Genomic DNA, 55798 nt, shown 5'->3' on the forward strand with positions numbered 1-55798 from the left:
CTCGACAACCGCGGCTATGGCTGCATCAACCGGCTGCAGATGGCGACCGGCGGCGCGAACTTCAACAATCTGCTGAAGGACTCGCGCCACGAGGTTCTGCCCGACATCGACTTTGCCGCGCATGCGGCGAGCATGGGGGCCATCGCCGAGAAAGTGCCGTCGATCGCCGGGCTGGAAAACGCGCTGGCACAAGCCAAGAAGAATCCGCGCACCACGGTGCTCATCATCGACACCGACCCGCTGGTTTCCACGGATGCCGGCGGCCACTGGTGGGATGTGGCGGTGCCGGAAGTGTCTGTGCGGCCGCAGGTCAACGCGGCGCGCAAGGCGTATGACGAGAAGCGCAAGATGCAGACCGTCGGCGATTGATAAGGCGCTGCCACCCCTACCTCCCCCACCCCGCTGCTTCGCAGCGACTTGCCGGGGCGAGCAACGGTCTCGCCCGTCCTTCGGACCCCCACAAGGGGGTGAATACGAACTGAACTGGAGTGACGACTTGAAAGCCAAACTGGGCATGTCCCCCATTGCGTGGTGGAACGACGATCTTGCGGAACTCAGCGATGATGTGTCGCTGGAAGAATGTCTGCGCCAGTCGCGCTCGGCCGGCTTCACCGGCATGGAGATGGGCCGGCGTTTTCCCAATGATCCCGAAATCATGCTGCCGATCCTGAAGGCAGCCGACGTCACGCTGTGCGGCGGCTGGTTCTCCGGCACGCTGGTCGATGGGGAGATGGCCGACAACAAGGATCGCATCCAGCCGATGATCGACCTGTTCAAGGCGGTGAACGCGCCTTGCATCGTCTATGGCGAGGTCGGCCGCTCGATCCAGGGCGACCGCTCGAAGCCGCTCGCCACCAAACCTAAGCTGTCGGATGACGAGATGAAGGCCTACGCCAAGCGCCTGACCGAATTTGGCGAATGGTGCGCCGAACAAGGCATGCCGCTGTCCTATCATCACCACATGGCGGCGGTGGTCGAGACCGAGCCGGAACTCGATGCCTTCATGCGCTATTCCGGAGCCGGCATTCCGCTGCTGCTCGATGCCGGACATCTGGCATTCGCCGGCGGCGACGTGCTGCGTGCCATCGACAACCATCATACCCGGATCAGCCATGTGCACGTGAAGGACGTTCGCATGGGGGTGATCGAAAAGCTCGATCGCACCAAACAATCCTTCCTCGACGCGGTGGCGCTCGGCGCCTTCACCGTGCCGGGCGACGGTTCGCTGGATTTCGGCGCCATCGTGCAGCGCTTCGCCGACCATGGCTATGAGGGCTGGTTCGTCGTCGAGGCCGAGCAGGACCCGAAGAAGAACCCGCCACTCAGGATGGCGCAGGTTGGCTACAAGGAATTGATGCGCGTCATGACCGCCGCCGGCTATACGGTCGAGACGCAAGGCTTTCCAAATGTCTAGTTTCCCAATGGCTGGTGCGACGGGTTCCCGGCGAGGCCGATTGCTGTAGATTGGCCCGATGAAAGATTCCGAACACCCCTTCTTCCGGCCTTTGTGGCGGCGTGCCGCCATCGTCGCGGTCTGCGTCATCTGGTCGATCATAGAGTTCGCCACCGGCACGCCGTTCTGGGGCATGATCGCGCTCGGCTTCGCCGGCTACGCCGTCTGGCAGTTTTTCTATCTCTACAAGCCGGCCGACGAGGCGAAGGCCGAGGCCGAACCGAAGGAGTGACTGATCGCATGCGTTGGCGATTGGCTTGCAGTGCTTCTAACTTCGTCATCCTAGGGCGGAGCAAGGAGCGCAGCGACGCGGCGCAGACCCTAGGATCCATGCCATGACTTTGAAGCTGGTGTGACGGTGCAGATTCCGCTCCGCTGTGCCCTTCGGCCGAGGCAACGGCATGGATCCTAGGGTCTCCGCGACGGAGCTTCGCTCCTGCTTCGCCCTAGGATGACGAAGTTGGAAGGGCGCCGGCCAATTTCCGAACGTTTGCGATGGTCCTTTCAAACAAACGACTTGGCTTTACAGGCCTGCAACCGTCAGGCCACTGGAATAGGAGACAAAAATGTCGAAGCTGCTCGTCAAAGCCGACAAAGGCCTTGGCCGCGTCGCCCATGTGACGCCGAAAAGCGCCGGCTGGACCTATGTCGGTTTCGATCTGCATCGGCTGAAGCCTGGCGAAAGCGCCTCGGGAAGGACCGAGGATCGTGAAGTCTGCCTGGTGTTCGTCACCGGCAGGGGCAAGGCGTCAGCCGGCGGCAAGGAGCTCGGCCTGCTCGGCGAGCGCATGTCGCCCTTCGAGGGCAAGCCGTGGTCGGTGTATGTGCCTGAGGCTTCGGACTGGTCGATGACGGCGGATACCGAGCTGGAACTTGCCGTCTGCTCGGCGCCGGGCCTTGGCGGCGGCCTGCCGGTGCGGGTGATCGCACCGGACGATCTCGGCCAGGATGTGCGCGGCAAGGGCACCAACACGCGCTATGTCACCAACATCCTGCCGGAGGGAAAGCCGGCCGATTCGCTGCTGGTGGTCGAGGTCATCACGCCCGGCGGGCATACGTCGAGCTATCCGCCGCACAAGCACGACCAGGACAATCTGCCCGCCGAATCCTATCTCGAGGAAACCTACTATCACCGTCTCAACCCGCCGCAGGGTTTTGCCTTCCAGCGCGTCTATACCGATGCCGACAAGAACGGCCATCGCGCGCTCGATGAAGCAATGGCGATCGAGGATGGCGATGTCGTGCTGGTGCCCCGGGGCTATCACCCCTGCGCCGCCTGCCACGGCTACGACCTCTATTATCTTAACGTCATGGCCGGACCGAAGCGGACGTGGAAATTCCACAATGCGCCTGAGCATGAATGGCTGATGAAGGCCTGACTGGTCGCTGCGTGAGCACTCGCTCCCTGGTCCAGCACGAAAAAATCGTCGGCTAATGACCCCGCCGCAGCGTTTTGTTACCTGAAAGCCAGCAAGGCTTCGTCAATTCGTCATGGAAATCACCTATGGCAGCGAAGCTGACAAGGACTTTCCATGCGCTACGCCCTCTATTTCACCCCCCGGCAGGACGAGCCACTGGCGCGGATCGCCGCCGACTGGCTCGGCCGCGACCCGTTTGGCGCCGCGACGAGGCCGGTCGAAGCGGTGGCAGACCTGTCGGCGGCGGAAGTCGCTTTCCACACCGCTTCGGCGCGCCGTTATGGCTTTCACGCAACGCTGAAAGCCCCCTTCCGCCTGGCTGCCAACGAGACGGAAGCCTCGCTGCGCGCCGCACTCGACCAATTCGCCGAGGCGACGCCGGCGGTGACCATCCCGCGTCTCGTCGTGAGCCAGATCGACGGCTTCTTCGCACTGGTGCCGGAAGGGCCAGTGCCTGCGCTCAACCGGTTCGCCGATGACGTGGTGCGCGATTTCGACCGGTTTCGCGCACCGCTGAGCGAGGCGGAAATCGAGCGGCGCAGCCCGGACTCGCTGAAGCCGGCCGAGTTCCGCAACCTCTGCCAATGGGGTTACCCCTATGTCTTCGAAACCTTTCGCTTCCACATGACGCTGTCCGGCCGGGCGGGGTCACAGGAAAGCCCTCGTTTGCGCGCAGCGATCGACAGCCTGTTCGCGGAAGTGCTGCAACAGAAGGTGCTGGTGGATGCGTTGACCTTGTTTGTCGAAACCGAACCGGGTGCACCGTTCATGGTGCTCTCGCATCACGCGCTCGGGCGCCGCCCGGCCAGAAAAACCGCCTGAAGGACTGCCTGAAATGACCGCCGAGACTGTTCTCCACAATGCCCGCATCGTGCTTGCCGACGAGATCGTCGAGGGTTCGCTGGTGCTGCGCGACGGCTTTATCGCCGGCATCGAATCCGGCATCGGCCGCATCGGCGAGGATATGGGCGGCGACTATATCATTCCCGGGCTGGTCGAATTGCACACCGACCATCTCGAAGGCCACTACGCGCCGCGGCCCAAGGTGCGCTGGAATCCGATCGCCGCCGTGCTCGCCCATGACGCGCAGGTGGCGACCGCCGGCATCACCACTGTGCTCGACGCCTTGCGCGTCGGCATGGACGAAGACGCCGACCTCACATCGGCCGACATCCGCAAGCTGGCCGACGCGATCGAGGACAGTGTGAAGCAGGACCGTCTGCGCGCCGACCATTTCATCCATCTGCGCTGCGAGGTTTCGGCACCGGACTGCCTCGGGGCTTTCGCCAATTTCGACGGCGACGAGCGGGTCAAGCTGGCGTCGCTGATGGACCATGCGCCAGGCCAGCGCCAGTTCGTCAATCTCGAGACCTATGCCTACTATTACCAGCGCAAGCTGCAGCTGACCGATCGCGATTTCAAGCTGTTCTGCGAAAAGCGGATGGCCGAATCGGCGCGCAATTCGGCGCCGAACCGGGCGGTGATCGCCGCCGCCTGCCAGGAGCGCGGCATCGTGCTGGCCAGTCACGACGACGCCACATCAGGCCATGTCGACGAGGCGATCGAACAGGGCGTGCGCGTCGCCGAATTCCCGACCACGGAAGAGGCCGCCAGGGCCTCGAAAGAGGCCGGGATGGGCGTGCTGATGGGCGCGCCCAACGTCATGCGCGGCGCCTCGCATTCGGGCAATGTCTCCGCCCGTACGCTGGCCGGCGACGGCCTGCTCGACATCTTGTCGTCCGACTATATTCCCTTCAGCCTGATCCAGTCGGCGTTCTTCCTCGGCGATGTCGTCGAAGGCATTTCCCTGCCGCAGGCCGTCGCCATGGTCTCGAAGAACCCGGCCGATGCGGTTGGCCTGACCGATCGCGGCGTCATCGAACAGGGCCGCCGCGCCGATCTGGTGCGCGTGCGCGTCGACGACCATGTCCCGGTGGTGCGCACCGTGTGGCGGCAGGGAAGCCGGGTCGCATGATGGTGTCGGCATCGATCGAGCGGGAATTGTCGGCCGAGACGTTTCCGATCCGCGATGGCGTTTTCGTCGCCGTCGTCGGCCCAAGCGGCGCCGGCAAGGACACGGTGATCGGCTACGCCCGCGCCCGCTTTGCCGATGAGACAAGGCTGGAGTTCGTCCGCCGCGTCATCACCAGGCCGAGCGATGTCGCCAGCGAGGACCACGACACGCTGGCCGATGCCGCCTTCGTCGAGGCCGAAGCCGATGGCGCCTTCGCCATCTCCTGGGAAGCGCACGGCTTGCGCTACGGCATCCCCGTCGATGTCGACTGGTCCGTTGCCAATGGCCGTGTCGCTGTCGCCAATGTGTCGCGCGCGATCATCCCCTCCTTGCGCGAACGCTATGCCAATCTGGCCATCGTCGAGATCACCGCCTCGCCGGAGGTTCTGGCAGAGCGGCTGGCAATGCGCGGTCGCGAGTCACGCGGCGAGGTGCTGGCGCGACTGGCGCGCAGCGCCAATGTGAGCCTGTCGGGACCTGGCGTCACCTCGATCGACAACAGCGGCCCACGCGAGGCGGCCGGCGACCGTTTCGCCGAGGTGCTGCGCAAGGCGATGGCTTTTTCCGACATGTCGGGCCTGATCTAGGCTAGCCTTCAAGCGCAAAAGGCATGAACAAGACGGTGCCGGCAGCACTTTCGCCAGGGGCCAGCACGATCACGCCTTCCTCCGGATCGTCCCACCGGCCCCGGTTGAAAGCACCGGAGGCATTCGTTTGCGGCTCGACGCAGAAATACGGTTTTGTCGGATCGGCGTAGAGCATCAGATGCTTGAAGACCGGGTCGGCCTTGATCCGCAAGCCGGCACCGCGGGTTGGAAAACGAATGATCGCCTCGCCCCTCCAGCCGCCGTAATCACTGTTGCGCCAGCCGTTTGGCAAAGGCCGGTCCTCGGCAAAGTCGAGTTCGGGCGGAAGTGTGATCGGATCACCGGAAATGCCATCCGGCTCTTCGAGGTAGAAGCGCTTCGCCTCGAATTGCAATGTCACGTCCGGATCGCGATCGAACCAGGGATGCAGGCCAAAACCGAACGGCAAGGTAACCGGTCCGGTGTTGGTGAGCGTAATGGTGACGCTCAGCCCCTCTTCGGTGACCGCGAAAGCCTGCGTCGCTCGATAGGAATAGGGCTCGGCTCCGGCGGCAATGTCCAGCGTCAGCGTCGCGTTCGCGGCTGCTGTCTCGGTGACAGTCCAGGCGTGTTGCCAGCCGCTGCCGTGCACGTTGAATTTCTCCGGCGGATTGTTGGGCAGGACCTGCCAGCGCTGCGCCCCGAAGTCGAAAGCGTTCCCAGTGATGCGATTGGCGTAGGGCGTCATTGGAAACATGGCCACGCCAAGCACATTGCCGGTATCGCGATCCCCGTCCGAAAGCCGGCGCAGGAGATCGATGCCGCGCCAGCGCAGCGCGCTCACGCTGCCGCCGATTTGCGGCGCCAGTTCGGCTTCAAGCGCCCCTGCCCTCAACATCAACAGTTCAGGTTTCGCTCTCATGGCTTGCCACTCGTCCGCCACCGACATCCGGCATGATGTGGAGACGTCCCGCAATCGCAGAAGGGCGGCAAGGCCGCAACCATTTCATTCATGCCGCCAGGCGCCGACAAACGCGCGGCGCGTCTTGGCAGGGCGATTATTCCGCGGCCGCGCCGGAAGCGCTCTTGCGCGTGGCGTCGACCATCAGCCGCCGTTCCCGGAACACGCCCCATTGCTGGTCGACCAGCACGCCGATGAGGATGACGCCGCCCATCACCGCGAAGTTGAGCGAGGACGGGATGCCGAGCAGATTGACGAGGTTCTGCAGTTCCTGCAGCAGCACCGTGCCGAGGATGACGCCGATCAGCGAGCCTTCGCCGCCGCGCAACGAGAAGCCGCCGAGCACGGCGGCGGCGATTGCGTAGAGCTCGTAAAACTGGCCGTGGCTGGCCGGTGAGATCGAGCGCGTGTACATGGCGAAATAGATCGCCGACAGCGCCGTCAGCACGCCGCAGATGACATAGGCGGCGATGACGACGCGGCCGGTGCGGATGCCGGAATATTTCGCCGCCTCCTCGTTCTTGCCGATGGCGTAGAGATAGCGGCCGAACACCGAGCGGTGCAGCACCACCCACATGACTATTGAGATGACGATCAGCGCGATGAAGCTGTTCGGCACGCCATAAGAGCGCCCGGCGGTCAGGAATTCGAGGTCGGGGAAATTCTGGCCGAACGCAAAACCCGCCGTGCCGTCGCCAGTGTAGAAGCGGGCGACGCCGCGGTAGATCAAAAGGCCGCACAGGGTGACGACGAAGGGCTGCAGCTTGAGCCTTGTGATCAGCCAGCCATGTGCCAGGCCGATGATGGCGCCAAGCACCAGGATGAGCACGAAGGCAACCGGCCATCCCATGCCACGCACGGCGATGAAGTCGACGAACAGCGTTCCGAGCAGCGCGACCACCGAGCCGACCGACAATTCGATGCCGCCGGTGATGATGACGAAGGCCTGGCCGATCGACAGGATGCCGAACAGGCCGATCAGGTTCGAGGTGTTGGCGAGGTTGATCGGAAGCAGGAAGCGCGGATTGATGATCGCAACGATCGCCCCGACCACCAGGATCAGGATCAGCAGGCCGAGATCTTTCTTGCTCATCGTCTTCTCCCCAATGCCCGCCCTGGAAGGTTCCGGACCGGAACCCGTGGCAAACAAGAAACTATTTCGGCTGCTTGCCCACCGCCAGCAGCAGCACGTTTTCCTGGCTGAACCGGTCCTTGTCGAGAATGCCGGAGATCTGGCCCTCATGCATGACGGCGATGCGATCGGACACGCCGATCACCTCTTCCATGTCCGACGAGATCATCAGCACGGCGACGCCGGCGTCGGCCAATGCGCGCATCAGCCCGTAGATTTCCGCCTTGGCGCCGATGTCGATGCCGCGCGTCGGCTCGTCGAGGATCATCACCTTGGGGTTCATGGCCAGCCATTTGCCGAGCACGACCTTCTGCTGGTTGCCGCCCGACAGCGTGCCGGTGCGCGTCTGCACCGAAGGCGCCTTGATGCCGAGATCTTTCTTTTGCTTCTCGGCGGTGGCGGTCTCGGCGCTTGAGGACACCAGGGAGCGGCGCGCATGCGCAGGCAGATTGGGCAGCGAAATGTTCTGCGCGATCGACAGGTCGAGCAGGATGCCGGTGAGCTTGCGGTCTTCCGGCACCAGGAAGATGCCATGCGCGACAGCGTCGGCCGCGGAAGCCAGCGCAAGCGGCTTGCCGTCGAGCTCGAGCGCGCCGCCGAGCTTCGAGTCAATGCCGAAGAACACCCGCGCCAGTTCGGTGCGGCCGGAGCCGACAAGGCCGGCAAGACCGAGGATTTCGCCGCGCCTGACGTCGAGATCGACCGGGCGGCCGGGATAGGCAGGCGTGCGAATGGCCTTGGCCGCAAGCGCTACGGCGCCGGGCGCACGCGCCGCCTCCGAGGCTTTCTCGCGCTCCTTCAGCATGCGGCCGATCATCAGCTTGACCATCTGGTCGTGGCCGATGTCGCTTTTCGGCAAGGTGCCGGCCAGCATGCCGTCGCGCAGCACGACGACGCGGTCGGCGACGCGCTCGACCTCGTGCAGGCGGTGCGAAATGAAGATGACGCTGATGCCGTCGGCCTTCAGCGCCTTGATGACGTCGAGCAATTTGTCGGTTTCGGCGAGCGGCAGGCTCGATGTCGGCTCGTCGAGGATGACCAGCCTTGCCTCGATCGACAGCGCCTTGGCGATCTCGACCATCTGCTGCTGGGCCAGAGACAGGGTCGCGACCGGCGTGTCGGCGGAAAAATTGGCGCCGACGCGCTTCAAAAGCGGCGCCACCATGGTGCGCAGCTTGGCGCGGTCGACGAGCCTGAGCGGCCCGGCGCGCAACGGCTCGCGGCCGAAAAAGATGTTGGCGGCGACATCGAGATTGTCGAACAGGTTGAGTTCCTGGTGGACGAAGGCGATGCCCGAACCCAGGCTGCCTTCGACGGAGAGCCTGTCATGCGCGGTGCCGTCGACGGTGATCGTGCCGCTGTCCGGCTTGGTGACGCCGCCGAGAATCTTCATCAAGGTCGATTTGCCGGCGCCGTTTTCACCGACGAGGCCGATGACCTCGCCCGGCCTGACCTCCATGGAGAAGCCGTCGAGCGCGACGACGCCCGGATAGGTCTTGCGCACGTTCTCGAGGCTGAGGAACGGCGTCGTTGCTGCGATGGATGTGTCGGAATAATTCATCATGCCTGACAGCGATTGGGCCGACTTTTTGGCAGACTGACGATCCGCGTGCGGTTCGTCAATGCGAGCAGCCGGCCCAAGCGACGTTGAGCCGGCTGAACTGCTTCAAGTCTTATTTTCCGGCCATCGCCTTCAGATTGGCGGCGTAGGCGTCGACGTCATCCTTGCCGATGATCTTGGTCGGGATGATGATGAGGTTGCCTTCCGGGATGCCCGACTTGTCGCCCTTGAGATAGGCAGCCATCAGCTTCATGCCCTGATAGGCCCATTCGAAGGGCTGCTGCACGACGGTGGCGGCAATGGTGCCTTCCTTGACGCCGCCCAGCGTGATCGGATCGTCATCGAAGCCGACGACGGTGATCGAGCCGAGCTTGCCGGCGTCGCGCAGCGCTTCATAGATGCGCGGCGTATTGTAGGAGTAGAAGCCGACCATGCAGGTGACGTCGGGGCTGGCAACCAGCGCGTCCTCGACGTTCTTCTTGGCGCGCGCCTGGTCGATGTCGTCGCCGCGCACGTCGATCAGCTCGATCTTGGTGCCGGCGAGGCCGTCCTTCATGCCCTGGATGCGCTCCTTGGCATTGTCGGCGCCGAGCAGGCCAACGAAGCCGAGGCATTTTCCGCCATCGGGCATCGCCTTCTTGGCGATTTCGGCCGCCTGCTTGCCGGCATCGACATTGGACGAGCCGATATAGGCGACGCGCTTGGTCTGCGGGGCGTCCGAGTCGGTGGTGAACAGCGCCGTTTCCGAAGCGATCTTGTTGAGGCCGTCGGTCGAGGTCTTGGGATCGACAGCCGAGACCATGATGCCCTTGACGCCGGCGGTGACCAGATCGTCCATCAGCCGCTGCTGGATGGCGACCGAGGACTGCTCGGGATATTTGAGCTCGAGCGTATAGTCGGGCAGTTCGCCCTGCGCCTTCTTGACGCCGGCTTCGGCGGCCTTCCAGAAATCGGAAGCGCCGTTGACGACGAAGGCCAGCGTCGGCTTGTCTTGGGCGCTCGCGATTGCCGTGGCCGACAGGCCAAGCAGCAGCGCGGCCGCGGCTACGGATGCAGTTCGTATCAAGGATTTCATGTTCAACCTCCCGTTTGGCTCAGTCGTTGGACCGGCCGATCTTGCACTGACCTGACTTGCCGTTTGCAGCGTGGACGCCCTCCTCCTCAAAGGGGTTCCCGCACCGAAAGAATGGCGTCGTTCCAGCCACGATCATGGACCTTAGAGACTCATCCTTCGTTCGTAAATAGTCCGATTTGTCTGACATATCACATATCCGAGACAAGGCTCGCGGAGGTAGTATCCGCTCGCCACCGGGCCATTTTCGTACTCTCCCGCCGCCCCGGACGTGACCGGCCGGACGCGACGATTGACGGTACAGCGCATTTTTGTATTAGTAAACAGTATTAGTTGCGAACCAATCCCGGCGATTTCCAGGCGTATCCAACGCCGAGCTTGGTCGCCACTGGCTCGCCGCCCAAACCTTTCGTCATTTGAGTTTTGGCTTGTATGGAGATCCATGGCGGATGGACCTTCGGCATACTAATAGTTATAAACGGCCTTGACGATATCTCTATAAATCGACGGCGTCACGCCATCTTGCCGGCCTGACCGGCCCGCCAGACTGGGATTTGCCATGAGCGAGACGACGGATCGGGCCAGCGACACGGCGAGGCGGCGCAAGGCGCCGGCCAAGGGCGCCAAGGGCCGCGTCACCATGATCGATATCGCCAGGGCGGCCGGCTGCTCGCAGGCGACCGTTTCCTTCGTGCTCAACAATTCGCCGGGGATCAAGCTGTCGCAGCAGACCCGCGAACGGGTGATCGAAGCCGCGCGGACGCTTGGCTACACCGCGCCCGCCTTCTCGGCCCTTCACCCGGCGTTGCCTGCCTTCGGGGGGCCCGCCTTCGAAGGCCTGGACGGGGTGATCGGCTTTGCCGTCGACCAGCTCGCCACCAGCCCGGAAGCCGTGGTCGCCATCGAGGGCGCGCGCCAGGCCTCGTGGAATGCCGGCAACGTGCTGCTGGTGGCGCAGACGCTGGGCGATTCCGTCATGGAGCCGCGCGCCATCGCGGCACTCACCAAGCGGGGCATTTCGGCGCTGATCTACATGACCATCTTCACCCGCGAGATCACGGCGCCCGACTATCTCTACGGCCTCGACATCCCGGTGATCCTGCTCAACTGCTATACGGCGGACTATGCCTTCCCGGCCGTGGTGCCGAGCGAGATCGCCGGCGGCCAGAGCTCGACCCGGCATCTGATCAGCCACGGCCACCGCCGCATCGCCACCATCACCGGCGAGCCGTGGATGCAGGCGGCACAGGATCGGCTGAAAGGCTACCGCCGCGCGCTCGCCACCGCCGACATCCCGTTCGATCCCGAATTGGTGGTCGAGGGCGACTGGTCGGCAAGTGCGGGCTATGCCGCGACCGTCAAGCTCTTGGCGCTCAGGGATAAGCCCACCGCCATCTTCTGCCAGAACGACCGCACCGCGATCGGCTGCTACGAAGCGCTGAAGGAAGCCGGCCTGCACATCCCGCAGGACATCTCCGTCGTCGGCTACGACGACGAGGAAATCGCCCGCCACCTCTTCCCGCCGCTGACGACCTCGATCCTGCCGCACATGGCAATGGGCCAATGGGCGATCGAGCAACTGGAGGCGCCGTCGCCGCCTGGACGAGGGCGGTATCCGATTACGAAGCTGGAGTGCCCGCTGGTGGAGCGGGAGAGTGTGCGTGGGGTGGCGGGTTAAAAAGGCGTCCAACACGACTTAGCACGATGAACATAATCTAAGCCTAACCCGACTTGCACCCGACGCAAGCTCACTTATTATTCGGCTGTGAAAATCATCAATTCCTCAACGGATGATCTGTTTGCCGCGCTGGCTGCAATCACACTAGCTCGTGCTAACTTTGTTTGCTCGCCAACGCCCGAATAGAGATCGCGTATCGACCCGTGGTTGGCGTTCAGCACCATTACTGAAGCCCCACGCCCTGCGGCGCGCACCACAGCATCCCGGAGTCGTATCTGGTCATCCCAAGAAAAAATCTTGTCATTGTATTTGATAAATCCATTGTAATTATGCTTAACCGTGTACGGAGGATCCACAAATACAAAATCACCTCTCTCCGCAGTATCAATGGTCTCTTCAAAATCAGCTACAGATAAGTCAACCGACTGCAGGCGAGCAGAGGTCTTTTCGAAATTGTCTCCCGCCATTACCACATCTGTTTTTGTTCCAATCGGCACGTTAAATTGATTACGCAGATTAACGCGGTACAACCCGTTCCAACAAGTTCTGTTCAAATAGATGAACCACGCAGCAAGCGAGATTTCTTCCGCCGGCTTGTGGGCTCTGGTGGCATAGTAATATTCTGGATTATGTTTCTCGTGGTGAATTTGCAGCAATCTAGACACATCCACATGGGCGCTGCGGATCGCGTTGTAGGTGGCAATCAGGTCGAAATTCAGGTCGCTTAGCAGAGCATTTTTCGGACTCAACGCGAAGAAAACGGCGGCTCCGCCCAGGAATGGCTCGATATAGCGCCCCTCAAATGCGGGGATAAGATGCAGGTATTTTTCACAAAACCACCTCTTGCCCCCGGCCCACTTAAGAAACGGCACCACAATTTCATTCGCTGGAGACATCTGCCTATTCCACCCTGTCGCGCCATCGGTAGGCCGACCAACCTAGTATTCGTCGACGGGAATCCCGGCGGCCTCGCAGCGCTCATAAAGGGCGCCCTTCAGCCAGGCAAGAAAATCTAAGTCGGCGTCTGATAATTGCCGATATATCGAGCTATGGGACGCGATATTGCGGATGTCATTGAAGTCCTTTATCCAATCGACGTGATATTCCTTGGATTTTGGATTAACTCCCCGAAGCGGGATATTGAAAATTGGCTTTAGGAATTCCCAGTTTCCTTTCTGTTTTATTACCGTTTCAAAATCTATGATATGGAGGTAAGCCTCTCTAGGCGCTCGCTTCTCTGGTTTGGCCTGCTGTTGCGAATTGTAGGCGGCCTGCTTAATCTTACTGTCTGCGATGCCAAGCTCCCAATATTTCTTTTCGCCGGAAGGAAGTTCGTCCTTACCGTAGATTTCCTTGAGTTTTTCGATCACGACCCCAGAAATTAACTTGGTCATATCCTCAACATCTAGTTTCGCTTGGGCTCGCCTCTCGTCGCTTGATTTTGCCTTATAGTCACGAAATTCGTCCGGTCCGAATGTTGGCGTTGCAGTCGCGATCAGATCACAAAGGTGGAAGAAATAGTCCCGAACGCCTCCTTCCCCGTATTGCTTGGCAAATCGAGCTTCGATCTCGGAGTCGTTTGCAGCCTTTAGCCAGTCGATGAGCGGCTTGCAAAAGGCGGTCACACAGACATCTATCTCGTCCAACGAAGCTAGAATGGGGTCTATCTTCCCTGCGGCGTGCTGGAATCTGAGCACTTCATTAAACAGCATAAGATGAGCGCGTATTCCCGGGTTCGTCACGACATGGGACGCGCGACCTGTCATCCATCTTTCCGGCACAGCATCTTCAATCATCCTAAAATAGCTGTTTATCGCTCGTCGCGCCCTGTCGAGAGTGGCAGAATCAGTTGCTCCTGAGAGATACCCACCAAGACGGACCTTCTTTACGACCCGGCCCAAGAGTTGGGATCGCTTCAAACCTTTTTGAATCTCGGGTACCGTGAGTACCTGTAAGTCAGATGCCGGCACACCCGGTGTCTGAAAGCGTCCGTAGAAGGGACTCGTCGCGTCTAGCGCCAGCTTCCGAATGAGAAACGATGACAGCGCAGAAAGAGCCTCGTCAGGATCGTCGCTACCCATTTGGAGATCTGCCTGCAAGGCGACCAAAAGGCTTGCGGGAACACTCTTCTGCTTGTGATTAATCGTAATAAAAAGTTCCGCCTCTTTCACTGTGGCCATTTGCTCGAAGGCAACAACGAAAAGAGGTTGCTTCAGATACTCCTCAGATAGATTTGTAAACCCCAGGAGCCGATGTTGACCATCGATCACCCAGGCGCTTTTGAATTCATTCGGAAGAACTAAATGGCCGAATTTGAGCCCGTCTATCGTATTGTCATTTTTTGCAAGAGGCTCAAAGGTACATTTCTTGGTAAAATTAATTAGAATGTTCGTCGGGAAATACCCACCATCCTTGATAAACTTACCTATACTTTGCAATCTCTTTTTATCTACCATACGCTGATAGGCAGGAGTGCCATCAGGATTATTTAAAGCATGGTGATTTACAAAAGCTATTTTCAGAAGATGGCCGGCAGGAATGGTGAATGAGTAGAAGTTCTCAGTTCCCAATCTTCCTTTGACAGCGGGGACCTTATATCCGCTTAGTGCAGGGATTTCTTGCCCCTTAAGGAACTCGGCTAAAAACTGGTATTTTCCAGCTGTTCCAACGTGCTTGACGAACGCCTCGAAGTACTGAAGTTCATTTTCAGTTATTATTCTTATTCCGTCAGCCAAAGCTCGTGTAACATCAGGCTCGGTCCATATTATGTTATCCGTAACATATATCCACAATATCTTGGGGTTATAACCGTCACCAAAATGAGCTCTGATCGCGTTGGCGATAGGCTTTTTCAAGAATGCGGTTTCATGTAAGTCCTTCTGTAGCGATTTTCTACCTCTCACCTCTTTTGATTTGCATTCGAATACAATTGCTGTCTCAGAATCTTTGGCAAAGACGTCAATCTGTTTTGTACCGGCGGACCCATCATTTCGCGAATAGGAAACTTTGAAAGCCCCTCCGCTAAGTACAGGATATCCCATATCTCTGCATAGGCACCACACGCGATCTTCTAAGCTGACAGAAACGGGTTTAGTTTTTTGAACAACAGTGACCCGCTTTTGGCGTCTGACAACTTTCCAACCTTTGGACTCTGCATCGTCGGTGTCGGCGATATGTACTGTTTTCTTGACGACCGGAGACTTGCGCGTCTTGTAGGCCTTGGAAAGAGCCCCGCCGTCTATTAGCAGTGGCTTGAGGGCAAACGAAACTGATTTAAAGTCAATTTTAGGAGCTATCGCTTCCTCGCTCTCGGTCACGGCCTCCTGAGCATCAGTCGTCATTTCTTCCTCCCCGCCTGTCGTTCTGAACAGGCTAAACAACTATTCGAATCAATTATTGGAGCGAGGTCAACCACCTGCCCAAATTGTCCCCCTTTTTGCCTCTATTTTCCTTTTTGCAATGCGCCGGATGCAAACTGATCCGACGAGACTATCGGTCGAACTCGTCAGCGTAACTCGGCTAACTGGGCGGAAGGTATGAGCGTTGGCGCACCCGACAGGATTCGAACCTGTGACCTCTGCCTTCGGAGGGCAGCGCTCTATCCAGCTGAGCTACGGGTGCTTTCCGGAATCCGGAAAACGAACCAGCCGATGAACCGGCAAGTCACGGCTTCTTAGCGGAAGCAGGCGCGGGCTTCAACGGGCAATTGGAGATTGGCTCCGCGACTTGGCTCGATACGCCCTGGCTACGGCCTATGAGGTTCGCGCCCGCCCGCCCTTCGCAGGCTCAGGGCGTTCGTCGTTCGAAAAGCCAAGCAATTGGCTTTTCGTCCGCTGCGCGGACCACTCCTCACCCCGCCCCACTCTTCACCACCCGCCGCCTGCGCACCGCGCGCTTGGGTTTCTTCGCGCCGGTCAGTTCGTGCATCGCGTCCAGCTGCATCTGCTGCATTTCGGCCAGGCGTGTCCATTGGCGCGAGATGAGGTAGTCGAGTTTTTCGTGCAAATGGCGCACTTCGAGTTCGGCCTTGAGGTTGACGCGGTAGTCGTTGAAGGAGCGCAGGCGGTCCTTAGACTCCTGCCGCCGCTGGCTCATCATGATGATCGGCGCCTGGATGGCGGCGATGCAGGAGAGCAGCAGGTTGAGCAGGATGAAGGGATAGGGATCGAAGGCGGCGCTCATGCCGGCGATCAGGTTGATGCCGATCCACACCAGCAGCACGCTGCCGAACGAGATCAGGAACCACCAGCTGCCGCCGAAGGAAGCCATATTGTCGGAGACGCGGTCGGCAAAGGTCCGGTGCTCCTCGAACTCCTCCTCCGAGTTCTCGGAAATCGTGTCTTGCCTGGCGATCGATTCGACCACCTGGCGGTCGAGCTCGGAGAATTCGCCGTGCTCCTGCTGCAGCAGCTCCTCCATGTAGCGCATGCGGTAGCGGCCGAGCTCGGCGCGGCTGATGCGGGCGCCGGCCGGCAGGTCGGGATGGTCCGAGCGGATGCGGTCGGCGAGGCTCGGGCGCAGCGTGTCGATGCGCACCAGATCGCGCTTGCGGAATTTCCGACCCGATATCGCCGACGGTTTCTTCTTCGGCTTGCCGCGTTGGGGGCCTGGAGCTGATGGTTCGGAGTCCGGCACTTCGGGCGTCTCGAAGTGCTCGTCCGACACCGGATCGGCCTCCAGCTCGCCGATGATCGGCGCTTCGAAATACTCGCCGCCACTGTCGTTCTGATTGTCGGCCGGTTGCTCGGGCGTTTTGGGGACGGTGCTCATGGTGGGCTCCTGATGCTGGGCGACGATAGACAGAGGTGGCGGCGCATAGCCAGCGCCGGGCACGGATTTCGCAGGCCGGACAAGTGGTTTTGATCGGAGAAGGCTGTGGCTGGCGGCGGCTCGCCCCCCAGGGCGGGTGGAGACGTTCGAAATTGGCCGAAGCCTCACCAACTTCGTCGTCCACAGGCGGAGCGGGAAGAACTTGTCCGATGTTAGCGCCAATCACCCCCCTCTGTCCTGCCGGACATCTCCCCCGCAAGGAGGGAGGTTGGCTGTCATCCCGGCTTTCGCCAATTTCCACCGTCACATGAGTGAGCGTAGCGCCGAAGCCGCTGATCTCCCCCCTTGCGGGGGTTGAGGAGCGGTCCGCGCAGCGGGCGGAAAGCCAATTGCTTGGCTTTCCGAGCGACGAACATCCGGCAGGACAGAGGGGGGTGCCGTCCCGCCAACGTGCACGAGGTTCTGCACGGCGGCGGGCAACAAAAAACCCGCCTTGTGGGCGGGTCACGTTTCCAGTGGGTCAATTGGCGCGACTCAGCACCATACCCAAAACAGTAGCTTAGCTGCCCTCACCGAGTCAAGAAAAAATTCCTATCCGTCGCCGGGCGCCCAGACGCGAACCGCGCCGCGGCCACTACTGCTCGGCGAACATCAGCCTGGTCTTGGCGCCGTCCATGGTCGGCGACAGGCTCCGCTGGATCAGCGCTTCGACGTGGTCGTTGCGCTGGCGGGCTGAGGCGGCGCCCATCACCACGACGATCAGATTGCGGCCGTCGGCATTGTAGGAGGTGACGATGTTGAAGCCCGAGGCCCTGATGTAGCCGGTCTTGATGCCGTCGACACCGCGCACACGGCCGAGCATGTCGTTGTGGCCGCGCACCAGCCGGCCGCGGAACATGAAGTCGCTTTCGGAGAAATAGTGGAACTGCTGGGGAAAGCGCTGGCGCAGCGCCATGCCGAGCACCGCCATGTCGCGCGCGGTCGTCATCTGGCCATCGTCGGGCAGGCCCGACGCGTTGCGGAAAATGGTGCTGGTCATGCCGAGCTGGCGGGCTTTGGATGTCATCATGGCGGCGAACTGATCTTCACTGCCGCCGAGATATTCGCCGACCGCCACCGCCACGTCATTGGCCGATTTGACGACGATGGCGCGGATCGCCGAATCGACGTCGATGCTTTCGCCGCGCCGGAAGCGCAGCTTGGTCGGCGGCTGCGAGGCGGCGTGGTCCGACACCGGGATCTGCGTCTGCTTGGTGACGCGGCCGGACTCCAGAGCATCGAACAGCAGATAGAGCGTCATCATCTTGGTCAGCGAGGCCGGATAGCGCTGCGCCGTGGAGCTGACTTCGAACAGCTGCTTGCCGGTCCTGGCGTCGACGACGATAGCGGCATATTTCTGCGCCGGCGCCGGCACGGCCAGCACGCTGTCGGGCGGCGTCGTGGCGCAGCCGGCAAGCAGCACCAGCAGGGCGAGTGCCGCAAAAACTCTCTGGATGAGCGGAAGGGTATTGGACAAGGGCTGGACTGTTCTGGGGTCGGCTGTTGCGGAGATGAGACGAAGCTAACGTAACGCAAGTGATGCGTCCATTTGGTTAATGGCCGGCAGTCCCAGGATTGTCGAGGGCATCGATCTGGTTCCTCGCCCCACGAAGTGGGGAGAGGTGGCCGCGCAGCGGACGGAGAGGGGATTTCGTCGGGCGCCATCTCCAAACGAAATGTATCGCAACCTTACCTGGCACGGCCGGCGCCGTTCCCCCGCTCCGTCTCGGCTCCGCCGAGCCACCTCTCCCCCACATTCGTGGGGCGAGGAACCCAAGCCTGCGAAGCCGCCCCGAAAACGCCGGTTTTCCCGTGTCTTTCCTTGCCAGGGCCGCGTTTCCCGTGGGAAGGGGCGTGGTATCTCAGGGCTTGGGGGCTTGGCATGACGAACATCGGGGCCGGGGGCGCTGCGCCCTCGCTTATCAGGGCATCGCTCAGCCGCACTGGCAAATGGGCAGGCAGCGTCGCCTTTATCGGGGGTGCCGTATCCGACATCCTCAATCCGCTGGCGCCGTTCGCCGCCTATATCGCGCTGATCGCCGCGGTGGCCGCAATCATCATCGCCATTGCCATCGTGCTCAGGCTGGTGCTGGCGGCCAGAGCGCTGCCGGCCTTGATCTTCGCCACAACAGCAGCGGCCGTCGCCGGCGGCGTCTACGGCCTGCAGCAGCAGACCAACGCCCAGAACGGGGTGATCGCCAGCCTGGTGCCGGCCATTGCCGGGCTGCAGCAGTCGATGGGCATCGTTACCGAAAAAGTGGCCAGGATCGAGCAGACCGTCACGCAGACGCAGAAGACGGTCGAACAGGTCAAGCAGTCGACCGACACGGTGGCCAAGAAGACCGATGAGATCGCTAACGCCCAGCAGCAGCAGACGCAGCAGACGGCGGAAGTGCAGAAGACCACCGACGAGGTGAAGAAGCAGACCGAGAAGCTGCAAGAAACGACTCAGCAGATCGCCGCCTCGATCGACACCATCGCCAGGGGCTTTGCCGCCCTTGCCGCGCAGGGTGGGGCGATCGCCGAGCCGAAGCGGCCGGACGAGTTCTACCACAATGCCCGTGTCTACGAGCTGTCCGGCGACATGCTCAATGCACGGCGCTCCTACCTCGCCTTTGCCGGCTTCGATGTCGACGCCATCGATCCCTATACGCGCTTTGCCACGCTGCTTCGGGTGCAGGACGGCAAGGCCGGCGCCCGCGAAGTGTTCGGCGCGCTTGCCGACAAGGGCAAGGCGCTGTCGATCAAGCTGGTGCATATCCAGCAGTTCGACGACGCCCAGCGCGTCGACAAGCTCAACGCCTTCATATCAGCCAATCCAGATTTCGCGCCGGCCTATTTCCTGTTGGCGCAGGAGTTTTCCGAAGACCGGCTCGGCGCCCAGACGCTGGCCGACAAGCGCAACGAGGCCAAGGCGCTGACCAAGTTCACGTCCTACGAGAAGGATGGCGGGCTGCTCACATATTTCGTCGACCAGACGCAGCTGGCCGACTGGCTGGACCGCAGCCGCAGCCGGCTGGCCGCACTCGGCGACGTGCTCGATCCCGCCCGCTTCGTGCCTTCGCTGACGCCGATGCGCTCGAACCAGGGCTGGTCGATGACCATCTCGCTGCCGGAGCCGGCGACCGCCATCTCGTGGCGCATGGGCGACAGCGGTCCGTTCACGGACACCGGTTTCCTGGCCATGAACGACCAGACCACCGGCAAGCCGATGGCCAATCCGAGCTTCGAGATGCCCGACAGCACCGTGGCCGGCATCATCGCGATCAAATATCTCGACATCAGGGGCCGCGAGACCGGCCCGTTCGACATCCGCTTCGACCCGGAGGCGGCACTCCAGCAGGGCAACAAGCAGATCCTCGACCAGTTCTGGACCTCGTGGATCGCCTTCGATGCCAGCGGCAATCACGGGCTGGTCTATTTCACCCAGATGCTGTCCTACCGCTGCGCCATCAAACAGGTGCACTACAGCCTGAACGGCGCGGCGCTCGACAAGGAGATCAAGATGCCGCGTTGCGACAAGAAGGACCCTTACGCCATCCCCTACGACTACCAGCCCTATTTCAAGGTCGCCGACAGCGTGAAATCGATGTCGGTGCAGGTCACCTACACCGACGGCACCAAGTCGCCGGTGCGGGAATACAAGCGGCAGTAGCTGCGCTCACCCTCCCCCTTGTGGGGAGGGCTATCGCACGTGGAATTCTTGAGATGTCTGCCCGGCACGGACCCCCACCCCTAACCCCTCCCCACAAGGGGGAGGGAGACTTCCGTTGGCGCCGACCCAGGCTAGTCGCCTGTCTTTTCGGCGCCAAAGAAAGAACAATTAAGGCACGCGACAGCGTTCCCTCCCCCTTGTGGGGAGGGTTAGGGTGGGGGTCCTCTTCGAAAGAATCCATATGCGATGTGGGAGGGTGAGAACTGATGCAAAATGCCTGTCGCGGTGCTTGCGCAAGTGCCGCCGAACAGGCCAGTTTGCGCCTGCAGAATCGGTGAGAGCGCGATGACCATCCAGACCATCAAGGCCCGAGGCATTTCGGTTTTGCTCGACCTCACGGTCGGCCATATCGCCGGCATGGTCGTCGAGGGTGGCGGACGGCAGTTGAAGCCGCTGCACCGCGCGCCCTGGGTTGATGCGAATGAGACGCTGCCGGACAATTTGCCGGAAGGTACGGTTCGGCTGTCCGGCGATTTTCTCTGCGCGCCGTTTTCGCGCAGCGATGTCGAGGAAGCGCCGCTGCATGGCTGGCCGGCCAACAGCGCCTGGGACATCGCCGAAAGTGCCGCGACGGATGATGGCTGGCGCGCGGTCTACCGCCTGCGGCACAAGGTGATGGGTGCCAGCGTCGACAAGATCCTGACGCTGCGCGACGGCCATCCCTTCCTCTACCAGGAGCATGCGTTTTCCGGCGGCCATGGTGCCATCTCGGTCGCGCATCACCCGATGACGGCGATGACGGGCGGCGGCAGGCTGGCCTTTTCGCCGAAGCGGTTTGCGGCGACGCTGGACGACCCGCTGGAGCCGGATCCCGCGCGCGGCCGCTTCCTGCTGGCCTATCCGGCACGATCCGCCGATCTCAGCCAATTCCCCGCCGCCGGCGGCGGTACGCTCGACCTGACGGAATACCGCATGGACGACCGCCGCGAGGATTTCCTCACGCTGGTCGAGGCGGATCATGGCGGGCCGGGCTGGACCGCGCTTGCACGAGAGGCCGAAGACGATCTGGTGCTGGTGCTGAAGAACCCGGCCGAACTGCCGATCACCATGCTGTGGCTCAGTAATGGCGGGCGCGACTACGCGCCCTGGAGCGGTCGCCACCTGGGCGTGCTCGGCATCGAGGATGGCCGCGCCGCCGTCGGCCATGCCGCCTCGATCGGCGACAACTGGCTGAAGCGCGAAGGGGTCGCGACCGCCTTTGCACTGGGCGAAGGCCAAAGCGTGTCCTTTCGCCATGTCATCGGCGCCATTCCGCTGGCCGGCGGCGAGCCGCCACAGGCGATCACGACGGCGGATGGCCGCATACGACTGGTGACGGGTGGCGCGACGCGGGAGGTTCCCTTCGACAGCGATTTCCTGCGCATTGGCCAGCCTGCGCCCGCTTGATGGGATTGCGCGGCCGCAGGGTTTGAAATTTCCGTGAACTGCCGCCAAGATGTGGCCGAAATCATCATGCGGAACATGGTGGATTTGAAGCTCCTGCCAGAGAGGCTCTCATGTCCGAAATCGCCCATCTCGCCGCCACCATCTTCAAACGTGCCGGCAAGGCAAACCGCTTCATCGTGGCCATTGCCGGGCCACCAGGCTCCGGCAAGTCGACGCTGTCGGCGCGGCTGCATGAACTGCTGCCCGAAGGTGCTTCGGAAGTCGTGCCGATGGATGGCTTCCACTATGACGACGCCGTGCTCGAGCGGCGCGGCTTGCGCACCCGAAAGGGTGCGCCGGAAACCTTTGACTTTGCCGGTTTCGAAACCTTGCTGAAGCGTATCCGGGCCGGCGAAGCCGATATCGCCATCCCGGTCTTCGACCGCAGCATGGAGCTGTCGCGCGCCGCCGCCTCGATCGTCGCCACGGAAACCAAGTTCATCCTGGTCGAGGGCAATTACCTGCTGCTCGACGAAGAGCCGTGGTCGCGGCTGGCGCCGCTGTTCGATTTCTCGATCTTCGTCGACGTGCCGCGCAACGAACTCGAGCGCCGCCTGATGGAGCGCTGGCACGGACATGGCCGCTCCGACGAAGATGCGCGCGCCTGGATCGCGTCCAACGACCTGCCCAACATCGAACGCGTGCTGGCGCGGCGCCGGGCTGCCGATCTGGTGATCGGCCTTTCCGCTTGATTCGACGGATTGCGCAAGGGGAACCTTAAGACTTTCAGGCCGTTATCCCGACACGGCAATTATGCCAAAAGAGGGATTCGGTCCAATGGCAATCAAGGCAAGAAAGCCCGCGCCCGCCAAGGGCAAGGCGACCCAATCCAAGGCCGGCGCCGGCCCGGCGATGACAGCCCGTTCGAAGGACGCCAAGCCGGCCTTCGGCAAGGCAGCGCCGAAGAAAGTGGTGCCGACCGCAGCGAAAGCCGCGCCGAAAGCCGCAAAGCCGAAGAAGCCCGCAAGCTCCAGCGACTCCGTGAGCGGCAGCGCGATGCGCACGGCCAAGGCGACGGCCAACGTCGCTGCCGGCGCGGTCATGGTCGCCGCCCGAGGTGCTGCGTCGCTCGCTGCTTCCGTCATGGGCAAAGGCGGTTCGAAAGCCAAAGCGAAGGCAAAATAGCCGCGCTTCGGAGGCTGGTTCGGCTATCCCTTGGCGGGGATGGTCAGGCCTTTCTGCACCGCCGGCCGCGCCAGGCCGCGCTCCAGCCATGTCGAGACATTGACGAAATCGTCAAAGCCGACGAGTTCGCGGGCTTCGTAGAAGCCGATCAGGTTGCGCACCCAGCCGAGCAGCGAGATGTCGGCGATGGTGTAGTCATTGCCCATGATCCACTTGCGCCCCTTCAGCCGGCCGTCGAGCACGCCGAGCAGTCGCTTTGACTCGTCACGATAGCGCTCCAGAGGGCGTTTGTCGGCGATCTCGCGACCGGCGAATTTGTGGAAGAAGCCGACCTGGCCGAACATCGGCCCGACCGAGGCCATCTGGAAGAACACCCACTGGATGGTCTCGTAGCGGCGCGCAGCATCGATGGGCATGAGCAGGCCGGTCTTTTCAGCGAGGTAGAGCAGGATGGCGCCGGATTCGAACAGGCCGATCGGCTTGCCGTCCGGACCGTTCGGATCGATGATCGCCGGTATCTTGCCGTTGGGGTTGAGCGACAGGAATTCCGGTGTCCAGCTTTCGTTCTGGCCGATGTTGACCCAATGCGGCTCGTAAGGCAGGCCGAGTTCCTCCAGGGCGATCGAAATCTTCACGCCGTTCGGCGTTGTCGCCGAATAGAGCTGGAGCTGATCCGGACGCTTGGCCGGCCAACGCGTTGCGATCGGAAAGGCGGACAGGTCGGCCATGGAAACTCCTGAATGAGGATTCGCGCCAAGCGGCGCGGTTTTGGCGGGTCGGCCAAGGATTAGACGCGGCGCACGGCACGATCAATGGCGTGCAAGGGTTTCGTTGCGCGCGAACAGTCAACGGAACGGCCTGCTTGGGGCAGATCGCGCGCCCGGCCTTTGCGTTCAGACGGCCTTGAAGGCCAGCACGGCATTGGTGCCGCCGAACGCGAAGCCGTTGCTGATCGCGGCGCGCACCTTGCGCTCGCGCGGCACATTCGGCGTGACGTCGAGGTCGCAATCGGGATCGGCCTCACGAAAATTGGCCGTCGGCGGCACGATGCCTTCGCGGATCGCCATCACGCAGGCGATCATCTCCAGCGCACCCGATGCGCCCAGGCAATGGGCGTGCATCGACTTGGTCGACGACACCGAAAGCTTGTAGGCATGGTCGCCGAAGACGCGCTTGATCGCTGCCGTCTCGATCTGGTCGTTGGCCTTGGTGCCGGTGCCATGGGCATTGAGGTAGTCGACATCCTCGGGATTGAAGCCGGCATCGGCCAGGCAGGCGCGCATGGCCGCCGTCGGCCCTTCGACGGTCGGAGCGACAATGTCGGAGGCGTCGGCGGAGAGGCCGGCGCCGGCGACCTCGGCAAGGATGGTGGCGCCGCGCGCCATGGCATGCTCATACGTCTCCAGGACCGCCATGCCGGCGCCCTCGCCGAGCGACAGTCCCTGGCGGTCGGCCGAGAATGGCCGGCAGGTGTCGGGCGCCAGCACGCGCAATGCTTCCCAGCCCTTCAGGATGCCCCAGACCAGCGGCGCATCGGTGCCGCCGGCGACCATCACGTCGGCGCGGCCAAGCCTGATCTGGTCGACGGCCGAGGCGATGGCGTGGTTGGATGAGGAGCAGGCCGAGGTGACACCGAAGACCGGGCCGCGCAGGCCCAGATTCATGCTGACATGGCCGGAGGCCGCGCTTGGCATGACCTTTGGCACGGTGAAGATACCGGCGCGGTTCTTGCCCTCGACCAGGATGGCACGATAGCTCTCTTCGATCGCCTCCCAGCCGCAGACGCCGACACCGACGACAGTGCCCATCCGATAGGTGGTGGCTTCACTCGAAACCAGGCCGGCCTGCTGCATGGCTTCCCTGGCTGCGATCGTCGCCAGCAGGCTGAAGCGGTCCATCGACACGGTCTGCTTGCGGTCGATGCCGTGATCTGGAAGCGTCTTGATTTCGCAGCCGACCTTGACCTTCAAATCATGCAGTTGGGGACTTGTGATCTGGCCGATGGCCGAGCGGCCGGCGCGCATCTCGTTCCAGATCGCGGACGCGCTTGTGCCGAGCCCGCAAATGCCGCCCATGCCGGTGATGACAACGCGCTGCCGCATTCAGTTCAGGCTTTTTTCGCGATCAGCGCGCGCACAGCTTCGACCATGTCGCCGACATTCTTCAGATTGCTCCACGCGTCGACCGTGTTCATCTCGATCTCGATGCCATACTCTTCCTCAAGATCGAAGATAATCTCCGTCAGCTCGAGCGAATGGATGCCAAGCGAGGTCAATTCGGTGGTGGTGGTGATTTCTTCGCCGCCCGGCTCGGCATGAGCCTTGATCTTCGCGATGATATCCGTTGCCAGCTGGTCGGCCATTCGGTTCCTTCCCCACTATCTCGACGTTTCCCGACGCCAACTGAGCAGCGCCCCTTTTTCTCCTGGTATCAAGCCGCCGTCGTCGTTTAATACCCCCGCCAAGCGCAGCATGACCGTACCAAGGTGGTTCCCTCTATAGAAACCGAAACGTTGTCAAGCAACAAGCTATATCGAACTCCATATCGACAAAGCCGACGGAGTGCTTAACGTGCAGGCATGGATATGGGCGAACCTAGCGGCGAACATGACGGGATTTCGACGCAGCGCGTTGCGGGCGTCGCGCGGCTTTCCTGCGCGCTCAGTGAGGGCCGCACGCGCCTGCGGCGCCTCTATCAGGACGGCGCCGGCAAGATAAGAATGCCGGCCGTCTCGACCGATCCGCTCGAAGCGGTGCTGATCAACACCGCCGGCGGGATGACCGGCGGCGATCGTATCGCCTGGGACGTGGATGTCGGCGCGGCCGCTTCGGCTTCGATCACGACCCAGGCCTGCGAGAAGATCTACCGGGCGGCATCCGACCGTGCCGAAGTGCGGGTCAATTTGTCGGTCGGCGAAAACGGGCGCATCGCCTGGCTGCCGCAGGAAACCATCGTCTTCGACCGGGCGGCCTTTGCCCGCACGCTCGACGTCGAGCTTGCCGTCGGCGCCGAGGCGCTGGTGCTGGAAGCCGCCGTCTTCGGTCGCCTGGCGATGGGCGAGCGCGCCACGCAGGGCAACTTCCATGACCGCTGGCGTGTGCGCCAGGATGGCGCCCTCATTCATGCCGAGGATTTCCGCATCGGACCCGATATCGCCGCCAGGCTCGACCGCCCGGCCGTTGCCGGCGGCGCGATCGCGGTGGCGACGCTGCTTCTGGTGTCGCCGCGCGCCGAGGCCCTGCTCGACCAGGTTCTGGAGATCGTCGGCGACCACGGCAGCGCCAGCGCCTGGTGCGTGAAGAAATCTGGCAAGCTTCTTGCGAGGCTCTACGCCGGGGATGGCTACCGGCTGCGCCAGCGGCTGGTTCCACTCGTCGAATTGCTCAACGGAAGGGCGGGGTTGCCCAAATTATGGTCACTATAGGCCTGTCTCTACCAATCCAGGGAAACGCATGAACCTGACGCCGAGGGAAAAGGACAAGCTGCTGATCGCCATGGCGGCGATCGTGGCGCGCAAGCGGCTCGAACGCGGCGTCAAGCTCAACCATCCGGAAGCGATCGCGCTGATCACCGACTTCGTCGTCGAAGGCGCCCGCGACGGCCGCCCGGTCGCCGAACTGATGGAAGCCGGCGCTCATGTCGTCAGCCGCGCGCAAGTCATGGAAGGCATCGCCGAGATGATCCATGACGTGCAGGTCGAGGCGACTTTTCCCGACGGCACCAAGCTGGTGACCGTGCACGAACCGATCCGTTGAGGAGGACAGGATGCTGGAGCTGCGTCCCAACTGCGAATGCTGCGACAAGGACCTGCCGCCCGAGGCGACGGATGCGCTGATCTGCACCTTCGAGTGCACCTTTTGCGCCGGATGCGTGGAACAGGTGTTGGGCGGCATCTGCCCCAATTGCGGCGGTGGTTTTTCGGCGCGGCCGATCCGCCCGGCAGCGATGCTGAAGAAATACCCGGCGTCGAGTAAACGCGTTCTCAAGGCCGAAGGCTGCGGCCCTCGCAAGGCTGCGTGAACACCGCGACCCTTAACCAGAAGGCATTTCGATGATCCCCGCTCCGATGAAACGCGCTTCGCTTTCCGCAATTCTGCTTCTGGCCGCTGCCATGCCGGCCTATGCCCATGTCGGCATCGGCACGGCCTCCTCCTTCACGGCCGGCTTCATGCACCCGCTTTCCGGGCTCGATCACATGACGGTGATGATCGCGGTCGGACTGTGGGCAGCGATCAAGGGCGGCAAGGCGGTTCTTGCCTGGCCGGCGGCCTTTGTCGGTGTCATGCTGGTCGGCGGCGCGCTGGGCATTTTGCATATGCCGCTGCCCTTCGTCGAACCCGGCATACTGGCCTCAATCGTGGCGCTCGGGCTGCTGGTGGCGCTGGCGGTCGATCTGCCGGTCTCGGCCGGCGTCGCCATCATCGGCCTGTTCGCGCTGTTCCACGGCCACGCGCATGGCACCGAGGTGCCGGAGAATGCCGGCGGGCTTGAATACATGGCCGGCTTTGCCATCGCCACGCTGTTGCTGCATGCCACCGGCATCGCCGCCGGTCTCGGTCTCGGCATCCGGTTCCGCGGCTTGGCCCGTACTGCCGGTGCCGCCTGCGCGGCGATCGGCATCGGCCTCGCCTTCGGCATCGTGTGAGGGTGACCATGATCCCCGGTGAGATCATCACGGTGGACGGCGACATCGAGCTCAACAAGGGCCTGCCGACCGTCACCCTGAAAGTCGCCAACAGCGGCGACCGGCCGATCCAGGTCGGCAGCCACTACCATTTCTTCGAGACCAATGAGGGGCTGAAATTCGACCGCGAGCGTGCCAGGGGCATGCGTCTCGACATTGCCGCGGGCACGGCCATGCGTTTCGAGCCGGGCCAGGAGCGCGACGTCACGCTGGTGCCGCTCGGCGGCAAGCGCGAGGTCTACGGATTTCAGCAGAAGGTGATGGGCAAGCTGTGAGATCTCCCGGCGCGCTCAGCTCAGTTCGATGGCTTGGCCGCGGCGTAGATGACGATCTTTCCGGGATTGTCGAATTCGACGGCGAGGACATCCTGCGCCTGCACGCGCCGCGATTCGATGGCGTTGAACAGCAGCGCGTTGGCCTCGATCTCCTTGCGCAGCTCCGTGATGTCGTCCTGATGCTGCTTGACCTTGCTTTCGATCTCCGGCGGCGGGCCGCCTTCGCTGCGCGCGGCGTCGGTGAGGAACACGATGTCGACCTTGTCGAGCTTGGACGTCTTGCGCACCGTACCGATGTTTTCACGCGTGCGGTCGATCGCCGTGTTGACGCTGCGGGCTTCGGCGGTGGCCTTGGCCTCTTCCTGCTTGACCTGCGAGCCGACGATGCGGTTGACGGTCTCCGTGCTTTCCAGCCCTTGCGCTTTCAATCCGGCAACAGACCCTGCCGCCGCCAAGAACGCCGTGGCGGCGACTGCCTGCATTCTGGTCAAGAAAGAAGTGATCGCCATCGCTCGCTCCTGAGAGAAGTCGTTTCGGGGCGCGGGTTAGCGCGAAAAGAACAAAACGAATCCCGCCCGGCGAAGGTTCCTTTCCCGATGCGGCCGGCAGGCCGGATGCCGGCCCGCCGTGCCGTCTCGTCAGCTCGCCTTCTTGGTGATCAGGGTCAGTGCGCCATTGGGTTCCATGCTGGCGGCGACGACTTGCGCCGAACTGAGCCCCTTGGCTTCCAGCGCCGACTTCACCTTGGGCGTGGCGTCGATCGAGCTGCGCAGTTTCTTCAGGCCGTCATCGCCACGCTGGGCGATCACCTGGTTGACCTGCGTCTGGGTGTCCTTCGGCAGCTCGGTGATGTCGACGATGTTGACGCTCTGGATCGTCGGCACCGCAGGCTGAGCCTGGGGCGTGGCTGGAGCAGGCGTTGCCGGCGCCGGAGCGGGCTGTGGCGCGGGTTGCTGCTGGGCACCCGCGGCGCCCGCCAGCATCAGGCTGGCAGCAGCGGCAAGAATTATTGTTTTGCGCATGGATTTTCCTTTCCATCGATTGGCAAACGGTCGGTCTGGGGTGACCCCCTAACCTCAACCGCCAAATGGGATCAGAAGGTGTCGCCCAGCGGGTCATTGCGTGACCATAGGATGGCAGCAATGTGCAGCCGCGCTTCAATCCCACCGCATTTCGGCAAACCGCATTTCAGGAGCAATCGCTGATGGCCAGAATTACCCGCGCCGCCTATGCGCAGATGTATGGCCCGACGGTCGGCGACAGAGTGCGCCTTGCCGACACCGAACTGTTCATCGAGGTCGAGAAGGATCTCACCAACCATGGCGAAGAGGTGAAATTCGGCGGCGGCAAGGTGATCCGCGACGGCATGGGCCAGAGCCAGGTTTCCAGGGCGCAAGGCGCCGTCGATACCGTCATCACCAACGCGCTGGTGATCGATGCTAGCGCAGGCATCTTCAAGGCCGACGTCGGCCTCAGGGACGGGCGCATCACGGCCATCGGCAAGGCCGGCAATCCGGACACGCAGGATGGCGTCACCATCATCATTGGTCCCGGCACCGAGATCATCGCCGGCGAGGGCAAGATCCTGACCGCGGGCGGCTTCGATGCGCATATCCACTTCATCTGCCCGCAGCAGATCGAAGAGGCGCTGATGTCAGGCATCACCACTATGCTCGGCGGCGGCACCGGTCCGGCGCACGGCACGCTGGCCACCACCTGTACGCCGGGGCCATGGCACATGGCCCGCATGATCCAGTCCTTCGATGCCTTCCCGATGAACATCGGCCTGTCGGGCAAGGGCAATGCCTCGCTGCCCGCAGCCCTCGAGGAAATGGTGCTGGGCGGCGCCTGCTCGCTGAAGCTGCACGAGGACTGGGGCACGACGCCGGCGGCGATAGACTGCTGCCTGTCGGTCGCCGACGACTATGACGTGCAGGTGATGATCCACACCGACACGCTGAACGAATCCGGCTTTGTCGAGAACACCGTCGCGGCTATCAAGGGCCGCACCATCCACGCCTTCCACACCGAGGGCGCCGGCGGCGGCCACGCGCCCGACATCATCAAGGTCTGCGGCCTGCCCAACGTCATCCCGTCCTCGACCAACCCGACGCGGCCCTACACGGTCAACACGCTGGCCGAGCATCTCGACATGCTGATGGTCTGCCATCATTTGTCGCCGTCGATCCCCGAAGACATCGCCTTTGCCGAAAGCCGCATCCGCAAGGAAACCATCGCGGCGGAAGACATTTTGCACGACATCGGTGCCTTCTCGATCATCTCATCGGACAGCCAAGCCATGGGCCGCGTCGGCGAAGTGGCGATCCGTACCTGGCAGACCGCCGACAAGATGAAGCGCCAGCGCGGCTCGCTGCCGCAGGAGACCGGCAACAACGACAATTTCCGCGTCCGCCGCTACATCGCCAAATACACGATCAACCCGGCCATCGCGCATGGACTGTCGAAAGACATCGGCTCGATCGCGGCGGGCAAACGCGCCGACCTGGTGCTGTGGAACCCGGCCTTCTTCGGCGTCAAGCCGGACATGGTGCTGATCGGCGGCATGATCGCCGCCGCCCCGATGGGCGACCCCAACGCCTCGATCCCGACGCCGCAGCCGATGCACTACCGGCCCATGTTCGGCGCCTATGGCAAGGCAAGGACCAACTCGTCGGTGACCTTTGTTTCGAAAGCCGCGCTCGAATCAGGCCTGCACGGCAGGCTTGGCGTCGACAAGCAGTTCGTCGCCGTTGAAAACACCCGCGGCGGCATCGGCAAGCATTCGATGGTGCTCAACGACGCCACGCCGCATGTCGAAGTCGACCCGGAAACCTACGAGGTCCGTGCCGACGGTGAATTGCTCACCTGCGAACCGGCGACGGTGCTGCCGATGGCGCAGAGGTATTTTCTGTTTTGAAGCGGCGATTCGACCGGGCGAGCATTACCCGTTGCAGCCCTTGGTGGGAGGCAGCAATATGCGGCCGACCACCAGTTGCATTGTGATCGAGCATGGCCACCGAAATCGCTTCCGCCCACGACATCTTCCCGCATATCCGCATCGTCATGGGCATGGTGATCGGGCTTGGCGTCGCCCGCCTGCTGTCGGGGGTGGCGCGGATCGTCCAGCATCCCGGCCAATACAAGCTCTATCCCGTGCATCTGGCCTGGGTCGTCTCGGTGCTCCTGATGCTGGTGCATTTCTGGTGGTGGGAGTTCGGCCTCTACGCCATCGAAACCTGGACCTTCGGCAAGTACCTGTTCATCATCTTCTACGCGATCACGCTGTTCCTGCTGTGCGCGCTTTTGTTTCCGGATTCGATGCTGGACTACACCAGCTACGAGGATTTCTTCTATTCGCGCCGGGCGTGGTTCTTCGGCCTGCTGGCGGCGACCTATATGCTCGACGTGGTCGACACGCTGCTGAAGGGGCCGGAGCATTTCGCCCGCTTCGGCAGCGAGTACCTGTTCCGCACGCCGGTCTTCGTCGCGCTTTGCATCATCGCGATCCTGGTGCGCGACCGCCGTTTTCATATCGCCTTCGTCACGGCGGCGCTCATCTATCAGATATCGTTCATCCTGCGGCTCTTCGACACCATCGTCTGAACGAACGCGATGGTCTAGCTTGTTGGGGAAAGGCAGGGTTCGACATGTACAAGGCCGTTGGATCGCGCGGATCCCGGGTCAGCCGCGTTCTCTGGATGCTCGAGGAGCTCCGGCAGCCTTATGAATTCGTCGAGGTTCATCTGCGCTCACCGGAAGCCTATGCGCTCAATCCCTCCGGCAAGGTGCCGATCCTCATCGACGGCGAGCTGACGGTGACGGATTCGGCGGCGATTTGCGTCTATCTCGCCGACAAGCACGCGGACATGGGCATGGGCGCCAACCCAAGCCTAGCCGGTCGCGCCGAAATGGATTCCTGGATGCATTTTGCGCAGAGCGAGCTTGAAGCGCCGCTGTGGAACAAATTGCGCCATCGCTTTCTGCTGCCGAAGGACGTACGCGTCGATGTCGGTCCTGCGGCGGCTTACGATTTTGCCTCGGAATTGAAGGCGCTGGAGCGGCGGCTGGGCGACAAGCGGTTTGCTCTCGGCGACCGGTTTTCAGCCGTCGACGTGCTGCTCGGCGACATGGGTGGGTGGGCGCGTGCCGGCCGGTTTGAGATCGAGTCCGAACGCGTCAACGCCTATTTCGACCGCGTGCTGGCGCGGCCTGCGCGTGTGCGGGCACAAGCAAATGGAGGATCCATGAAATGAAGCTCAACCTCAACACCGACTTCACCAAATTCCCGCGCGCCGTCTCAGTACTGTCCGCCGGCCATGCCGGAATCACCCTACCGTCCGGCCGGGCCATTCTCGCCCATGACGAACGCCATCTGCGCCGCCGCGCTATGGAGCTTGCCGACGGCAGCAAGGTGCTGGTCGACCTGCCCGAGCCCGTCGCCTTGAACGATGGCGACCGTCTGGTGCTGGAGGATGGCGGCCATATCGAGATCATCGCGGCGCCGGAAGAGGTCTACGACATCCGCGCCCGCGACGGCGTGCATCTGGCCGAGCTCGCCTGGCACATCGGCAATCGCCATCTCGCGGCGAGCATCGAGGCCGGGCGCATCCTCATCCTGCGCGACCATGTCATCAAGGCGATGCTGGAGGGGCTGGGCGCCACCGTGACCGACGTGTCCGAACCGTTCAAACCGGTGCGCGGTGCCTATTCCGGCCATGGTGGGCAAAGCCACGATCACGGCCATGCGCATGCGCACAGCCACGCGGAAGCGCACAGCCATTCTCATGGCGAAGCGCATTCCCATTCGCACAGTCATGCCGGCCATCGCCACGATCATGACTGACCAGCCTTCGAACATCGCCCTGCTGCGGCTGATGGCGTGGCTGTCGCCTGCCTTTCCGGTCGGCGGCTTTTCCTACAGCCATGGTCTCGAGCGCGCGGTGCATGACGGGCTGATTGCCGATGCCGACAGCCTCGCCTGCTGGCTGGAAACGCTGGTCGAGATGGGCTCCGGCTGGAACGATGCCGTGCTGTTCGCCGAGAGTTGGCGCCGCGCACGCCACGCAGGCGATCTCGATGAAGTAGCGGCACTCGCGGAGGCGCTGGCCGGCTCGCGCGAACGCCACACCGAAACCATGCTGCAGGGTGCGGCCTTCCTCAAAGCGGCGGCGGCCTGGCCAAATCCAGTGCTGGAGCGCTTGCCGGCTGAATGCGCCTATTGCGTCGCCGTCGGCGCCATTGCCGGCGGCAACGGCATCGGGCTTCAGGACGCGCTGTCGGCCTTCCTGCAAACCTTCTTCTCCAACCTCGTGCAGGCAGCGATCCGGCTTGGCATCGTCGGCCAGAGCAAAGCCACAGCTCTGTTGGCCGGCTTCGAGCCACTGGCCCTGGCGACCGCGACCCGCGCCGCGCGCTCGACACTCGACGATCTCGGTGGCTGCGCCTTCGTTTCCGATGTCATGGCGATGAAGCACGAAACCCAGTATTCGCGATTGTTCCGTTCATGATCCTTCTCGCCTTCTCGCTTTCGACCGTTCTACTCCTGATTACCGCGCTGCACGCCTATTGGGGCCTTGGCGGCATCTGGCCGGGCCAGGATGCGGCCTCCTGCGCTCACGCCGTCGTCGGCTTTCGCGGCGTCGATGAGATGCCGACGCCGTTCGCCAGTTTCGCCGTCGCCGCGTGCCTGTGCCTGGCGACGCTGTGGCCGCTTGCGCTCATAGGCGTCTTTGCCTCGCCCTTCCCCCAGGAGGGGCTCGCCGCCACCTCGCTGCTCATCGGTCTGGTGTTCCTGGGACGCGGCATAGCCGGCTTCACGCCGTGGTGGCGGCGGCTGACGCCGGAACAGCCTTTCGCGCGGCTCGATGTCCGCTATTATTCGCCGCTGTGCCTGTTGATCGGGCTCGGCTTTGCCATCCTCGCCATCACGGAGTTTCCGACATGACACAGACAAATGGTCCGCTGCGCGTCGGCATTGGCGGCCCGGTCGGTTCGGGCAAGACGACGCTGACCGAAAAACTGTGCAAGGCGCTGCGCGACGAGTTTTCCATCGCCGTCGTCACCAACGACATCTACACCAAGGAAGACGCCATGATGCTGGCGCGGCTGCAGGCGCTGCCCGAGGACCGCATCATGGGTGTCGAGACCGGCGGCTGCCCGCACACCGCCATCCGCGAGGACGCGTCGATCAATCTGCAGGCGATCGCGCAGATGAACAGGAAATTCCCGGATCTCGACATCGTCTTCATCGAATCCGGCGGCGACAACCTCGCCGCCACCTTCTCGCCCGATCTCGCCGACCTGACGCTCTATGTCATCTCGGTTTGCCAGGGCGAGGAGATCCCGCGCAAGGGCGGGCCGGCAATCACCCGCTCCGATTTCCTGGTGATCAACAAGAGCGACCTTGCTCCTTACGTGAACGTCAACCTCGATGTCATGGAGAGCGACGCCGGCCGCATGCGCGGCAAGCGGCCGTTCGGCTTCACCGACCTGTCGCGCGGCAAGGGGCTGCAGGAGGTGATCGATTTTATCATCGAGCATGGCGGCCTGCGAGCCGGCGCTGCCGCTGCCAGCACGGCGGCGTGAGACAGCTATCCCTGCACCAACCAAAACCGGTTGCGGGGATCGACTGGCCACGGCATTCTTGCCGAAACCGGAGGATTTTTCGATGAGCCTTGCCCGTCTGCAAAAGGAAACGCTGACCAACCTGCCCTACTATGAGGAGCGCGTCGATCTCGCCTGCGCCTTCCGCTGGACGGCGCGGCTCAACATGCACGAGGCTGTGGCCAATCATTTCTCGCTGGCCGTCAATGATGGCGGCACACAATTCCTGATGAACCCCAACCAGGTGCATTTCTCGCGCATCAAGGCGAGCGACCTTCTGATGATCGATGCCAACGATCCAGAAACGCTCTCCGGCCCCAATGCGCCCGACCCGACGGCGTGGGGGCTGCATGGCGCCATCCATCGCAATGTGCGCCACGCGCGCTGCGTCATGCATGTGCACTCGATCCACGCCACGGTGCTGGCATCGCTCGCTGACTCGACACTGCCGCCGATCGACCAGAATTCGGCGATGTTCTTCAATCGCCACGTCGTGGACGCGCATTATGGCGGGCTGGCCTTCGAGGAGGAGGGCGAGCGCTGCTCGCAGCTTCTCGTCGATCCCAAGGTCAAGGTGATGGTGATGGGCAATCACGGCGTGCTGGTCATCGGCGACACGGTCGCCGATGCCTTCAACCGCATGTTCTATTTCGAGCGCGCCGCCGAGACCTACATCAAGGCGCTGTGGACCGGCCGCCCGCTGCGCACGCTGTCAGATGCGATCGCCGAAAAGGCGGCGAGCGAGATGGACGACTATCCCGGCCAGGCCGAACGCCATCTCAGCGAGTTGAAGGCGATCCTCGACGAGCAGGAACCGGTCTACCGAAACTGATTGCCTTACAGGCCTAGTTCTGCCCGGAGCTGATCGGCGCTGTTGATGACGACGGCGCCGGGCGGGCCCTCCATCGGCTTTTCCGGCCAGAAGATCGTCTTCATGCCCGCCGCCAGTCCCGCCATGGCGCCCGGCCAGCTGTCGTCGATCGCCACGGCGTGCGCGGGGTCGACACCGGCCAGATACGCGGCGCGCAGGAACGGCTCGGCATGCGGCTTGCCTTCGCGCACATCGTTGCGGCTGATCGTCTTCATGCCGGGGTAGATCAGGCCGACCATGCTCAGATTGGCGTCGACGATCATCCGGTCCGAATTCGAGACCACGGCCTGCTGGATGCCTCTTGCACGCAGCTCGTTGAATATCTCGATCGCGCCGGGGCGCGGCTTCAAGCTCTCCACCAGCGGCAGGTAGTGTTCGTATTTGCGCACGATCCAGTCGTCGAAAGGCAGGTCCAGGCCGAACTCGTCGCGCATCATCTCGTAGACCGGCCAGGCGGCAACGCCGAGCACGCGCTCATGCAGATCGTCCGGCGGGACAAGGCCGACATTGCGCATCGCCGCCATCAGGGCTGCTTCATGCAGCGGTTCGCTGTCGACAAGCGTGCCGTCCATGTCCCAGAAAACCGCTTTCGGCATCATGTGAGGCTCCTTTTTGCCATCCCTTAAAGGGTTTGAGCCGGGAGATAAACCTTCGGAGCGCAAGAACCTGCCGCCTGCCGAGACCGCGGCCAAGTCTCTTTGGCGACAGAGACTTCGTGGGAGAAGAAAAACTGGGCCGTGCTTACGTCGATGAACAGCAAGCAATTGCTCCCGAGATTGACAATTGCGCAGTTGGCCGTTCCCTGCGAAAGTGGGGCATGGGCCGCTCTCACAACCGGCGGTCTCGGGAGGCAGGACTTTGAATAGCCGGCAGGATGGTGGCAGCAACAGGCTGGACGATGCGGCGCGCGCCGGCTGGCTTTATTATGTTGCCGGCAACACACAGGACCAGATCGCTTCGACGCTCGGCATTTCGCGGCAGACGGCGCAGCGGCTGGTATCGCTGGCGGTGTCGGAGGGCTTGATCAAGGTTCGCGTCGACCATCCGATCGCCAACTGTCTCGATCTGGCGGCACGGCTGAGATCGCGCTTTGCGCTCGATCTGGTCGAGGTGGTGCCGAGCGACCCCAATTCGTCCTCGACCACGATCGGCATCGCCGAGGCGGCTGCCGCCGAGATCGAGCGGCGGCTGCGGTCGCCGACCCCGATCGTCATGGCGATCGGCACCGGTCGCACGCTAAAGGCGGCGATCGAGCAGCTGCCGCCAATGGAATGCCCGCAGCACAAGGTGGTGTCGTTGACCGGCAACATCTCGCCGGACGGCTCGGCCGCCTTCTACAACGTCATCTTCACCATGGCCGACAGGGTCAAGGCGCGCTCCTTCCCGATGCCGCTGCCGGTCATCGCCTCGTCGCCGGAGGAGCGCGAGATGCTGCTCAACCAGCCGATGATCCAGCCGACGTTGGCGCTGGCGGCGGAAGCCGACGTCACCTTCATCGGCATCGGCGATCTCGGCCCCAAGGCGCCGCTCTACGAAGACGGCTTCATTTCGGAGAGCGAATTGAAGGCGCTGCAGAAGGCCGGCGGCATCGCGGAGATCGTCGGCTGGGTGTTCGATAGGGAGGGCCGCATGATCGAGGGCATCACCAACGACCGGGTGTCGTCGGCTTCGCTACCGTCACGCGAGAAATCGCTGGTCATCGCACTGGCCATGGGCGAACGAAAGCTGCCAGGCATCCTAGCGGCCGCGAACCGGCGGCTGATCAACGGCCTCATCACCGATGAACGGACCGCCGCCGCCCTGCTGGCTGGCATCTGACCGGACCCACAACCGGTTTGCGATAAGGCCAACCGCACTAGCCGTGCCGCCCGAAAGGGTCGTTGCCATCGAGAAACCCGAGATCGCGCTGCAGATGCGGCGACAGGTCCCTGATATCGAGATGTGCCCGTTTTTTGGTCGCGAACCAGCCGAATCCATCCGTCAGCCACGAAAACCAGCGGTGATCCGGTGCGGGAGTGCATTTTTGCTGCGCCATGGTCATGATCGTCAACCTTCGCTATCCTGGACCCGAATGACGGGTTGACTGGGAATGTCGGTCTTGCCGGCGGTCTTTGCCAATCGAACATCGATCATGATCCATAAGGAGGCCTTATGCCGGACCTCGGCTCGCGACAGGTTTCGCCACTCCCGCCGCTGCAGGCGATCCGGGTGTTCGACGCGGTGGCGCGGCATCTTTCCTTCACCAAGGCCGCCGGCGAACTCGCCATGACGCAAGCGGCGGTCAGCTATCAGATCAAGGTGCTGGAGGAGCGTGTCGGCGCGCCGCTGTTCCTACGCCGGCCGCGGCAGATCGTGTTAACCGAGGCCGGGCAGCGCCTGGCACCTGCGGTCAGCGAGGCCTTCGCCATCCTTGGCCAGGCCTATGCCGCGGTGCGTGGCGGGGCCGACGGCTTGCTGTGCGTCACGACGGTGCTGACATTCGCCTCGAACTGGCTCGCGCACCGGCTGGGGTCGTTCCAGATCGCCCATCCGTCGCTGGCGGTGCGGCTCGAAACGTCGAGCCGCCTGACCGACTTTGCCCGCGAGGATACCGATATCGCCATCCGCTCGGGCGGCGGCAAATGGCCGGGCCTGGAAGCGCACAAGCTGCTCGATGCCGACTTCACGCCGATGCTGAGCCCGAAACTCGCGGCGACCATCGGCGGCGTCAGGGAACCGGCCGACCTCTTGCGGCTGCCTATCCTCGATCCCGGCGACATCTGGTGGACGGAATGGTTCTCGGCTGCTGGCGTGCACTCGCACGATCTTGCCAAGCGGCCCGGCAGCAGCATGGGCGCGCAGGCCTATGAGGCCAATGCGGCGATCGCCGGTCATGGCGTCGCGATCCTGACCAGGGCGCTGTTCAAGGCGGAACTCGCGGACGGGCGCCTGATCCAACCTTTCGATCTGGTTGGCGACGACGGCCATGCCTATTGGCTGGTCTATCCCGAGGCGCGCCGCAACGTGCCGAAGATCCGTGCCTTCCGCGACTGGCTGCTGGCCGAGATCGCCTGCTGACCGGCAAGCTTCCGGGCTGCACCTGGTTCTCGCAGATGTATCCGCCGTTGCCTCACTGTATGCGGCCGGGACGATCCGCGCCCTGGCATTTCGCTCGTCCCGGCCTGCGGTGTCGCCCAAGTGCTGCGCTGCAGCATCGAATCCGGCTTGACATAATTCACGCCAAGTGAGTAATTGCCCAAAGCCAAGGCAAATGCTCATCTTGGTTCAAGGGAGGAATTTGATGAAACTTCGCACGCTCACCCTGGGCTTGTTGACGGCCAGCACGCTTGCGTTCGCCGCACATGCCGAATCCATCACCATCGCCACCGTCAACAATGGCGATATGGTCCGCATGCAAAAGCTGACCGAGGACTTCACCAAGGCGAACCCCGACATCCAGCTCAACTGGGTTACGCTCGAAGAAAACGTGCTGCGCGAGCGCGTCACCACCGACATCGCCACCAAGGGCGGCCAGTACGACGTGATGACCATCGGCACCTATGAGGTTCCGATCTGGGCCAAGCAGAGCTGGCTGCTGCCGCTCGACAAGCTCGGCGACGACTACGACGCCAAGGATATCATCCCGGCCATCGCCGGCGGCCTTTCGGTCGACGGCAAGCTCTATGCCGCGCCCTTCTACGGCGAAAGCTCCTTCGTCATGTACCGCAAGGACCTGATCGAGAAGGCCGGACTGAAGATGCCCGACGCGCCCACCTGGGACTTCATCAGGCAGGCCGCCGACAAGATGACCGATCGCGCCAATGGCGTGAACGGCGTGTGCCTGCGCGGCAAGGCCGGCTGGGGCGAGAACATGGCTTTCCTGACCGCCATGTCGAACTCCTTCGGGGCGCGCTGGTTCGACGAGAACTGGAAGCCGCAGTTCGATCAGCCGGAATGGAAGAACACGCTGCAGTTCTATGTCGACCTGATGAAGGCCGACGGCCCTGAGGGTGCGTCCTCCAACGGCTTCAACGAAAACCTGGCGCTGTTCCAGCAGGGCAAATGCGGCATGTGGATCGACGCCACCGTCGCTGCGTCCTTCGTCTCCGATCCCAAGGCATCGCAGGTCGCCGACAAGGTTGGATATGCGCTGGCACCCGACAATGGCCTGGGCAAGCGCGGCAATTGGCTGTGGGCATGGTCGCTGGCGATCCCCGCCGGCACGCAGAAGGCCGATGCCGCCCAGAAATTCGTCTCCTGGGCGACCAGCAAGCATTATGCGGAACTCGTCGCTTCGAAGGAAGGCTGGGCCAACGTTCCTCCGGGCACGCGCTCCTCGCTCTACGCCAATGCCGAATACCAGAAGGCGGCTCCGTTCGCCAAGATGACGCTGGACTCCATCAACGCCGCCGACCCGACGCATCCGACCGTCAAGCCGGTGCCCTATGTCGGCGTGCAGTTCGTCGCCATCCCTGAGTTCCAGGGTCTTGGCACCACTGTCGGCCAGCTCTTCTCGGCGGCTCTTGCCGGCCAGTCGAGCGTCGACGACGCCCTGAAGCAGGCCCAGGACGCCGCCACCGCGGCTATGACCGAAGGCGGGTACATCAAGTAAGGCTCCTCCCGGTGCCGACTGCCGGTCGCCTCCTGACCGGCAACGGCCGCCCGAGTTCCCAGTTCGGGCGGCCGCCTTTAACGCCTTTTGAAAATTCCGTCTGACCAGTGAAGGGTGACCGTCATGGCTACTCAGCAGACCCGTTCGCTTGCCCGTTTCATGATGGCGCCATCCGTGGTGCTGCTGTTCGTCTGGATGATTGTGCCGCTGGTCATCACCATCTGGTTCTCTTTCCAGCAATACAACCCGCTCAATCCGATCCGCGACGGCTTCGTCGGCTTCTCGAACTACGCGCTGTTCTATTCCAACCCGGCCTTCCTGCAATCGATCCTCAACACGCTCACCTTGGTGGTCAGCGTGCTCCTGATCACGGTGATCGGCGGCATCCTTCTGGCGCTGCTGATCGACCAGCCGATGTGGGGCCAGGGCATCGTGCGCATCCTCGTCATTTCGCCGTTCTTCGTCATGCCGCCGGTGGCCGCACTGGTCTGGAAGAACATGATCATGCACCCGCAATACGGGGTGTTCGCCGATATAGCCCGCTTCTTCGGGGCCCAGCCGATCGACTGGTTCGGGCAGCATCCGATGCTGGCGATCATCATCATCGTCGCCTGGCAATGGCTGCCTTTCGCCACGCTCATTCTCTTGACCGCGTTGCAGTCGCTCGACGGTGAGCAGAAGGAAGCCGCCGAGATGGACGGCGCCGGCTTCATCAGCCGCTTCATCTATCTGACGCTGCCGCACATGTCGCGCGCCATCACGGTCGTCATCCTGATCCAGACGATCTTCCTCCTCTCCGTCTATGCCGAGATCCTCGTCACCACCAATGGCGGCCCGGGATACGCCTCCACCAACCTGCCCTTCCTCGTCTACCAGAAGGCGTTGCTGGAGTTCAAAATCGGCCAGGCATCCGCCGGCGGCGTGATCGCCGTCATTCTCGCCAACATCGTTGCCTTCTTCGCCATGCGCGCGGTCGGCAAGAACCTGGACAAGTAAGGGAGGCTACGATGGCACGCTCAGTCACCACCCAGCACAAGACGATTGCGACAATTGCCGCCTGGATCGTCGCCCTGCTGATCTTCTTCCCGATCCTCTACACGATCATCACCTCGTTCAAGTCGGAGCAGGAAGCCATCCAGGGCTTCAGCATCATCCCGTCGGGAACGTTCGAGAGCTATGCCGAGGTTCAGGCGCAAAGCGGCTACTTCAAGTTCTTCTTCAACTCGGTTCTGCTCTCGGTCGGCTCGACCATCCTGGCCCTGCTGGTCGCCATACCGGCGGCATGGTCGATGGCCTTCTCGCCGACCAAGCGGACCAAGGACATCTTGATGTGGATGCTGTCCACCAAGATGATGCCCGCGGTCGCGGTGCTGTTCCCGATCTACTTGATCTTCCGCGATACCGGACTGCTCGACAGCCGCATCGGCCTGATGATCATGCTGATGCTGATCAACCTGCCGATCGTGGTGTGGATGCTCTACACTTACTTCCGCGAAATACCGGGCGAGATCCTGGAAGCGGCGCGCATGGACGGCGCCTCGCTGTGGAACGAGATCGTCTATGTGCTGACGCCGATGGCGGTGCCGGGCATCGCCTCGACGATGCTGCTCAACATCATCCTGGCCTGGAACGAGGCGTTCTGGACAATCCGGCTGACGACGACGGAAGCCGCACCGCTGACCGCCTTCATCAGCTCGTTCTCCAGCCCGCAAGGCCTGTTCTGGGCCAAGCTTTCGGCCGCCTCGACGCTGGCCATCGCGCCGATCCTGATCATGGGCTGGTTCAGCCAGAAGCAGTTGGTGCGCGGCCTGACATTTGGTGCGGTCAAATAATTGGTGGTGCGGTGAAATAACGGAATTGTTCGAAGCAATCGGCAGAAATAACCCCTCGGGGAGGAAATCATGGGAAACATCACGCTCAAGAACGTCTCCAAATCCTTCGGAGCGACGTCCATCATCCCCGGTCTCGACCTGGTGATCGAGAATGGCGAGTTCGTCGTCTTCGTCGGCCCGTCGGGTTGCGGCAAGTCAACGCTGCTGCGCCTGATCGCCGGGCTCGAGGACACCAGCGGCGGCTCCATCAACATCGACGGCCGCGACGTCACCGGCGAGGCACCGGCCAAGCGCAAGCTGGCCATGGTGTTCCAGTCCTACGCGCTCTATCCGCACATGACGGTGGCCAAGAACATCGGCTTTCCGCTGAAGATGGCCGGTGAGGACAAGGCGACCATCGACAAGAAGGTGGGAGACGCGGCGCGCGTGCTCAACTTGACCAACTATCTCGAACGCCGGCCCGGCCAGCTTTCCGGCGGCCAGCGCCAACGCGTCGCCATCGGCCGCGCCATCGTGCGTCAGCCGACCGCATTCCTGTTCGACGAACCGCTGTCCAACCTCGATGCGGCACTGCGCGGCACCATGCGGCTGGAGATCAGCGAGTTGCACCATCAGCTCAAGACCACCATGATCTACGTCACCCACGATCAGGTCGAAGCCATGACCATGGCCGACAAGATCGTCGTGCTGAACGCCGGCAACATCGAGCAGGTCGGCTCGCCGATGGAGCTCTACAAGACGCCGAAGAACCTGTTCGTCGCCGGCTTCATCGGCTCGCCGAAGATGAACCTGATAGAAGGCGCGCCGGCTGCCAAAAACGGCGCCAAGACCATCGGCATCCGTCCCGAGCATCTGGAGATCTCGACCACGGCGGGCGAATGGAAAGCCACTGTCGGCGTCGCCGAACATCTCGGCTCCGACACCTTCCTGCACGTCCAGTCCGATGGCGTCGGTCCGCTGACAGTGCGCGCCGACGGCGAACTCGCCGTCCGTCACGGCGACACCATCTATCTGACAGCGGACAAGGCCAAGCTGCACCGCTTCGGCGCCGACGGAAAGGCGATGTGAGCATGAGACTGGCCGGCAAATCCGCGCTGATCACGGGTTCGGCCCGCGGCATCGGCAGAGCCTTCGCCGAAGCCTATGCCGGCGAAGGCGCAACCGTCGCCATCGCCGACATCAATCTCGAGGCGGCGCAGAAGACAGCCGCCGAGATCGGCGGCAAGGCCTATGCGGTCAAGCTCGACGTCACCGACCTCGCCTCGATCGAAGCGGCGGTGAAAGCCGTCGAGACGAAGACCGGTGGCCTGGATATCCTGATCAACAACGCCGCCCTGTTCGACCTGGCGCCGATCGTCGAGATCACCAAGGCAAGCTACGACAAATTGTTTTCCGTCAATGTCGCCGGCACGCTGTTCATGCTGCAGGCTGCCGCCCGCTCGATGATCGCCGCTGGCCGGGGCGGCAGGATCATCAACATGGCGAGCCAGGCCGGACGCCGCGGCGAGGCGCTGGTCGGCGTCTACTGCGCCACCAAGGCCGCCGTCATCTCGCTGACCCAGTCGGCGGGGCTCGACCTCATCAAGCACCGCATCAACGTCAACGCGATTGCCCCTGGCGTGGTCGACGGCGAGCACTGGGATCACGTCGATTCGCTGTTCGCCAAATATGAAAACCGGCCGAGGGGCGAGAAGAAGAAACTGGTCGGCGAGGCGGTGCCCTATGGCCGCATGGGCACGGCGCAGGACCTTACCGGCATGGCGGTTTTTCTCGCCAGCGCCGACGCCGAATACGTCGTCGCCCAGACCTACAATGTCGACGGCGGCCAGTGGATGAGTTGAGGGCGGGGGACGGCCTCTGCTCCTCGTACCTCCGCGAGGAGCAGAGGCCGACATCAGCGGGCGCGTAGCAAGTGCCACCCCTTATCCTCTCCCCGACCGGGAGAGGAGCGTAACGAAGGCCGAAATCCGGCCAAAGGGTAAAACAGATGACCGTGAAACTCTCGTCCTCAAACCTCTCCAAGCTGCCCACTGAGGTCGCCGGTCCGAAGTATGACCGCGCAACATTGAAGGCCGGCATCGTGCATTTCGGCGTTGGCAATTTTCACCGCTCGCATCAGGCCGTCTATCTCGACGATTTGTTCAATGCGGGCATCGGCCATGACTGGGCGCTGATCGGCGCCGGCGTGTTCGACGGTGAAAAGATCGGTCGCGGCAAACTGGAAGAGCAGGATTGGCTGACCACGGTGGTCGAGCAGGACAGCGGCCATATGAGCGCCCGCGTCACCGGCGCCATGATCGACTTCCTGATGCCCGGCGATGCGGCCGGCATCGTCGAACGGCTTGCCGACCCGGCGATCAAGATCGTTTCGCTGACCATCACCGAAGGCGGTTATTTCATCGATCCGGCCTCCGGCGTGTTCAACCCGACCCACCCCGACATCGTCGCCGATGCGCAGCCCGGCGCGACGCCGAAGACGGTGTTCGGCATCATCCTTGCCGGGCTGGTGCGGCGGCGCGACGAGGGCACCGTGCCGTTCACGGTGATGTCGTGCGACAACATTCCTCACAATGGCCATGTCACCTCCGACGGCGTCATCGGCCTGGCCCGCCTGATAGACGAGGACCTGGCGAACTGGCTCAGCGAGCATGTCGCCTTTCCGAACGGCATGGTCGATCGCATCACGCCGGCGACCACCGATCGCGAACGCGGCATTCTCGCCAAGGATTTTGGCCTTGAGGACAACTGGCCGGTGTTCTGCGAGCCGTTCCGGCAGTGGGTGCTGGAGGACCATTTCACCGGCGGCCGGCCGCCACTGGAAAAGGTCGGCGTGCAGTTCGTCAAAGACGTTGCGCCCTACGAATTGATGAAGATCCGCATCCTCAATGGCGGCCACGCCACCATCGCTTATCCGGCCGGGCTGATGGACATCCATTTCGTCCATGAGGCGATGCAGGAGCCGCTGGTGAGCGGGTTTCTGGCCAAGCTCGAACGGGACGAAATCATCCCGACCGTGCCGCCGGTGCCGGACACGGTCCTGGAAGACTACTACCAGCTCATCGAGAGCCGCTTCTCCAATCCCAAGATCGGCGACACGGTGCGCCGGCTCTGCCTCGACGGCTCCAACCGCCAGCCGAAATTCATCATCCCGACCATCGCCGACCGGCTGAAGGCCGGGAAAAGCGTCGTCGGCCTGGCGCTGGAATCAGCGCTCTGGTGCCGCTATTGCTTCGGTACGACCGACAGCGGTGCCGTCATCGAGCCCAACGATCCGAGCTGGGACCGGCTGCAAGCGACGGCAAAGGCGGCAAAGGATGCTCCCGCCGCCTGGCTCGCCATGGAGGACATCTATGGCGATGTCGGCCGCGCGACGGCGTTTGTCGAGGCCTTTGCCCATGCGCTCAACGTGCTGTGGGCGAATGGCGCGCGCGCGACGCTGACGCGCTACCTCGCCGGCAAGCTCTGAGAGCCATTCTCCATCATGACGCCTGAGCTGGTCATCTTCGACTGTGATGGCGTGCTGGTCGACAGCGAGGCGCTCTCCGTCTCGGCGCTGCTTGGCATGGTCAAACTTGCCGGCGGCAGCGTCAGTGAGGACGCCGCCTACGAGCATTTCCTCGGCAAGAGCATGAAAAGCGTGCGCGAGATCCTCGGCCGCGACTTCGGGCTCGATATCACCGACCTGCACCTGACCGAGATGCGCGTCGAATTGATGCGCAAATTCCGCGAGGAGCTGAAGCCGATCGCCGGCGTCAGGAAGATGCTGCCCAAGCTTGGGCTGCCGTACTGTGTCGCGTCCTCAGGCACGCTCGACCGCATCCGCTACGCGCTCGACGTCACCGGATTGCTTGGGCTGATGGAGCCGCATCTGTTCAGTGCCACCATGGTGGCCAAGGGAAAGCCGGCGCCGGATCTGTTCCTGCATGCCGCCGCCAGCATGCGGGCCCATCCGCGCAAATGCCTCGTCATCGAGGACAGCCCGGCCGGCATCGCTGCTGCGCGGGCGGCAGGGATGCGCGTGCTCGCCTTCACCGGCGGATCGCATGCCGGCAATCCCGCCTTGAAAGCGCGGCTTGCGTCGAGTGAACCGGACTTTATATTCGCTGACATGCTGCAATTGCCCGATCTGATTGCAGGCTTGGGAGCGAGAGACAGAGCATCTTGACGAAACAGTTCGTTTGCGCGGTCGATGTCGGCACCGGGAGCGCTCGCGCGGGCATTCTCGACACCAGTGGCACCTTGCTCGGCCGCGCCGAGCGGCCGATCGCCATGAACCAGCCGAAGCCCGATCACGCCGAGCATGATTCGCGCGATATCTGGTCGGCCGTCTGCACCGCCGTGCGCGCTGCCCGCGAAAAAGCCGGTGTCGAGCCTGAGGACATTGTCGGCATCTCCTTCGATGCCACCTGTTCGCTGGTGGTGCGCGACCGGCAAGGCAGCCAGCTCAGTGTCTCGGTCACGGGCGACAAGCGCTGGGACACCGTCGTCTGGCTCGACCACCGCGCCATCGCCGAGGCCGACGAATGCACGGCAAGCGGCCACGCCGTGCTGAATTACATCGGCGGCGTCATGTCGCCGGAAATGGCGACGCCGAAACTGATGTGGCTGAAGCGCAATTTGCCGGACACGTGGAATGAAGCCGGCTATTTATTCGACCTGACCGATTTCCTGACCTGGCAAGCGACGGGTTCGCTGGCCCGCTCGCAATGCACGCTGACCGCCAAATGGACCTATCTGGCGCATGAGGAGACAGGCTGGCGGCGCGACTTCTTCGAGCTCGTCGGCCTCGGCGATCTTTTCGAGCACGGCAGCCTGCCGGAAAAGGCCAGTCCCGTCGGCGCCGATATCGGTCGATTAACGGCGCAAGCGGCGGCCGAGCTTGGGCTGAGCGAGAAATGCCGGGTGGGCTCCGGCGTCATCGATGCCTATGCCGGCGCGCTTGGCGTGCTCGGCGGCTTTGCCGGCGACGAACAGGACATCGGCCGGCATTTGGCGCTGATCGCCGGCACGTCGAGCTGCGTCATGGCGATGTCACCGGATCCGCAGCCTTTCGCCGGCGTCTGGGGGCCGTATTACGGCGCGGCGCTGCCCAGGCTGTGGCTGTCGGAAGGCGGCCAGTCGGCGACCGGCGCCCTGCTCGACCACATCATCCGCTGGCACGGCGCCGGCGGCGAGCCGGATGCCGCCATGCATGCGAAGATCGCCAGGCGTGTCGCCGAGCTGCGCGCCATCGAGGGCGACAGCCTCGCCGCAAGGCTGCATGTGCTGCCCGACTTTCATGGCAACCGCTCACCGCTCGCCGATCCGCATGCCGTCGGCGTCGTCAGCGGGCTGACGCTGGATTCCTCCTTCGACAGCCTGTGCAAGCTCTATTGGCGCACCGCCGTCGGCATCGCGCTCGGCGTGCGCCACGTGCTGGAGGCACTGAACAAGAACGGCTATCTGATCGACACGCTGCACGTCACCGGCGGCCACACCAAGAACCCGCTGCTGATGGAACTCTACGCCGACGCCACCGGCTGCACGGTGATCGAGCCGCTGGCCGACGAGGCGGTGCTGCTCGGCACCGGCATGATCGCCGCCACCGCTGCCGGGCTGTTTCCCGACCTCAACGCCGCCTGTCTTGCCATGCAGCAAGGCGGCAGGACGCGCCCGTCGAACCCGAAATCATCAGGGCGTTTCGAGCGCGACTACAAGGTTTTCCTCGAGATGCACCGCCAGCGCCGGATGCTGGACGCGATCCGCTAGAGCATCGGGCCGGTCGCTGGCTCAATCCGTTCCCGTCCCTCCTCTCTTGCCTTCATGTCGCGTTTCGTCCAGAAGCTGACGCAAACGCGGCGAAACCGAAGGTTTTGCCGTTTGACATGCGGCTTCCGGCTCTGGCCGACGTGCCGTAGCTGGAAAGAGCGGAACAATGTCTGCGATCGAAGCCGGCGCTCGCGCGCCGGAAAATCTTTGGCGTCAGGAAATCAGGGCGACGCTGGCGCTCGCCTGGCCGATGGTGCTGACCAATCTCGGCCAGACCGCGATGACGGCCACCGACGTCATGATGATGGGTCGTCTGGGCCCGGATACGCTGGCCAGCGGCGCGCTTGGCGCCAACCTTTATTTCATGCCGCTGATCTTCGGCCTCGGCCTGATGCTGGCGACCTCGCCGATGATCGCTACCGAGCTCGGCCGCCGCCGCTATTCGGTGCGCGACCTGCGCCGCACCGTGCGCCAGGGCCTGTGGCTGGCGATCCTGATCTCGATCCCGATCTGGCTCGTGCTTTGGCACGGCGAGGGCATTCTATTGGCCATGGGCCAGGACCCGGTTCTGGCCCATCAGGCCGGCATCTATCTGCGCTGGCTCGAATGGGCGGTGCTGCCCTTCTACTTCTATATCGTGCTGCGCTCGTTCATCTCGGCGCTGGAACGGCCGGGCTGGGCGCTGGTCATCGTCTTCGTCGCCGTCGCCTGCAACGTCTTCTTCAACTGGGTGTTCATGTTCGGCAATCTCGGCGTGCCGGCAATGGGCATTGCCGGGTCGGGCCTTGCCACCTCGCTGTCCTCAGCGCTGATGTTCATCGGCATGGCTGCCGTGGTGATGCTGGAGAAGAAGTTCCGCCGCTACCGTCTGTTCGGCCGTTTCTGGCGCGCCGACTGGCCGCGCTTCAAGGGCCTGTTGCGGCTCGGCCTGCCGATTGCCGGCATCCTCGCCTTCGAGGTGACGATCTTCAATGCGGCGGCCCTGCTGATGGGCCTGATCGACGCGGATTCCCTGGCCGCGCACGCGATCGCCATCCAGATCGCCTCGATCTCCTTCATGGTGCCGCTCGGCCTCAACCAGGCGGTGACGGTGCGCGTCGGCCTTGCGCACGGCGCCGGCAATCCGGAAGGCGTCTCGCGCGCCGGCTGGACCGCCTTTGTCATCGGCGTCTCGTTCATGGCGCTGATGGGGCTGGTGATGATCCTGTGGCCGCATCCGCTGATCAGCGCCTTCATCGATCTGGGCAATCCGGCCAATGCCAGGGTGATCGAACTTGCCGTGTCGTTCCTGGTCTTCGCGGCGCTGTTCCAGGTCTTCGACGGCGCCCAGGCGGTGGCCGCCGGCATGCTGCGCGGCCTGCATGACACCAAGGTGCCGATGATCTATGCCGCGATCGGCTATTGGGGCGTCGGCCTGCCGCTCGGCGTGCTGCTCGCCTTCCATTTCGGCCTGCATGGCGTCGGCATCTGGATCGGCCTGTCGACGGGGCTGGCCGTGGTGGCCGCGCTGCTGCTGGCGCGCTGGCTGCGGCGCGACCGGTTGGCGCCGCCGCTCGCGTTCGGGCATTGAAACAGAACGGCCGATGGCCCGGCGGCTGTTGTCCTGTGGGCGTTGGCTCATTGAACAACGCCTTCACAACTCCGCGATAGAGGCGGTCAGAATGTCGGCGGCGTGTTGACCCAGAGGATACGGACCGTGGTCGAACCGATATTGCGGTAGCCGTGGCCGAGTTCGGAGTTGAAATAAAACGCGTCGCCTGCCTCGAGCGCCACCACGTTCGTCTCGACCAGCAACTCGACGGAACCTTCGAGCACGTAGCCGAATTCCTGTCCCTTGTGGCTGATCAACTCGAGGCTGCCGCCGCCGGCCTCGATCACGTGGACATTGATCTGCAGCAGATATTCCGGACCGGATGGCACCAATTGCTCGAGCACGACATGGTTGCCCGAGCGCCGATGTCCCGTCTCCATGTGCGGACGCTCGTTTTGCCGCAACACGAACACTTCCGAGGCATTGTGCTGCAGCGTGCCGAACATAGCGTTCATGTTGATGCCCAGCGCCTGCACCAGCCGGTGCAGAGCCGCCATCGAGGGCGTCGCGCGGTCGTTTTCGATCTTCGAGAGATAACCCTCTGTCAGCCCGATGCGGGCGCCGAGCTCTTCCAGGCTGAGGCCAAGCACCTGTCTGGCATGGCGCAGCTTGACGCCGATCCTCGGGGTTCCGTTTCTGTCGCGCATGTCAGGTCCGCGTCTTCATCCAGTCCGCCAGCTTCGCCAACAGAAAATCGACTTCCGCCTCGGTGTTATAATGGGCCAGCCCGATGCGGACGACGCCGTTGCGGTCCGCAAGCCCCAGCCGCTTGATTGGTTCCAAACCGTAATTGTGGCCATGCCAGAGATAGATGCCTTCCTTTGCCATCGCCTTGGCGATATCGGCGGGATCGGTTCCGTCAACGGTGATCGACACGGTAGGCACCCGGCGCGCCAGCGCCGCCACATCGGTTATACCCTGGACCAAGACGCCATCAATTCTGGACAATCCGGCAATCAGCCGTGCTGTCAGGACACGCTCATAACGGTCGGCGACTTCAATGCCGGCGACGATGCGCTCGCGCCGCGTCGCCTGCGGGTGGACGTTGCCGAAGGACTGTCCGAGCCAGGCATAGTGCTCGACGGCGCCAAGCACCCCGGCAAGCGCCTCGCGGCTTGTCGTCCCCGTCTCGAATTTTCCAGGTGGCGTGTTCGAAGCCGCGCGCACCTTGTAGGCGGTCAGCGCCTGCAGCAGATCGAACCGGCCCCACAACACCCCGTGATGCGGTCCGAAAAATTTGTAGGCCGAGCAAACCAGGAAATCACAGCCAATCTCCTGGACGTCGATCACTCCATGCGGCGCGAACTGCACCGCGTCGATATAGCTCAGCGCCCCGACCGCGCGTGCGCGCTGCGCGATCCGCTTCACGTCGTTGATCGTGCCGGTAACGTTGCTGGCATAGCCGACGGCGACCAGCTTGACCTCCTCGTCGATAGTGGCCTCCAGCGTCGACAGGTCGAGTTCGAACGTTTTTGGATCGAGGTCGATCCAGCGTACCTCAAGCCCGCGATCCTCCGCCAGCATCAGCCAGGGTGCGACGTTGGCGTCATGATCCATGCGCGTCAACACGATGGCGTCGCCGGCGTTCAGATCGCGGCCGATGGCGCGCGAGACGGCGAAAGTCAGCGTCGTCATGTTCTGGCCGAACACCACCTCACGCCGGTCCGCGGCATTGAAGAAATCGGCCATCGCCTGATGCGCGTCGTCGACCATCGCCTGGGCCGCGAGTGAGGTTTCGAAATAGCCACCAAGATTGGCGTTGGTCTCGATCATGGCACGCGTCATGCGCTCGATCGAACGGCTCGCCATCTGGGTTCCCGCGGGATTGTCGAAGAAAATCCGCTTCTTCGGCTCGGCACCTCTCGCCATCGCCGGAAAAGCATCGCGGACTGTGTCTATATCCATGTCTGAATTCCGTGTGTCTGGTGATCGTTGTGTGGCGGCCCCTAGACGCCGCCAGCTGCGGTTTCACGCGTTCAGCCGGCCGCTTCATGGATGGCGACAGCGCGAGCCGGGAAGCCGGATCCGGCCTTTGGCTTTGGCCAGCTTGCCATTATCAACGCGCCGGCGTCAGGCACCTTGTCGAGATTGGCCAGGAGCTCGATCTGCCAGCAGTCGCGGGACAGCACATAGTATTCCAGGCTTGCGTCACCCGCGGAAGTGGCGCGGCCGGGATCGGTGTCCATGCCCTCGTGCCCGATGGCAGCGACACCGCGGCGTTCCAAAAGTTCCTCCAGCACCGGCTTCGACCAGCCCGGCGCATGCGAGATACCGTCGGCCGACTTGTTCTGAAACGCCACGGGGTCTGGCCAGCGCGGCCACCACCCGGTGCGAAGCGCGACAAAACACTTTTCCGGGATACGGCCGTTCCGTGTCTCCCAGGCGGAAATGTCGTCGAGCGTCGGCGTCGCGTCGGGATCGGCGGCGACCCTGTCGCTGATGTCGAGGATGACCAACGGCAGAAGCATCTCCGCCACCGACAGTTGGTCGATCGAGCGGCCGCCGTCGATGAAGTGCACCGGCGGATCGACATGGGTGCCCCACTGTCCGACGAAGGCGTAGTGGTGGACCTGGAAGGCGTCGCCCTTCGAAAAATCGAGCAACGCACGGCGCTCCTCGTCCGGAAAGGCCGGGAAGTGCGGCTGGCCCGGATGAAACGCATGCGTCAGGTCGGTGAAGGTCGCGGCGGAGAGCCGCGACCTGTAGATGTCCCAAAGGGAACCCGGAGTGGACAAGATCACGGCTCCGCGACGAAGGTCGGTGCCGCTTCACTTGCAAGGACAAGCTTGCCGTCCTTGACACCGATGACCGAGACCGATTTGTCCGGCACCGAAATGCCCGGGCGGTAGGTGATCGTTCCGGTCACGCCGTCGAGCCCGGACGTAGCGGCCAGCGCGTCACGGATCTTGGCCGGATCCGGCGCACCGGCACGCTTGATCGCGTCGGTCATCAACTTGACCGAATCGTAGCCGAGCGCAGCGAACGCGTTCTCCGGGGCATTGCCGGCCGACTTGGTGTAGGCGTCGATGAAGGCCTGCACCTTCGGGGTGGCGCCCTCACCGATATAGGCATGGGTGGTGAAGTAGGTGTCCTTGGCCGCGTCGCCGCCGACCTGGATCAGCAAGGGCGTGTCGTAACCGTCGCCGCCGACCACCGGCAGGTTGATGCCGGCCTGGCGCATCTGCTTCAAGATCAGGCCGATTTCCTCGGCATTCGACGAGGCATAGACGAAGTCGGGCTGCGGTGACAGCGCCTTCAGTTTGGCGATCTGCGCGGTAAAGGTCTTGTCGCCGATCTTGTAGGTGTCGCGCTCCAAGATCTTGCCCCCGCCATGCTCGTAGGCGGTGACGAAGTAGTCCGACAGCAGCGTTGTGTATTCGGTGCCGATGTCGGTCAGCAGGTAGGCGGTCTTGCCGTTCAGCTTGTTCAGCGCAAATTCCGCGCCAACCGCAGCCTGAACGTTGTCGCCGAAGGCGGCGAGGAAGATCTCGTTGCCGAGCTGGCTCGGCAATTTCGGCGAGGTCGCGCCGGGCGTGATGAACGGGATCTGCGCCTTCTGGACCTGCGGTCCGATGGCCAGCACCGAATCGGAATCGGCGAAGCCGATGATGCCGACGACCTTGTCGCTGTCGATCAACTGGCTGGCGACGGTCGAGATCGTCGTCGAATCGCTCTTGGAGTCGTAGATCACCAGTTCTATCTGTTGGCCGAGCACGCCGCCGGCGGCGTTGATTTCGCTTGCCGCCAGCTTGGCGCCATTCAGCATCGGACCGTCGAGCGAGGCCTGAATGCCGGTCAGGTTTGCCGGATAGCCGATCTTGATCGTGTCGGCAGCAAGTGCCGTGCTGGCCGAGGCAAGCGCGAAGAATGCGCCCAGTCCTAGGCCGATGGTGTCGCGTCGAGTGAGTTTGATCATCGTTTTCGTTCCTCTGTCTGGTTCACCGTTGCCGATCTTTGGGTTAATCCGAACGTAAGTTCCCGGTCCCCCATGATCCCCTTCGGCCGGAAGATCATGACTAGAATGAAGATGAAGCCGAGCACGATCTGGCTGGCGCCAAACAGGGCCGGCACCGCGAAATCGCCGATCGTGAAGCCGCGTTCGACCGAGCGCAGGACCTCCGACAACAGCGAAACGCAGATGACGCCAACCACCGCGCCGGTCAGGGAGCCCATGCCGCCTAGCACCAGCATTGTGATCAGGCTCATGGTCAGCGCGAAGTAAAAGGTGTTCGGCGAAAACGAGCCGAGATAATGTGCGTAGAGCGACCCGCCGACGCCTGAGAAGAACGCGCCGATGACGAAGGCGATCAGTCTGGTCCGCAACACGCCGATGCCGACAGCGCTGGCCGCGATTGTGTCGTCGCGCACCGCCTTCATGGCGCGCCCGAAAGGCGAATAGACCAGGCGCGCCAGAACGAACACCGTGATGGCGAGCCAACCCATCACCCAGGGCAACGTCGTCTCCAGCGGCACACCGGTGAAAGTGCGGGCGCCTCGGGTGAAATCCGACGCATTGATCAGCACCACGTTGACGATAATCAAGAATCCCATCGTCGCCACCGAAACGAAATAGCCCGACAGCCGCATCAAGGGATAACCGACGACCACGGCAAGCAGCGCCGTCAGAAGACCTGCCACCAGCGTCGCCGGCAGGAAGGGGAGGCTGAAAGCATGCAGAAACGCCGGCAGATGCGGCAGCAGTGCCATCTTCTGCTGTACGGGAATCGACAGTATTCCCGATATATACGCGCCGGCGCCGATGAAGCCGACATGACCGAGCGAAAACACGCCCGTAAAACCGTTGCTCAGCGACAGCGCCAGCACCAGGATTGCATTCAGCGCGATCAGCAGGATAATCCGGACGAAATAGTCGCTCAGCACGTGCGGCGCACCGAAAGCGACAGCTGCTCCCGCCACCAGGGCGACGAGGACGAGGAGTGTGATCCGCGCTTCCCGGCTCACAGCTTTATCTCCCGGTTTGGCTGGAGCAGCCCGCCCGGGCGCACCAGGAGAAAGGCGATCAGCACGGCAAAGACGATTGCGTCGCGATAGGACGAGACGCTGCTCGGCAGGAATGCGACGATGAAGATCTCCAGCGCGCCCAATATGTAGCCGCCCACCAGGGCGCCCGCGATCGACCCGAAGCCGCCGATGATCGCCGCCACGAAAGCCTTCAGGAGCGGCGTGAAGCCCATCTGCGGCTGCACCACGCCGGCCTGTGCCGCCCACAAAATGCCGGCAAGGCCGGCATAGGCGGATGCGACGATGAAGGCGACGATGATCAGCCGGTTGACGTTGAGTCCGACAAGGTGTGCCGCCGACATGTCCTCGGCTGCGGCGCGCATGCCGAGCCCGGTCGTGGTGCGCGTGATGAACCAGCCGAGGAGCAGCAGCGACACGAAGGTCAGCGCGATGGTCAGGAGATTGATGCTAGTGAAGGTGATGGCGCCGTTCGACATTTCCCAGGAGGTGTTGAGAATATCGGGGAGTGGAAAATTGCGCGGCGAGGAGGTGAACACCAGGATTCCGACGTTCTCGATGATGTAGGTGACGGCGAGGCTGGTGAGCAGTCGCGCAACGTCGGGCGCGTCGCGGATCGGACGATAGGCGATGCGTTCGATGAGGAAGCCCGCGACGGCCGCCGCGGCGATGCCGCAGATCACCGCGACAGGGAACGGAACGCCGATCCCGACCAGCAGAGCTACCCCGAAGGCGCCCACCATCATTACGTCGCCATGCGCGAAATTGGTAAGCTTGAGGACGCCGAAGACGATCGACAGGCCGACCGCCACCAGCGCGTAGAGGCTGCCGAGGCTCACCGCGTTGACGATCTGCTGCAGGATATAGTCCAGCTGGGTCATGTTGCCGCCCCGAGATATGCCTGCGCCACGCGTTCGCTGTCGCGCAGTTCCGCGGACCGGCCCGACAGCGCCACCTGACCCGTGCGCAGCACATAGGCACGGTCGGCGAGGTCCAGCGCGAGCGTGATGTTCTGTTCCACCAGCAGCATCGTCATGCCCTGGCGCTTCAGTTCGGCAAGCGCGCTGAAGATGTGGCGCACCAGCAGCGGCGCAACGCCGAGCGAAGGCTCGTCGAGCAGCAGCAGGCGCGGCGCCGCCATCAGCGCGCGCGCCAGAGCAAGCTGCTGCTGTTCGCCGCCCGACAGCGTGCCGGCCAGTTGCTTCAGCCGCTGCTTGAGAACCGGGAACAGCATGAACATGCGCTCGCTATCTCTGACGACGGCCTCCTTGTCGGTGCGGGTGCAGGCGCCGAGCCGCAGATTGTCGGCCACCGTCAGGCCGCCGAACAGGCGCCTGCCCTCCGGGCTCTGCGCGATGCCCAGAGTTACGATGCCCGACGGAGCGACACCTCCAATCGGCTTGCCATCGAAGATGATCTTGCCGCCGCGCGGCCGCGACAGGCCGGAAATGGTGCGCAAGGTCGTGCTCTTGCCGGCGCCGTTGGCCCCCACCAACGCCACCACCTCGCCGGCATGGACGTCGAGCGAAATGCCCTTCAGCGCACGCACCGCGCCGAAATTGACCTCGAGGTTCTCGACGCTGAGCAGAACGGGGCTAGGCGTGGCCAAGATACGCCTCCCGCACTTTCGGGTGTTCGCGTACCTGCTCCGGTGTTCCGACGCAGATCACCTCGCCGGTCGCCAGCACCTGGAT

General features: G+C 63.0%; 59 protein-coding genes and 1 tRNA gene (2 of these 60 only partly in view). 36 read left to right on the forward strand and 24 right to left on the reverse strand.

Features of this window, described 5'->3' with window-relative positions; translation table 11 throughout:
• The 7 genes from iolD to phnN form a co-directional block, all read left to right on the forward strand.
• Positions 1 to 369, forward strand: partial view of a 3D-(3,5/4)-trihydroxycyclohexane-1,2-dione acylhydrolase (decyclizing) gene (gene iolD / locus NKH97_RS18560; protein ID WP_352798348.1) — the 3' end only. Its footprint begins 1482 nt before the window's first position; the window shows 369 of its 1851 coding nt (coding positions 1483–1851); its start codon lies off the left edge, out of view; it ends in the stop codon at positions 367 to 369.
• A gap of 127 nt (positions 370 to 496) precedes the next feature.
• Positions 497 to 1414, forward strand: coding sequence for a myo-inosose-2 dehydratase (iolE, locus tag NKH97_RS18565; RefSeq protein WP_063169768.1), 918 nt, complete (start codon positions 497 to 499; stop codon positions 1412 to 1414).
• A 58-nt stretch (positions 1415 to 1472) separates the two neighbouring features.
• Positions 1473 to 1685 carry a DUF3329 domain-containing protein gene (locus NKH97_RS18570; RefSeq protein ID WP_352798351.1) on the forward strand — a complete coding sequence of 71 codons (213 nt, stop codon included), beginning with the start codon at positions 1473 to 1475 and terminating at the stop codon, positions 1683 to 1685.
• Between the two features lie 334 nt (positions 1686 to 2019).
• Positions 2020 to 2832, forward strand: a complete 813-nt coding sequence (gene iolB, locus NKH97_RS18575; protein WP_352798352.1) for a 5-deoxy-glucuronate isomerase — start codon at positions 2020 to 2022, stop codon at positions 2830 to 2832.
• 153 nt (positions 2833 to 2985) lie between these two features.
• Entirely contained in the window at positions 2986 to 3693 is a 708-nt protein-coding gene (locus NKH97_RS18580) for a DUF1045 domain-containing protein (protein WP_128305891.1), read from the forward strand.
• Between the two features lie 13 nt (positions 3694 to 3706).
• Positions 3707 to 4846, forward strand: coding sequence for an alpha-D-ribose 1-methylphosphonate 5-triphosphate diphosphatase (locus NKH97_RS18585; RefSeq protein ID WP_023810670.1), 1140 nt, complete (start codon positions 3707 to 3709; stop codon positions 4844 to 4846).
• Positions 4843 to 5472: a phosphonate metabolism protein/1,5-bisphosphokinase (PRPP-forming) PhnN gene (phnN, locus tag NKH97_RS18590; RefSeq protein WP_023810671.1), complete on the forward strand. Its 630-nt coding sequence runs from the start codon at positions 4843 to 4845 to the stop codon at positions 5470 to 5472. Before NKH97_RS18585 ends, phnN begins: the two co-directional genes overlap by 4 nt.
• A 1-nt stretch (position 5473) precedes the next feature.
• Here the strand turns inward: phnN and NKH97_RS18595 are convergent, their stop codons facing one another.
• The 4 genes from NKH97_RS18595 to NKH97_RS18610 form a co-directional block, all read right to left on the reverse strand.
• Positions 5474 to 6373 carry an aldose 1-epimerase gene (locus tag NKH97_RS18595; RefSeq protein ID WP_031213037.1) on the reverse strand — a complete coding sequence of 300 codons (900 nt, stop codon included), beginning with the start codon at positions 6371 to 6373 and terminating at the stop codon, positions 5474 to 5476.
• A gap of 136 nt (positions 6374 to 6509) precedes the next feature.
• Entirely contained in the window at positions 6510 to 7505 is a 996-nt protein-coding gene (locus NKH97_RS18600; protein WP_352798356.1) for an ABC transporter permease, read from the reverse strand.
• Positions 7506 to 7566: 61 nt separating this feature from the next.
• Positions 7567 to 9105 (reverse strand): sugar ABC transporter ATP-binding protein, encoded by a 1539-nt coding sequence (locus tag NKH97_RS18605; protein WP_352773893.1) that lies wholly within the window; start codon positions 9103 to 9105, stop codon positions 7567 to 7569.
• A 112-nt stretch (positions 9106 to 9217) separates the two neighbouring features.
• Entirely contained in the window at positions 9218 to 10180 is a 963-nt protein-coding gene (locus NKH97_RS18610; RefSeq protein ID WP_352798358.1) for a sugar-binding protein, read from the reverse strand.
• Positions 10181 to 10736: 556 nt separating this feature from the next.
• On the opposite strand from NKH97_RS18610, the gene NKH97_RS18615 reads away from it, so the two are divergent.
• On the forward strand, positions 10737 to 11855 hold the full coding sequence (locus NKH97_RS18615; RefSeq protein ID WP_352798360.1) for a LacI family DNA-binding transcriptional regulator: 1119 nt from the start codon (positions 10737 to 10739) through the stop codon (positions 11853 to 11855).
• 77 nt (positions 11856 to 11932) lie between these two features.
• On the opposite strand, the gene NKH97_RS18620 is transcribed toward NKH97_RS18615, so the two are convergent.
• The 5 genes from NKH97_RS18620 to NKH97_RS18640 form a co-directional block, all read right to left on the reverse strand.
• Complete coding sequence (locus NKH97_RS18620; protein ID WP_352798362.1) at positions 11933 to 12751, reverse strand: DNA adenine methylase; 819 nt, start codon at positions 12749 to 12751, stop codon at positions 11933 to 11935.
• A 42-nt stretch (positions 12752 to 12793) separates the two neighbouring features.
• Entirely contained in the window at positions 12794 to 15196 is a 2403-nt protein-coding gene (locus NKH97_RS18625; protein ID WP_352798364.1) for a DGQHR domain-containing protein, read from the reverse strand.
• 203 nt (positions 15197 to 15399) lie between these two features.
• A tRNA-Arg gene (locus NKH97_RS18630) sits at positions 15400 to 15476 on the reverse strand.
• A 228-nt stretch (positions 15477 to 15704) separates the two neighbouring features.
• Positions 15705 to 16625 carry a DUF1003 domain-containing protein gene (locus tag NKH97_RS18635; RefSeq protein ID WP_352798366.1) on the reverse strand — a complete coding sequence of 307 codons (921 nt, stop codon included), beginning with the start codon at positions 16623 to 16625 and terminating at the stop codon, positions 15705 to 15707.
• Positions 16626 to 17259: 634 nt separating this feature from the next.
• Complete coding sequence (locus NKH97_RS18640) at positions 17260 to 18141, reverse strand: D-alanyl-D-alanine carboxypeptidase family protein (protein WP_352798368.1); 882 nt, start codon at positions 18139 to 18141, stop codon at positions 17260 to 17262.
• A 405-nt stretch (positions 18142 to 18546) separates the two neighbouring features.
• On the opposite strand from NKH97_RS18640, the gene NKH97_RS18645 reads away from it, so the two are divergent.
• The 4 genes from NKH97_RS18645 (at position 18547) to NKH97_RS18660 (ending at position 22929) form a co-directional block, all read left to right on the forward strand.
• Entirely contained in the window at positions 18547 to 20319 is a 1773-nt protein-coding gene (locus tag NKH97_RS18645; RefSeq protein WP_352776434.1) for a methyl-accepting chemotaxis protein, read from the forward strand.
• A gap of 345 nt (positions 20320 to 20664) precedes the next feature.
• Positions 20665 to 21765, forward strand: coding sequence for a hypothetical protein (locus NKH97_RS18650; protein WP_352798370.1), 1101 nt, complete (start codon positions 20665 to 20667; stop codon positions 21763 to 21765).
• 110 nt (positions 21766 to 21875) lie between these two features.
• A complete protein-coding gene (locus NKH97_RS18655; RefSeq protein ID WP_352720804.1) occupies positions 21876 to 22496 on the forward strand; it encodes a nucleoside triphosphate hydrolase in 621 nt (206 codons plus the stop codon).
• 85 nt (positions 22497 to 22581) lie between these two features.
• Positions 22582 to 22929: a hypothetical protein gene (locus tag NKH97_RS18660; protein ID WP_352553299.1), complete on the forward strand. Its 348-nt coding sequence runs from the start codon at positions 22582 to 22584 to the stop codon at positions 22927 to 22929.
• Positions 22930 to 22952: 23 nt separating this feature from the next.
• Here the strand turns inward: NKH97_RS18660 and NKH97_RS18665 are convergent, their stop codons facing one another.
• The 3 genes from NKH97_RS18665 to NKH97_RS18675 form a co-directional block, all read right to left on the reverse strand.
• Entirely contained in the window at positions 22953 to 23657 is a 705-nt protein-coding gene (locus NKH97_RS18665) for a glutathione S-transferase family protein (protein ID WP_128304231.1), read from the reverse strand.
• A 165-nt stretch (positions 23658 to 23822) separates the two neighbouring features.
• Complete coding sequence (locus NKH97_RS18670) at positions 23823 to 25031, reverse strand: beta-ketoacyl-[acyl-carrier-protein] synthase family protein (protein ID WP_352751879.1); 1209 nt, start codon at positions 25029 to 25031, stop codon at positions 23823 to 23825.
• Between the two features lie 5 nt (positions 25032 to 25036).
• The gene (locus NKH97_RS18675; protein ID WP_013528393.1) at positions 25037 to 25291 is read right to left on the reverse strand and encodes an acyl carrier protein; all 255 of its coding nucleotides are present in this window, start codon (positions 25289 to 25291) and stop codon (positions 25037 to 25039) included.
• A gap of 222 nt (positions 25292 to 25513) precedes the next feature.
• Here NKH97_RS18675 and NKH97_RS18680 point away from each other — a divergent pair, with 222 nt between their 5' ends.
• From NKH97_RS18680 to NKH97_RS18700, 5 genes are read left to right on the forward strand one after another with little or no spacing between them, the layout of a single operon-like run.
• Positions 25514 to 26353: an urease accessory protein UreD gene (locus NKH97_RS18680; RefSeq protein WP_352758822.1), complete on the forward strand. Its 840-nt coding sequence runs from the start codon at positions 25514 to 25516 to the stop codon at positions 26351 to 26353.
• Positions 26354 to 26381: 28 nt separating this feature from the next.
• Complete coding sequence (locus NKH97_RS18685) at positions 26382 to 26684, forward strand: urease subunit gamma (protein ID WP_015314510.1); 303 nt, start codon at positions 26382 to 26384, stop codon at positions 26682 to 26684.
• A 10-nt stretch (positions 26685 to 26694) separates the two neighbouring features.
• Positions 26695 to 26949, forward strand: a complete 255-nt coding sequence (locus NKH97_RS18690) for a DUF1272 domain-containing protein (RefSeq protein WP_027161066.1) — start codon at positions 26695 to 26697, stop codon at positions 26947 to 26949.
• A 31-nt stretch (positions 26950 to 26980) separates the two neighbouring features.
• Positions 26981 to 27574: a HupE/UreJ family protein gene (locus NKH97_RS18695; RefSeq protein WP_352751882.1), complete on the forward strand. Its 594-nt coding sequence runs from the start codon at positions 26981 to 26983 to the stop codon at positions 27572 to 27574.
• Positions 27575 to 27582: 8 nt separating this feature from the next.
• Positions 27583 to 27888, forward strand: a complete 306-nt coding sequence (locus NKH97_RS18700) for an urease subunit beta (RefSeq protein WP_352440554.1) — start codon at positions 27583 to 27585, stop codon at positions 27886 to 27888.
• A gap of 20 nt (positions 27889 to 27908) precedes the next feature.
• On the opposite strand, the gene NKH97_RS18705 is transcribed toward NKH97_RS18700, so the two are convergent.
• Positions 27909 to 28397, reverse strand: coding sequence for a hypothetical protein (locus NKH97_RS18705; protein WP_352610984.1), 489 nt, complete (start codon positions 28395 to 28397; stop codon positions 27909 to 27911).
• Between the two features lie 129 nt (positions 28398 to 28526).
• Positions 28527 to 28910: a hypothetical protein gene (locus NKH97_RS18710; RefSeq protein ID WP_352440556.1), complete on the reverse strand. Its 384-nt coding sequence runs from the start codon at positions 28908 to 28910 to the stop codon at positions 28527 to 28529.
• 182 nt (positions 28911 to 29092) lie between these two features.
• Between NKH97_RS18710 and ureC the strand changes: the two genes are divergently transcribed.
• The 8 genes from ureC to NKH97_RS18750 all read left to right on the forward strand — a co-directional run bounded on the left by ureC (position 29093) and on the right by NKH97_RS18750 (position 35323).
• On the forward strand, positions 29093 to 30805 hold the full coding sequence (gene ureC, locus NKH97_RS18715; RefSeq protein WP_502897081.1) for an urease subunit alpha: 1713 nt from the start codon (positions 29093 to 29095) through the stop codon (positions 30803 to 30805).
• Between the two features lie 92 nt (positions 30806 to 30897).
• Entirely contained in the window at positions 30898 to 31491 is a 594-nt protein-coding gene (locus NKH97_RS18720) for a hypothetical protein (RefSeq protein WP_023810694.1), read from the forward strand.
• A 44-nt stretch (positions 31492 to 31535) separates the two neighbouring features.
• The gene (locus NKH97_RS18725) at positions 31536 to 32141 is read left to right on the forward strand and encodes a glutathione S-transferase family protein (protein WP_352798376.1); all 606 of its coding nucleotides are present in this window, start codon (positions 31536 to 31538) and stop codon (positions 32139 to 32141) included.
• Positions 32138 to 32731 (forward strand): urease accessory protein UreE, encoded by a 594-nt coding sequence (ureE, locus tag NKH97_RS18730; RefSeq protein WP_352751885.1) that lies wholly within the window; start codon positions 32138 to 32140, stop codon positions 32729 to 32731. Before NKH97_RS18725 ends, ureE begins: the two co-directional genes overlap by 4 nt.
• Positions 32724 to 33395, forward strand: coding sequence for an urease accessory protein UreF (locus tag NKH97_RS18735; RefSeq protein WP_352798378.1), 672 nt, complete (start codon positions 32724 to 32726; stop codon positions 33393 to 33395). Before ureE ends, NKH97_RS18735 begins: the two co-directional genes overlap by 8 nt.
• Complete coding sequence (locus tag NKH97_RS18740; protein ID WP_128304225.1) at positions 33392 to 33832, forward strand: DUF3995 domain-containing protein; 441 nt, start codon at positions 33392 to 33394, stop codon at positions 33830 to 33832. Before NKH97_RS18735 ends, NKH97_RS18740 begins: the two co-directional genes overlap by 4 nt.
• The gene (gene ureG, locus NKH97_RS18745; protein WP_013528407.1) at positions 33829 to 34473 is read left to right on the forward strand and encodes an urease accessory protein UreG; all 645 of its coding nucleotides are present in this window, start codon (positions 33829 to 33831) and stop codon (positions 34471 to 34473) included. The genes NKH97_RS18740 and ureG overlap by 4 nt, the downstream gene beginning before the upstream one ends.
• Positions 34474 to 34555: 82 nt before the next feature.
• Positions 34556 to 35323: a class II aldolase and adducin N-terminal domain-containing protein gene (locus NKH97_RS18750; RefSeq protein ID WP_128304224.1), complete on the forward strand. Its 768-nt coding sequence runs from the start codon at positions 34556 to 34558 to the stop codon at positions 35321 to 35323.
• Positions 35324 to 35328: 5 nt separating this feature from the next.
• Here NKH97_RS18750 and NKH97_RS18755 read toward each other — a convergent pair whose 3' ends face one another.
• Positions 35329 to 35961, reverse strand: coding sequence for an HAD family hydrolase (locus NKH97_RS18755; protein ID WP_128304223.1), 633 nt, complete (start codon positions 35959 to 35961; stop codon positions 35329 to 35331).
• 259 nt (positions 35962 to 36220) lie between these two features.
• Between NKH97_RS18755 and NKH97_RS18760 the strand changes: the two genes are divergently transcribed.
• Positions 36221 to 37180, forward strand: coding sequence for a sugar-binding transcriptional regulator (locus NKH97_RS18760; protein WP_023810701.1), 960 nt, complete (start codon positions 36221 to 36223; stop codon positions 37178 to 37180).
• 37 nt (positions 37181 to 37217) lie between these two features.
• On the opposite strand, the gene NKH97_RS18765 is transcribed toward NKH97_RS18760, so the two are convergent.
• The gene (locus tag NKH97_RS18765; RefSeq protein ID WP_023810702.1) at positions 37218 to 37403 is read right to left on the reverse strand and encodes a hypothetical protein; all 186 of its coding nucleotides are present in this window, start codon (positions 37401 to 37403) and stop codon (positions 37218 to 37220) included.
• Positions 37404 to 37513: 110 nt separating this feature from the next.
• Here NKH97_RS18765 and gcvA point away from each other — a divergent pair, with 110 nt between their 5' ends.
• The 10 genes from gcvA (at position 37514) to NKH97_RS18815 (ending at position 49103) form a co-directional block, all read left to right on the forward strand.
• Entirely contained in the window at positions 37514 to 38419 is a 906-nt protein-coding gene (gcvA, locus tag NKH97_RS18770; RefSeq protein ID WP_023810703.1) for a transcriptional regulator GcvA, read from the forward strand.
• Between the two features lie 223 nt (positions 38420 to 38642).
• Positions 38643 to 39953 carry an ABC transporter substrate-binding protein gene (locus NKH97_RS18775; RefSeq protein ID WP_128304222.1) on the forward strand — a complete coding sequence of 437 codons (1311 nt, stop codon included), beginning with the start codon at positions 38643 to 38645 and terminating at the stop codon, positions 39951 to 39953.
• A 123-nt stretch (positions 39954 to 40076) separates the two neighbouring features.
• Positions 40077 to 40949 (forward strand): carbohydrate ABC transporter permease, encoded by an 873-nt coding sequence (locus NKH97_RS18780; protein ID WP_013528414.1) that lies wholly within the window; start codon positions 40077 to 40079, stop codon positions 40947 to 40949.
• An 11-nt stretch (positions 40950 to 40960) separates the two neighbouring features.
• Positions 40961 to 41785 carry a carbohydrate ABC transporter permease gene (locus NKH97_RS18785; RefSeq protein ID WP_352553102.1) on the forward strand — a complete coding sequence of 275 codons (825 nt, stop codon included), beginning with the start codon at positions 40961 to 40963 and terminating at the stop codon, positions 41783 to 41785.
• A 69-nt stretch (positions 41786 to 41854) separates the two neighbouring features.
• Positions 41855 to 42853, forward strand: a complete 999-nt coding sequence (locus NKH97_RS18790) for an ABC transporter ATP-binding protein (protein WP_023810706.1) — start codon at positions 41855 to 41857, stop codon at positions 42851 to 42853.
• Between the two features lie 2 nt (positions 42854 to 42855).
• Complete coding sequence (locus tag NKH97_RS18795; RefSeq protein WP_128304237.1) at positions 42856 to 43626, forward strand: L-iditol 2-dehydrogenase; 771 nt, start codon at positions 42856 to 42858, stop codon at positions 43624 to 43626.
• A gap of 146 nt (positions 43627 to 43772) precedes the next feature.
• A complete protein-coding gene (locus NKH97_RS18800; RefSeq protein WP_352793359.1) occupies positions 43773 to 45251 on the forward strand; it encodes a mannitol dehydrogenase family protein in 1479 nt (492 codons plus the stop codon).
• Between the two features lie 15 nt (positions 45252 to 45266).
• Positions 45267 to 45950 carry an HAD family hydrolase gene (locus tag NKH97_RS18805; RefSeq protein WP_023810708.1) on the forward strand — a complete coding sequence of 228 codons (684 nt, stop codon included), beginning with the start codon at positions 45267 to 45269 and terminating at the stop codon, positions 45948 to 45950.
• Positions 45947 to 47533 (forward strand): FGGY-family carbohydrate kinase, encoded by a 1587-nt coding sequence (locus tag NKH97_RS18810; protein WP_352798384.1) that lies wholly within the window; start codon positions 45947 to 45949, stop codon positions 47531 to 47533. The genes NKH97_RS18805 and NKH97_RS18810 overlap by 4 nt, the downstream gene beginning before the upstream one ends.
• 166 nt (positions 47534 to 47699) lie before the next feature.
• The gene (locus NKH97_RS18815) at positions 47700 to 49103 is read left to right on the forward strand and encodes an MATE family efflux transporter (protein WP_023810711.1); all 1404 of its coding nucleotides are present in this window, start codon (positions 47700 to 47702) and stop codon (positions 49101 to 49103) included.
• Between the two features lie 86 nt (positions 49104 to 49189).
• Here NKH97_RS18815 and NKH97_RS18820 read toward each other — a convergent pair whose 3' ends face one another.
• From NKH97_RS18820 to NKH97_RS18855, 8 genes are all read right to left on the reverse strand, one after another.
• Positions 49190 to 49771 (reverse strand): cupin domain-containing protein, encoded by a 582-nt coding sequence (locus NKH97_RS18820; protein ID WP_023810712.1) that lies wholly within the window; start codon positions 49769 to 49771, stop codon positions 49190 to 49192.
• A gap of 1 nt (position 49772) precedes the next feature.
• Entirely contained in the window at positions 49773 to 51029 is a 1257-nt protein-coding gene (locus NKH97_RS18825) for a cysteine desulfurase-like protein (protein ID WP_352776186.1), read from the reverse strand.
• A 71-nt stretch (positions 51030 to 51100) separates the two neighbouring features.
• Positions 51101 to 51859 carry a cyclase family protein gene (locus NKH97_RS18830; protein WP_023810714.1) on the reverse strand — a complete coding sequence of 253 codons (759 nt, stop codon included), beginning with the start codon at positions 51857 to 51859 and terminating at the stop codon, positions 51101 to 51103.
• A gap of 2 nt (positions 51860 to 51861) precedes the next feature.
• Positions 51862 to 53040: an ABC transporter substrate-binding protein gene (locus NKH97_RS18835; protein WP_023810715.1), complete on the reverse strand. Its 1179-nt coding sequence runs from the start codon at positions 53038 to 53040 to the stop codon at positions 51862 to 51864.
• Positions 53037 to 54086: a branched-chain amino acid ABC transporter permease gene (locus tag NKH97_RS18840; RefSeq protein ID WP_023810716.1), complete on the reverse strand. Its 1050-nt coding sequence runs from the start codon at positions 54084 to 54086 to the stop codon at positions 53037 to 53039. Before NKH97_RS18840 ends, NKH97_RS18835 begins: the two co-directional genes overlap by 4 nt.
• Positions 54083 to 54985, reverse strand: a complete 903-nt coding sequence (locus NKH97_RS18845) for a branched-chain amino acid ABC transporter permease (RefSeq protein WP_013528427.1) — start codon at positions 54983 to 54985, stop codon at positions 54083 to 54085. The genes NKH97_RS18840 and NKH97_RS18845 overlap by 4 nt, the downstream gene beginning before the upstream one ends.
• Positions 54982 to 55713 carry an ABC transporter ATP-binding protein gene (locus tag NKH97_RS18850; protein ID WP_352798389.1) on the reverse strand — a complete coding sequence of 244 codons (732 nt, stop codon included), beginning with the start codon at positions 55711 to 55713 and terminating at the stop codon, positions 54982 to 54984. The genes NKH97_RS18845 and NKH97_RS18850 overlap by 4 nt, the downstream gene beginning before the upstream one ends.
• Positions 55700 to 55798, reverse strand: partial view of an ABC transporter ATP-binding protein gene (locus NKH97_RS18855; protein WP_352720818.1) — the end only. It continues 660 nt past the right edge of the window; only the last 99 of its 759 coding nucleotides appear in the window; its start codon lies off the right edge, out of view; the stop codon is at positions 55700 to 55702. Before NKH97_RS18855 ends, NKH97_RS18850 begins: the two co-directional genes overlap by 14 nt.

This window comes from Mesorhizobium sp. M0870 (assembly GCF_040319775.1).
Classification (GTDB): domain Bacteria; phylum Pseudomonadota; class Alphaproteobacteria; order Rhizobiales; family Rhizobiaceae; genus Mesorhizobium.

Coding starts and splice junctions, on each gene's coding strand:
- NKH97_RS18570 (WP_352798351.1), top strand. CDS start 1,473: ATGAAAGATTCCGAACACCCCTTCTTCCGGCCTTTGTGGCGGCGTGCC.
- iolB (WP_352798352.1), top strand. CDS start 2,020: ATGTCGAAGCTGCTCGTCAAAGCCGACAAAGGCCTTGGCCGCGTCGCC.
- NKH97_RS18580 (WP_128305891.1), top strand. CDS start 2,986: ATGCGCTACGCCCTCTATTTCACCCCCCGGCAGGACGAGCCACTGGCG.
- NKH97_RS18585 (WP_023810670.1), top strand. CDS start 3,707: ATGACCGCCGAGACTGTTCTCCACAATGCCCGCATCGTGCTTGCCGAC.
- phnN (WP_023810671.1), top strand. CDS start 4,843: ATGATGGTGTCGGCATCGATCGAGCGGGAATTGTCGGCCGAGACGTTT.
- NKH97_RS18595 (WP_031213037.1), bottom strand. CDS start 6,373: ATGAGAGCGAAACCTGAACTGTTGATGTTGAGGGCAGGGGCGCTTGAA.
- NKH97_RS18600 (WP_352798356.1), bottom strand. CDS start 7,505: ATGAGCAAGAAAGATCTCGGCCTGCTGATCCTGATCCTGGTGGTCGGG.
- NKH97_RS18605 (WP_352773893.1), bottom strand. CDS start 9,105: ATGAATTATTCCGACACATCCATCGCAGCAACGACGCCGTTCCTCAGC.
- NKH97_RS18610 (WP_352798358.1), bottom strand. CDS start 10,180: ATGAAATCCTTGATACGAACTGCATCCGTAGCCGCGGCCGCGCTGCTG.
- NKH97_RS18615 (WP_352798360.1), top strand. CDS start 10,737: ATGAGCGAGACGACGGATCGGGCCAGCGACACGGCGAGGCGGCGCAAG.
- NKH97_RS18620 (WP_352798362.1), bottom strand. CDS start 12,751: ATGTCTCCAGCGAATGAAATTGTGGTGCCGTTTCTTAAGTGGGCCGGG.
- NKH97_RS18625 (WP_352798364.1), bottom strand. CDS start 15,196: ATGACGACTGATGCTCAGGAGGCCGTGACCGAGAGCGAGGAAGCGATA.
- NKH97_RS18635 (WP_352798366.1), bottom strand. CDS start 16,625: ATGAGCACCGTCCCCAAAACGCCCGAGCAACCGGCCGACAATCAGAAC.
- NKH97_RS18645 (WP_352776434.1), top strand. CDS start 18,547: ATGACGAACATCGGGGCCGGGGGCGCTGCGCCCTCGCTTATCAGGGCA.
- NKH97_RS18650 (WP_352798370.1), top strand. CDS start 20,665: ATGACCATCCAGACCATCAAGGCCCGAGGCATTTCGGTTTTGCTCGAC.
- NKH97_RS18655 (WP_352720804.1), top strand. CDS start 21,876: ATGTCCGAAATCGCCCATCTCGCCGCCACCATCTTCAAACGTGCCGGC.
- NKH97_RS18660 (WP_352553299.1), top strand. CDS start 22,582: ATGGCAATCAAGGCAAGAAAGCCCGCGCCCGCCAAGGGCAAGGCGACC.
- NKH97_RS18665 (WP_128304231.1), bottom strand. CDS start 23,657: ATGGCCGACCTGTCCGCCTTTCCGATCGCAACGCGTTGGCCGGCCAAG.
- NKH97_RS18670 (WP_352751879.1), bottom strand. CDS start 25,031: ATGCGGCAGCGCGTTGTCATCACCGGCATGGGCGGCATTTGCGGGCTC.
- NKH97_RS18675 (WP_013528393.1), bottom strand. CDS start 25,291: ATGGCCGACCAGCTGGCAACGGATATCATCGCGAAGATCAAGGCTCAT.
- NKH97_RS18680 (WP_352758822.1), top strand. CDS start 25,514: ATGGGCGAACCTAGCGGCGAACATGACGGGATTTCGACGCAGCGCGTT.
- NKH97_RS18685 (WP_015314510.1), top strand. CDS start 26,382: ATGAACCTGACGCCGAGGGAAAAGGACAAGCTGCTGATCGCCATGGCG.
- NKH97_RS18690 (WP_027161066.1), top strand. CDS start 26,695: ATGCTGGAGCTGCGTCCCAACTGCGAATGCTGCGACAAGGACCTGCCG.
- NKH97_RS18695 (WP_352751882.1), top strand. CDS start 26,981: ATGATCCCCGCTCCGATGAAACGCGCTTCGCTTTCCGCAATTCTGCTT.
- NKH97_RS18700 (WP_352440554.1), top strand. CDS start 27,583: ATGATCCCCGGTGAGATCATCACGGTGGACGGCGACATCGAGCTCAAC.
- NKH97_RS18705 (WP_352610984.1), bottom strand. CDS start 28,397: ATGGCGATCACTTCTTTCTTGACCAGAATGCAGGCAGTCGCCGCCACG.
- NKH97_RS18710 (WP_352440556.1), bottom strand. CDS start 28,910: ATGCGCAAAACAATAATTCTTGCCGCTGCTGCCAGCCTGATGCTGGCG.
- ureC (WP_502897081.1), top strand. CDS start 29,093: ATGGCCAGAATTACCCGCGCCGCCTATGCGCAGATGTATGGCCCGACG.
- NKH97_RS18720 (WP_023810694.1), top strand. CDS start 30,898: ATGGCCACCGAAATCGCTTCCGCCCACGACATCTTCCCGCATATCCGC.
- NKH97_RS18725 (WP_352798376.1), top strand. CDS start 31,536: ATGTACAAGGCCGTTGGATCGCGCGGATCCCGGGTCAGCCGCGTTCTC.
- ureE (WP_352751885.1), top strand. CDS start 32,138: ATGAAGCTCAACCTCAACACCGACTTCACCAAATTCCCGCGCGCCGTC.
- NKH97_RS18735 (WP_352798378.1), top strand. CDS start 32,724: ATGACTGACCAGCCTTCGAACATCGCCCTGCTGCGGCTGATGGCGTGG.
- NKH97_RS18740 (WP_128304225.1), top strand. CDS start 33,392: ATGATCCTTCTCGCCTTCTCGCTTTCGACCGTTCTACTCCTGATTACC.
- ureG (WP_013528407.1), top strand. CDS start 33,829: ATGACACAGACAAATGGTCCGCTGCGCGTCGGCATTGGCGGCCCGGTC.
- NKH97_RS18750 (WP_128304224.1), top strand. CDS start 34,556: ATGAGCCTTGCCCGTCTGCAAAAGGAAACGCTGACCAACCTGCCCTAC.
- NKH97_RS18755 (WP_128304223.1), bottom strand. CDS start 35,961: ATGATGCCGAAAGCGGTTTTCTGGGACATGGACGGCACGCTTGTCGAC.
- NKH97_RS18765 (WP_023810702.1), bottom strand. CDS start 37,403: ATGACCATGGCGCAGCAAAAATGCACTCCCGCACCGGATCACCGCTGG.
- gcvA (WP_023810703.1), top strand. CDS start 37,514: ATGCCGGACCTCGGCTCGCGACAGGTTTCGCCACTCCCGCCGCTGCAG.
- NKH97_RS18775 (WP_128304222.1), top strand. CDS start 38,643: ATGAAACTTCGCACGCTCACCCTGGGCTTGTTGACGGCCAGCACGCTT.
- NKH97_RS18780 (WP_013528414.1), top strand. CDS start 40,077: ATGGCTACTCAGCAGACCCGTTCGCTTGCCCGTTTCATGATGGCGCCA.
- NKH97_RS18785 (WP_352553102.1), top strand. CDS start 40,961: ATGGCACGCTCAGTCACCACCCAGCACAAGACGATTGCGACAATTGCC.
- NKH97_RS18790 (WP_023810706.1), top strand. CDS start 41,855: ATGGGAAACATCACGCTCAAGAACGTCTCCAAATCCTTCGGAGCGACG.
- NKH97_RS18795 (WP_128304237.1), top strand. CDS start 42,856: ATGAGACTGGCCGGCAAATCCGCGCTGATCACGGGTTCGGCCCGCGGC.
- NKH97_RS18800 (WP_352793359.1), top strand. CDS start 43,773: ATGACCGTGAAACTCTCGTCCTCAAACCTCTCCAAGCTGCCCACTGAG.
- NKH97_RS18805 (WP_023810708.1), top strand. CDS start 45,267: ATGACGCCTGAGCTGGTCATCTTCGACTGTGATGGCGTGCTGGTCGAC.
- NKH97_RS18815 (WP_023810711.1), top strand. CDS start 47,700: ATGTCTGCGATCGAAGCCGGCGCTCGCGCGCCGGAAAATCTTTGGCGT.
- NKH97_RS18820 (WP_023810712.1), bottom strand. CDS start 49,771: ATGCGCGACAGAAACGGAACCCCGAGGATCGGCGTCAAGCTGCGCCAT.
- NKH97_RS18825 (WP_352776186.1), bottom strand. CDS start 51,029: ATGGATATAGACACAGTCCGCGATGCTTTTCCGGCGATGGCGAGAGGT.
- NKH97_RS18835 (WP_023810715.1), bottom strand. CDS start 53,040: ATGATCAAACTCACTCGACGCGACACCATCGGCCTAGGACTGGGCGCA.
- NKH97_RS18845 (WP_013528427.1), bottom strand. CDS start 54,985: ATGACCCAGCTGGACTATATCCTGCAGCAGATCGTCAACGCGGTGAGC.